Source organism: Kitasatospora sp. GAS204B, from assembly GCF_029892155.1.
In the GTDB taxonomy this organism is placed as follows: Bacteria; Actinomycetota; Actinomycetes; order Streptomycetales; family Streptomycetaceae; genus Kitasatospora.
In genome coordinates, this window is record NZ_JARZAG010000045.1 from 1 (window position 1) to 41331 (window position 41331).

Annotated in this window: 40 protein-coding genes and 5 pseudogenes; 16 read left to right on the forward strand and 29 right to left on the reverse strand. The window is 68.8% G+C overall.

The features are described 5' to 3' along the window. Nucleotides 1-461: 461 nt before the first annotated feature. The 3 genes and pseudogenes from ltrA to P3T41_RS34950 all read left to right on the forward strand — a co-directional run. Complete coding sequence (gene ltrA / locus P3T41_RS34945) at nt 462-1733, forward strand: group II intron reverse transcriptase/maturase (RefSeq protein WP_348533720.1); 1272 nt, start codon at nt 462-464, stop codon at nt 1731-1733. Between the two features lie 87 nt (nt 1734-1820). Continuing rightward, a complete protein-coding gene (locus P3T41_RS36990) occupies nt 1821-2216 on the forward strand; it encodes a hypothetical protein (RefSeq protein ID WP_348533721.1) in 396 nt (131 codons plus the stop codon). Between the two features lie 119 nt (nt 2217-2335). After that, nucleotides 2336-2857 (forward strand): annotated as a pseudogene (locus P3T41_RS34950) (IS30 family transposase); the annotation flags it as partial. An 80-nt stretch (nt 2858-2937) separates the two neighbouring features. On the opposite strand, the pseudogene P3T41_RS34955 reads toward P3T41_RS34950, so the two are convergent. From P3T41_RS34955 to P3T41_RS34975, 5 genes and pseudogenes are all read right to left on the reverse strand, one after another. Then, nucleotides 2938-3279: pseudogene (locus P3T41_RS34955) on the reverse strand (DDE-type integrase/transposase/recombinase); the annotation flags it as partial. A gap of 12 nt (nt 3280-3291) precedes the next feature. Beyond that, nucleotides 3292-3819 carry a hypothetical protein gene (locus P3T41_RS34960; RefSeq protein ID WP_280694685.1) on the reverse strand — a complete coding sequence of 176 codons (528 nt, stop codon included), beginning with the start codon at nt 3817-3819 and terminating at the stop codon, nt 3292-3294. A gap of 95 nt (nt 3820-3914) precedes the next feature. Beyond that, nucleotides 3915-4280 (reverse strand): hypothetical protein, encoded by a 366-nt coding sequence (locus P3T41_RS34965; protein ID WP_280694687.1) that lies wholly within the window; start codon nt 4278-4280, stop codon nt 3915-3917. Next, on the reverse strand, nt 4277-4540 hold the full coding sequence (locus tag P3T41_RS34970) for a hypothetical protein (protein WP_280694688.1): 264 nt from the start codon (nt 4538-4540) through the stop codon (nt 4277-4279). Before P3T41_RS34970 ends, P3T41_RS34965 begins: the two co-directional genes overlap by 4 nt. 469 nt (nt 4541-5009) lie before the next feature. Next, complete coding sequence (locus P3T41_RS34975) at nt 5010-5195, reverse strand: YidB family protein (protein ID WP_280694721.1); 186 nt, start codon at nt 5193-5195, stop codon at nt 5010-5012. Between the two features lie 250 nt (nt 5196-5445). Here P3T41_RS34975 and P3T41_RS34980 point away from each other — a divergent pair, with 250 nt between their 5' ends. Beyond that, the gene (locus P3T41_RS34980) at nt 5446-6000 is read left to right on the forward strand and encodes a hypothetical protein (protein ID WP_280694689.1); all 555 of its coding nucleotides are present in this window, start codon (nt 5446-5448) and stop codon (nt 5998-6000) included. Between the two features lie 210 nt (nt 6001-6210). Continuing rightward, nucleotides 6211-6393: pseudogene (locus P3T41_RS34985) on the forward strand (transposase); the annotation flags it as partial. A gap of 196 nt (nt 6394-6589) precedes the next feature. Here the strand turns inward: P3T41_RS34985 and P3T41_RS34990 are convergent. Together P3T41_RS34990 and P3T41_RS34995 are read right to left on the reverse strand one after the other, a co-directional pair. Beyond that, nucleotides 6590-7363, reverse strand: coding sequence for a CAP domain-containing protein (locus P3T41_RS34990; protein WP_280694690.1), 774 nt, complete (start codon nt 7361-7363; stop codon nt 6590-6592). A gap of 322 nt (nt 7364-7685) precedes the next feature. Continuing rightward, the gene (locus P3T41_RS34995) at nt 7686-8087 is read right to left on the reverse strand and encodes a replication-relaxation family protein (RefSeq protein WP_280694691.1); all 402 of its coding nucleotides are present in this window, start codon (nt 8085-8087) and stop codon (nt 7686-7688) included. Between the two features lie 238 nt (nt 8088-8325). On the opposite strand from P3T41_RS34995, the gene P3T41_RS35000 reads away from it, so the two are divergent. Together P3T41_RS35000 and P3T41_RS35005 are read left to right on the forward strand one after the other, a co-directional pair. Further along, nucleotides 8326-9741: a hypothetical protein gene (locus P3T41_RS35000; RefSeq protein WP_280694692.1), complete on the forward strand. Its 1416-nt coding sequence runs from the start codon at nt 8326-8328 to the stop codon at nt 9739-9741. Nucleotides 9742-10671: 930 nt separating this feature from the next. Then, complete coding sequence (locus P3T41_RS35005; protein ID WP_280694693.1) at nt 10672-12147, forward strand: hypothetical protein; 1476 nt, start codon at nt 10672-10674, stop codon at nt 12145-12147. Between the two features lie 186 nt (nt 12148-12333). Here P3T41_RS35005 and P3T41_RS35010 read toward each other — a convergent pair whose 3' ends face one another. Continuing rightward, entirely contained in the window at nt 12334-12522 is a 189-nt protein-coding gene (locus P3T41_RS35010; protein WP_280694695.1) for a hypothetical protein, read from the reverse strand. A gap of 1357 nt (nt 12523-13879) precedes the next feature. On the opposite strand from P3T41_RS35010, the gene P3T41_RS35015 reads away from it, so the two are divergent. Together P3T41_RS35015 and P3T41_RS35020 are read left to right on the forward strand one after the other, a co-directional pair. Continuing rightward, nucleotides 13880-15364: a Dyp-type peroxidase gene (locus P3T41_RS35015; protein ID WP_280694696.1), complete on the forward strand. Its 1485-nt coding sequence runs from the start codon at nt 13880-13882 to the stop codon at nt 15362-15364. Between the two features lie 751 nt (nt 15365-16115). Then, a complete protein-coding gene (locus P3T41_RS35020) occupies nt 16116-16745 on the forward strand; it encodes a DoxX family protein (RefSeq protein ID WP_280694697.1) in 630 nt (209 codons plus the stop codon). A gap of 735 nt (nt 16746-17480) precedes the next feature. Here the strand turns inward: P3T41_RS35020 and P3T41_RS35025 are convergent. Beyond that, nucleotides 17481-17660: a hypothetical protein gene (locus P3T41_RS35025; protein WP_280694725.1), complete on the reverse strand. Its 180-nt coding sequence runs from the start codon at nt 17658-17660 to the stop codon at nt 17481-17483. Between the two features lie 23 nt (nt 17661-17683). Continuing rightward, nucleotides 17684-17788: pseudogene (locus P3T41_RS35030) on the reverse strand (transposase); the annotation flags it as partial. Nucleotides 17789-17861: 73 nt separating this feature from the next. Between P3T41_RS35030 and P3T41_RS35035 the strand changes: the two are divergent. Both P3T41_RS35035 and P3T41_RS35040 read left to right on the forward strand, forming a co-directional pair. Further along, nucleotides 17862-18254, forward strand: coding sequence for a hypothetical protein (locus tag P3T41_RS35035; protein ID WP_280694698.1), 393 nt, complete (start codon nt 17862-17864; stop codon nt 18252-18254). Nucleotides 18255-18493: 239 nt separating this feature from the next. Next, the gene (locus P3T41_RS35040) at nt 18494-19024 is read left to right on the forward strand and encodes a hypothetical protein (protein WP_280694699.1); all 531 of its coding nucleotides are present in this window, start codon (nt 18494-18496) and stop codon (nt 19022-19024) included. A gap of 692 nt (nt 19025-19716) precedes the next feature. Here the strand turns inward: P3T41_RS35040 and P3T41_RS35045 are convergent. Beyond that, a pseudogene (locus P3T41_RS35045) lies at nt 19717-21160 on the reverse strand (NF041680 family putative transposase). Nucleotides 21161-21457: 297 nt separating this feature from the next. Between P3T41_RS35045 and P3T41_RS35050 the strand changes: the two are divergent. Next, nucleotides 21458-21715, forward strand: coding sequence for a hypothetical protein (locus P3T41_RS35050; RefSeq protein WP_280694700.1), 258 nt, complete (start codon nt 21458-21460; stop codon nt 21713-21715). Nucleotides 21716-21720: 5 nt separating this feature from the next. After that, nucleotides 21721-22089, forward strand: a complete 369-nt coding sequence (locus tag P3T41_RS35055) for a hypothetical protein (protein WP_280694722.1) — start codon at nt 21721-21723, stop codon at nt 22087-22089. A gap of 143 nt (nt 22090-22232) precedes the next feature. Here P3T41_RS35055 and P3T41_RS36995 read toward each other — a convergent pair whose 3' ends face one another. Then, entirely contained in the window at nt 22233-22826 is a 594-nt protein-coding gene (locus P3T41_RS36995; protein WP_348533722.1) for a Scr1 family TA system antitoxin-like transcriptional regulator, read from the reverse strand. After that, entirely contained in the window at nt 22811-22960 is a 150-nt protein-coding gene (locus P3T41_RS37000; protein WP_348533723.1) for a Scr1 family TA system antitoxin-like transcriptional regulator, read from the reverse strand. Before P3T41_RS37000 ends, P3T41_RS36995 begins: the two co-directional genes overlap by 16 nt. Here P3T41_RS37000 and P3T41_RS35075 point away from each other — a divergent pair. Continuing rightward, complete coding sequence (locus tag P3T41_RS35075) at nt 22953-23402, forward strand: hypothetical protein (RefSeq protein WP_280694701.1); 450 nt, start codon at nt 22953-22955, stop codon at nt 23400-23402. The two genes, P3T41_RS37000 and P3T41_RS35075, sit on opposite strands and share 8 nt — an antisense overlap. Before the next feature lie 240 nt (nt 23403-23642). On the opposite strand, the gene P3T41_RS35080 is transcribed toward P3T41_RS35075, so the two are convergent. The 15 genes from P3T41_RS35080 to P3T41_RS35150 form a co-directional block, all read right to left on the reverse strand. Further along, nucleotides 23643-27413 (reverse strand): LysM peptidoglycan-binding domain-containing protein, encoded by a 3771-nt coding sequence (locus P3T41_RS35080; RefSeq protein WP_280694702.1) that lies wholly within the window; start codon nt 27411-27413, stop codon nt 23643-23645. A gap of 3 nt (nt 27414-27416) precedes the next feature. Then, nucleotides 27417-27851, reverse strand: coding sequence for a pilus assembly protein TadG-related protein (locus P3T41_RS35085; protein WP_280694703.1), 435 nt, complete (start codon nt 27849-27851; stop codon nt 27417-27419). Then, nucleotides 27848-28294 (reverse strand): TadE/TadG family type IV pilus assembly protein, encoded by a 447-nt coding sequence (locus tag P3T41_RS35090; protein WP_280694704.1) that lies wholly within the window; start codon nt 28292-28294, stop codon nt 27848-27850. Before P3T41_RS35090 ends, P3T41_RS35085 begins: the two co-directional genes overlap by 4 nt. Continuing rightward, nucleotides 28294-28860, reverse strand: a complete 567-nt coding sequence (locus P3T41_RS35095) for a pilus assembly protein (protein ID WP_280694705.1) — start codon at nt 28858-28860, stop codon at nt 28294-28296. The genes P3T41_RS35090 and P3T41_RS35095 overlap by 1 nt, the downstream gene beginning before the upstream one ends. 6 nt (nt 28861-28866) lie before the next feature. After that, entirely contained in the window at nt 28867-29064 is a 198-nt protein-coding gene (locus P3T41_RS35100; RefSeq protein ID WP_280694706.1) for a hypothetical protein, read from the reverse strand. Nucleotides 29065-29111: 47 nt separating this feature from the next. Continuing rightward, the gene (locus P3T41_RS35105) at nt 29112-30011 is read right to left on the reverse strand and encodes a type II secretion system F family protein (RefSeq protein ID WP_280694707.1); all 900 of its coding nucleotides are present in this window, start codon (nt 30009-30011) and stop codon (nt 29112-29114) included. Continuing rightward, a complete protein-coding gene (locus P3T41_RS35110) occupies nt 30008-30925 on the reverse strand; it encodes a type II secretion system F family protein (protein ID WP_280694708.1) in 918 nt (305 codons plus the stop codon). Before P3T41_RS35110 ends, P3T41_RS35105 begins: the two co-directional genes overlap by 4 nt. Continuing rightward, the gene (locus P3T41_RS35115) at nt 30922-32499 is read right to left on the reverse strand and encodes a CpaF/VirB11 family protein (RefSeq protein ID WP_280694709.1); all 1578 of its coding nucleotides are present in this window, start codon (nt 32497-32499) and stop codon (nt 30922-30924) included. The genes P3T41_RS35110 and P3T41_RS35115 overlap by 4 nt, the downstream gene beginning before the upstream one ends. Further along, nucleotides 32492-33280 (reverse strand): hypothetical protein, encoded by a 789-nt coding sequence (locus tag P3T41_RS35120; protein ID WP_280694710.1) that lies wholly within the window; start codon nt 33278-33280, stop codon nt 32492-32494. The genes P3T41_RS35115 and P3T41_RS35120 overlap by 8 nt, the downstream gene beginning before the upstream one ends. Before the next feature lie 38 nt (nt 33281-33318). Further along, the gene (locus P3T41_RS35125; protein ID WP_280694711.1) at nt 33319-34011 is read right to left on the reverse strand and encodes an SAF domain-containing protein; all 693 of its coding nucleotides are present in this window, start codon (nt 34009-34011) and stop codon (nt 33319-33321) included. A 69-nt stretch (nt 34012-34080) separates the two neighbouring features. Then, nucleotides 34081-34800: an ATP/GTP-binding protein gene (locus tag P3T41_RS35130; protein ID WP_280694712.1), complete on the reverse strand. Its 720-nt coding sequence runs from the start codon at nt 34798-34800 to the stop codon at nt 34081-34083. Between the two features lie 206 nt (nt 34801-35006). Next, nucleotides 35007-35546 carry a hypothetical protein gene (locus tag P3T41_RS35135; protein ID WP_280694713.1) on the reverse strand — a complete coding sequence of 180 codons (540 nt, stop codon included), beginning with the start codon at nt 35544-35546 and terminating at the stop codon, nt 35007-35009. Between the two features lie 891 nt (nt 35547-36437). Beyond that, nucleotides 36438-36890: a DUF397 domain-containing protein gene (locus P3T41_RS35140; protein ID WP_280694715.1), complete on the reverse strand. Its 453-nt coding sequence runs from the start codon at nt 36888-36890 to the stop codon at nt 36438-36440. A 687-nt stretch (nt 36891-37577) separates the two neighbouring features. Continuing rightward, nucleotides 37578-37883, reverse strand: coding sequence for a hypothetical protein (locus P3T41_RS35145; RefSeq protein WP_280694716.1), 306 nt, complete (start codon nt 37881-37883; stop codon nt 37578-37580). A 163-nt stretch (nt 37884-38046) separates the two neighbouring features. Continuing rightward, a complete protein-coding gene (locus tag P3T41_RS35150) occupies nt 38047-38493 on the reverse strand; it encodes an ATP-binding protein (RefSeq protein WP_280694717.1) in 447 nt (148 codons plus the stop codon). A 182-nt stretch (nt 38494-38675) separates the two neighbouring features. On the opposite strand from P3T41_RS35150, the gene P3T41_RS35155 reads away from it, so the two are divergent. Continuing rightward, a complete protein-coding gene (locus P3T41_RS35155) occupies nt 38676-39962 on the forward strand; it encodes a hypothetical protein (RefSeq protein ID WP_280694718.1) in 1287 nt (428 codons plus the stop codon). A 14-nt stretch (nt 39963-39976) separates the two neighbouring features. Next, nucleotides 39977-40690, forward strand: a complete 714-nt coding sequence (locus tag P3T41_RS35160; RefSeq protein ID WP_280694719.1) for a creatininase family protein — start codon at nt 39977-39979, stop codon at nt 40688-40690. 130 nt (nt 40691-40820) lie between these two features. Here the strand turns inward: P3T41_RS35160 and P3T41_RS35165 are convergent, their stop codons facing one another. Continuing rightward, a complete protein-coding gene (locus tag P3T41_RS35165) occupies nt 40821-41147 on the reverse strand; it encodes an antibiotic biosynthesis monooxygenase (RefSeq protein ID WP_280694720.1) in 327 nt (108 codons plus the stop codon). Nucleotides 41148-41331: the final 184 nt, after the last annotated feature.

The following is a 41331-nucleotide window of genomic DNA, read 5'->3' on the forward strand; positions in this document are numbered from 1 at the left end:
TGCTCATGTTGCTCTTGCCACTCACTACCTGGACTGCTTCCTCCGGGACCCAACCGTCCCAGTATCAAGCTGTCCAGATCAACGGGGGAACTTCAGGTAGAGGTCACTCCAGCCAGGTGGACACCGCCGCCTCGGGGTATAGGGAGCACCCACCCCGGTCGCATCTCACTCGTGTGGAACGTGGAAACCCCGTTGGGGTCCGGGCCGTCGTGGCTCGGTCGGCCGACCGTGAGGAAGGCTCAACTCCCCAGCGGGAACAGGACGGCCCAAGAAGCCAACGCCGGAAGCCGAAAGGAAAACGGGAACCCGGGGCAGCATGATCGGCCTCTCCGCCGGTCGCCCCGCATAACCGTCCGGATACAGGCTGCTGCCTGGACCCGAAAGGGTGCTGACGTGGGCCGGGTGAGCCTGTGCGGACTCACTGGACAACGACGACGGAACCGAGGGACAAGTTGGACACCATGACGGATGCGGACGGAGCGGCCTCGGCCGTCCCGGCCGCCGCCGCGACGGTGAACGGACCCGAGGGCGAAGACCTGGGCTGGGTGTCGATCGACTGGCGCCGGGCCGAGGAGGACGTACGGCGTCTGCGGCAGAGAATCTTCACGGCATCGCGGGCAGGGGACCTCAAGAAGGTCCGCAACTTGCAGAAGCTGATGCTCCGTTCCCGTTCGAACACGCTCCTGAGTGTGCGGCGGGTCACGGAGATCAACGCTGGACGCGCGACGGCGGGAGTCGACGGGAAGGTGGTGCTGCTTCCCCAGTCAAAGGCCGCGCTGGCCCCCTGGGTCCGGCACCAGGCCCGACCCTGGACTCCCAAGCCCGTCAAGCGGGTGTTCATCCCCAAGCCGGGGACAGCGAAGAAGCGCGGCCTCGGGATTCCCGTGATCGTCGACCGGTGCCTTCAGGCTATGGCACTGGGCGCACTGGAACCCGAGTGGGAAGCGCGGTTCGAGCCGAAGTCGTACGGCTTCCGGCCCGGCCGCGGCTGTCACGACGCGATCGGGGCCATCTACTCCACGCTGAACGGGAAGAATCCGCAGCGTGTGTGGGTGCTCGACGCGGACCTGACGGCGGCGTTCGACCGTATCGACCACGCCCGGCTGATGGCCGCGCTCGGCACCTTCCCCGCCCGGGGACTGGTCCGGCAGTGGCTGAAGGCCGGGGGCGTGGATCGAGGTCGATTCGCCCCGACCGAGGAGGGAACTCCGCAGGGAGGGGTGATCAGCCCGTTGCTCTTCAACGTGGCCCTGCACGGGATGGAGGAAGCCGCAGGGGTCAGCTACTACACCGCCGGCCGAGACGCCGGCAGTGCGCAGAGCGGAAGTCCCGTGCTGGTGCGGTACGCAGACGATTTCGTCGCGATGTGCACCAGTCGTGAGCAGGCCGAAGTGGTCAAGGAACGGCTGGCCGCATGGCTGACGCCCAGGGGGCTCGCCTTCCACGAGGACAAGACAAGCATCGTCCACGCGGAGGTCGGGTTCGACTTCCTGGGATTCAACGTCCGCCGGTATCACGGCAAACTGCTGATCAAGCCGAGCACAGCGGCACAACGACGGATCCGGGAACGGCTGCACGCCGAGATGCTGGCCCTGCGAGGGGCCAACGCTGCGGCCGTGCTCAAGAAGATCAACCCCATCGTGCGGGGCTGGTCGGCCTACTACCGGACGGTGGTGTCCAGCGAGATCTTCACGGCGCTGGACAACTACATGTGGACGCTCGCCTACAAGTAGGCCAAGCACAGCCACCCGAACAAGCCGAAGCACTGGGTCTCCAGCAAGTACTTCGGCCGGTTCAACAAGGCCAGGAAGGACCGGTGGGTGTTCGGCGACCGCGACAGCGGTGCCTACCTGCTCAAGTTCTCCTGGACGAAGATCGTCCGGCACCAGTTGGTCAAGGGCAGGGCGTCTCCGGACGACCCAGCCCTGGAGTCGTACTGGGCCGAGCGGCGTCGCAAGGGACCGCCTCCGCCGGTCGACGGCATCACCGTGCGCCTGCTTCAGGCCCAGCACGGTCGTTGCCCGGTCTGCGGAGGGTTCCTGCTGCACGCCGACCACCCGCCGCGAAGCCCCCACGAATGGGAGTCATGGCGGGCCGTCATCAGGAAGGCGATCTCCAAGCAGTACGTCGCATTCCTGTGCGGAAGCACGCCGGGCGATCAACGAATCCGTCTTCTCCACACCAGTGTCAACGGCGGAAGGGAGCCGCCGAGCTGACGAGTCCAGTACTTCGCCTGCCCGCGAGCCCATGGGGCTTGCTTGAGCCGTGTGCGGTGAACAGCTGCTTGCACGGTTCTGAGGGGGCGGCGACGCAGCAATGCGTCCCCGCTACCCGACTGGTGATCGGGCTCGAACGATCGGCGATCGACACCCTGGTCGAACGCACGACCCGATTCACGGTGCTCGTCCACCTGCCCCGCCAGGACGGCTGCGGCCTTGTTCCCCGCACCAAAAACGGGCCACCCACTGGCCGGCTACGGCGCCATGACGATGGTAGAAGGACACACTTGCAACGACCATCGGCACCTGCCCGAGCAACTATGGCGATCGCTGACGTGGGACCGCGGCAAGGAACTGTCGGCACACGCCCAGTTCACGATCGAGACCGGCGTCCCGGTCTACTTCGCCGACCCGCACAGCCCATGGCAGCGCGGCACCAACGAGAACACGAACGGCCTGCTCCGCCAGTACTTCCCGAAAGGCACCGACCTGTCCCGGTGGACGGCTGAGGAGATCGAAGCGGTTGCTGCCACGCTCACAGCCGACCCCGCAAGAGCCTCGACTGGAAGACTCCCGCCGAAGCCCTCAACGACCACCTACTATCGATCCAACAACTCGGTGTTGCGACCACTGGTTGAATCCGCCTCGCGAACCCGCGTCCGGGTGGTGCACCAGTTCCTTCGGCGCGCGTGGGCGGGCGGCCCTCGTGGTCGTGCTGCCACAGGCCCATGTCCAGTGCGTTGAGGACGAGTTGGGCCTCCTTTGATGTTGTGGCGGACCAGCCGAGGATGCGGCGCGAGAAGGTGTCCACGACGAAGGCGACGTAGACGACGCCCGCCCAGGTGGCGATGTGGGTGAGGTCGGCGACCCAGCATCGGTTCGAGGCGGTGGCCACGAACTCGCGGTCCGCCAGGTCCGGAGCACGCTCGGCGCCCGGGTCGGCGATCGTGGTGATCACCTTCTTGCCGCGCACGGCGCTGGCGATGCCGATCTCGCGTGTCAGGCGCTCGATGGTGCAGCGGGCCACCGCGTGTCCCTGCCGGCTCAGCTCCCGCCAGATCTTCCGGGCCCCTTAGACACGGTAGTTGGCGTCGTGCACCCGCTGGATCAAGGTCTTGAGTTCGTCGTCTCGCACGGAACGGGCGCAGGGTTCGGTGAGGCGCTTCTTGTGGGCGTAGTAGGTGGAGGGGGCGATGCTGCACTCGTGCTCGGTGAGCACGCGGCAGATCGGCTCGACACCGCCGAAGCGGTCCCGGTGCTCGTCGATGAACGCTACGAGCGTAGGTGTGGCCGGTCGAGCTCGGCCGCGAGGAAACTCGCCGCGGCCTTCAGGATGTCGTTGGCCCGCTTGAGTTCGGCGATCTCCTTCTTCATCGCCTTTGATCTGCGCGGACTCCTCCGTGGTCGTCCCCGGACGCTGCCTGGAGTGGACCTGGTCCCGACGCACCCAGTTGCGCGGCGTCTCGGCGGAGCCGATGCCCAGCTTCTGCGCGACGGCCCGCGATGCGGCCGACTCGTTCGGGTAGTCACCGAGGACCTCGGCGACCATGCGCACCGCACGACAGCGCAGCCAAGGCGGGTAGGAGGAAGGACGTGCCATGACTCGAAGTCCTTACACGAAATCGAGTCCCCACCGAACCCGGGGCGGTTCAAGCAGCATCCTTGCCTGGTCTGCGCGCTGCCGCGGACGCCTCCTCAGCTCGTCCAGGACTTGAGCTGAGCGGCGACCTCCCGCACAGGAAGGCCGTCCCGCGCTGCGCGCGCGAGCGGGAGGACGGTGTCCAGTCCGGGGCTGACCGGCAGGTTGCAGGCCGCTAGGTACGCGGCGGTGACGGTGGCCGCGTACAGCAGACTGCGCACCTCCAGCGAGGGGTTCCTGGCCAGCTCGCACAGCAGCGCTGCAGCCTTGTGGTGCGGCTCGGGGTAGACCTCGTGGTCCAGGATCTCCGCGCGGTGCCTGGTCTCCGCCGCGACTGGAACGCCGTAGTCGACGACCTGCGGGTCCCCGGGGATTTGCTGGGCAACGGCCAGGATCCACGCGAGATCGACCTTCAGGTTCACGCGGCGTTCCTTGGCGCGTCCGCCGCCGCCCGGGCGCCGAGACCCGGGTACCGGTCCTCACCGAACTCCGCCTCGAACTCCGCAGCATAGGACGCCAGGAATGCCTGGGCGGCGGCCATGAACGCAGCACGCGACTCATTCACGTCCTGCTCGATCAGATCGGCCACGTACCCCTGCAGGCTCAGGCCCCGCCGCTTGGCCCGATCCTCGGCAGCCGCCCGCGTACTGTCATCCAGTCGGATGTTGGTCTGCTTGCTCATATCTCGAGCATAGCTAGCACTTGATACCACCGCATAGCAAACGGCGAAACACCCGATCCCCGACGCGGGTCCGGCGAACGGGATCGCCGCCCCGGACAGGCCTTGGGCGGCCTGCAGCCCGGCCGCTTCTACCTGATCGCCGGAGCCCCCGAGGCTGGCGCCAGCCCTCCTAGCCTCCTGTGCCGCCCTTACCACACCGCCCTCGACCTCCACCTGTCTGTCCTGTACGCGGCCCACAGCCTGACCCGCGAAGACGTCGCGATGCAATCGGGTGCGCCCCAAGAGGACGGCCCCAAGCGCGCGGGTCTCTGGTGATCGTCGGCTCGTGGCCGGGCGCAGTCGGACCGGCGGTTCCAGGGGCGGGGTCGGCGGCTGGTGGCGGGCGGACGCGGCGTGGAGCGTGGACCGGCTGAGCTACGGGGTGAGGTCGGTCCGCGTGTGCGAGGCAGCAGCCAGAGTGGCAGCTTGATCAGATCTTCCGGGGAGGCGCCCGCCCTGGGACAGGTTCACCGCCCGGCGTGAGCCTGTCCACGGCTCGTGACAGGGTCTGGGCGATCTCGTCGGCGGTCTCTCGCGGGGAGACGGCGGCCTGCTCGGCCACCTTCGACACGGCTTCGGCGGGAAGCGCCGCAACGGCCTCGCCTGGGTGCGGTATGACCGTGGCCCCCGCTTGGCGGGGGCACGGTTGCTGTGGGGTTTGGGGTGGGGGTTAGAGGAGGTGGGCGGTGCTGGCGGTGTGGTTGGTGTCGCCGTTGTAGGTGGCGGTGTAGGTGAGTATTCCAGCCATCTTGCTGCAATTTTCTGCAAGAATTTGCACCTGTGGGTAGGCTCCTGCCATCCAATGGACGACAGTGCATGACTGCCCATCAGACTGCCTGTCTCCCACGATTGGAGAGGAATCGCCTGTGCTACGCCGCCTGCTCGTTCTGCTCTGCGCCATACCGCTACTCCTGGCAGCCGCCTCCAGCGCCAACGCCTCGATCCCACCCCACTACCGGATCGGAACCCCCGATCTGAACGCCTACTGCGCCTCGCGGGGTGACACAGCCGCAGTCCTCGACGGCCCGACCGCGTACGACTGGCACTGCGTCACTTCCCAAGGCGCACGGTCCCGGATCTACTTCGACGTTGCCTGCCAGCAGCAGTACGGGCAGGGCAACACGACGGATCGCATTGAGAATTTCTACGATCCCACCTCTGTGTCCTGCTGGCGGGTGGCATCGCTGGTCTACGTGCCCCCCAATCTGGCGGCCTACTGCCAGCGGGCGTTACATCATGATGGAGTGGTGCTGACCGGGGCGACCGTCTATGACTGGCACTGCGTGGACTACAGCCGCGCCGGAGCGAGCCTGTACGGCATCAGCATGCCCGATGTGTGCATCTGGTCATCCGGCGGCTACCGCGCTGTCGACCGTTTCGTTGACTTCTACGCCCCGAACTCCTGGCGGTGCTTCATGTGAACACCCAGGGGGTGATGGCGCTCTCTGAGTGGACGTTAAGCCCGTTTCTGGTAGCGGCCTCGTCCGGGTTGGGTGAGGAAGCATTGGCGAGTGAGGCGTCCGAGGGCGGCTGCGGGTGATGTTGACGGACGCCTCGTCGGTGGGCACGCCCGTGAGAACCGCCGCTGACATGTGGCATCGATCGAGACGGATCGGAAGGCGGTGACCAGCGTGCACGAACGCCGCTACCGCTCGGACACCACCGACGCCGAGTGTGCCCTGGAGCCCCTGCCACCTGTTCCGGCCTGCCGTACCGTCCGCGGCGGCCGCCCGGAGGCGCATCCGCGACGCGAGATCATGGACGCGATCTTGTACATCGTCGACAACGGTGCGAAATGGCGCTCGCTCTCACGAGGGTCGAGCGCAGGCCGACTCGTTCAGGCTGGCTGCTGTGCTGTCGGCTCTTACGGCTTGTCTTCTGCTCGTCCGCCCCGATGCTCTGCACCAGGTCGCCGTCGGCTGGTAGGCAGCCGACGGCGACCTGTGCTGTGGCAGGGAGGTGTATGGGCCACGCAGGCGAGCGCGCCGAAGCTGCATTCGGCGGGATCCCTCAGTAGGGCTTGTCGCCGCTGATGTTGCCCCCAGGCCCGTAGCGGGCCACGACGTACCACTGGTACAGCTGACCGGGGGCTTGCAGGTGGCCGTCCGCTGGGCAACCCGTGCTTCCCCGCGGGGAGCAGGTGTCGCTGACGGTTGTGCCCTTCACCGGGGCCTCCGCCACGGCGATGCCGATGCTGGTAGTGGCCCGCCAGACCATCTGGGTGTAATGGCCGACTTCGCCGTTCAGAGTACTGTTCGCTTCCCGGAGCTGAGCCGCAGTGGGGAACCTCCCGCTGTCGGCCTCGAGGAGGAGTGCATAGGCGGACTTCTCCGCGGCCCAGCGCTCGGCGGCCTCGGTCATGACCCTGCGCCGCGTCGCGGCTACCTCGGCGGTCCCGTTCGCGTCGTCGGCGGTGACGGTGACGGTGAAGTAGGCGAGATTCTCCCCGGTGTATCCAGTGACGGTCCGACCCTCCGAGTCGGCATAGGCGACAGTGCGTTGGGTCTGTGTGGAGTGCACCAGACCCCCATCGCGCAGGGCCAGGCTGTCAGCCCATGCCTGAGCCTGGGCATCCAGCGTGAGGGACTCCCGCAGCGCGGGCAGCGGGGCGCGGGAACTCTCGTTCACGACCGCGGGAACGCTCGCCCGCTCGGTGTTGTGCACGGCGATGGCCCCCGTCCGGTCGTCCGGCTCGGCATGAGCCCCCTGGGCCGGCAGGCTGAGGGCGGGAAGGACGGCAGCGATGCCGAGGCCGGCGGCGGTCAGACGGATGCGAGAGGACATCACGGGCTCCGAGGATCGTCAGGACGCGGCCGAGCAGTGCGAACCGCGATATTCGGTGGGGGAGACGGACTGGACAGCGTCTGCTGGCCGATGGCTGTGCTCGTAGAGACATGTCGGTCGCGCCTGTCTGACGCCCAGCCCGCATGTTGGATCACCCGATAGGTGCAGTGATGACGGCCGCGCCCAGAAGCCCCGCTTCCTACGCCCAGCTCAGGCCCAACTCGGCGAGCGTGGCCAGTTGCTCCTCGGTGAGCTTTGCGCGGCGGATGTTGGTGTTGGAGATCCAGATACCGAGCTTGACGGCATGGTGCCGCCCTTGCCGTCATCCAACCCGTGCCGGTGCGGGTCTTGTACTGGGCGAAGGCGGCCACGCCCCAGACGATGTGCCGGCGCTGGCGCTCCAGCCAACAGCAGCCTGGGGAACCATACGTAGTGCTGCTGCCAGGCCGGCAGGGCCCTTGGGCGCCCGCTGTTCGCGCAGGTGTAAAGGGGACCGGGTGGTGGCCGTGAAGCGGGCGTAGCCGATCAACTTCGCCGCCAGCCTCTCGCCGCCCATCGTGCCGCGGTCGACCCCGACGAACGCCCGCGCCGTCCCGCCGACGGTGTAGGTCAGCAGCCCGTCCGGGATGACCGTGCCGCCGTTGCCCTCGCCGTAGCGGTGGTAGACCTTCAGCAGGAAGTCCAGCGGCGCGCACTCGTCTCCCGCCGCCTGGGCGCCGGCCACGAACGCCACCTGCGTGCGCGTGACCGTGCTTTTGCCGTGCTCGGTCAGGCATCAGGCCGGCAGCCGCCAGGACTGCGCCAGCACCACGCCCTCAACCAGGACCTCGCCCTTCGGGGCTTTCCCCGCTTTGTCTCCCCGCGGGCCGGCCCAGTGGGGCAAGACGGGGATATCTTCCCCACAGCCTCGGCAACCGGCCCGCAGGGCGAGCCGTACCAGGCGGAAGCCCAAGGAGGAGACGATGCCGGTCCTGCGAGACAAGGAATTCCTGACGGAATACCTGAAGTTCACCATCGCCATGGTCGGCCAGTTCGGCGAAACCGTCCCTGAGGCCCGCCCGGAAGGCGGCCCGCCCCGAGGACGGCCGCGCCCGGACGCCATGCCGCCCCCGGTCATCATCCCCGAGCACCGGGTCGAAGCGTTCATGAAGGCCCTGCACAACTTCGTCCACAGTGAGGGCCTCCGATACGGCTACCGGCCCTCCACCGCCGTCGTCCAGCAAGGCATCCCCGACCAAGGATTCGGCTCGCAATTCGATCAGAGGAACTGGACGACGACCTACACAGTCCCCCCGGGCCCTCTGGAGGCGGACCCAACAGCGGTCCATTGCTCCATCGGCGCTCTGCACGAGTGGTTCCACTTGGAACTGGAGCAGGACCTGGCCCGGCTACAACTCGCCGAAGGACTGACGGCCAAGGACACCCAGACCACTCTCAGCTACATCGACTCCCCCGAGACCCTCTTCCCCCTGCCGACCATCGAAGCGGCTCTGCGGCAACCTCCCCTCGATGCCGGGGAGAAGAAGGCCCTGCGGGGCCACTACGAAGGGACCTACGGAGGGACCCGGCGCCAACTCGGCCTCGACCGATGGCGGCCTCAGCTGATGGAGGACAGCCCGCACACACGGTGGCTGGTCAAGCAAACGGACCCGGCGCTACGCGACATCGAGCGCAGGAAGGAAGCCCTCCTACGACTTGAGGAAGTCGTCGCGCTGATCAACATGTTCAACAGGTACCCTCCCGCAGTCAGGCTGAAGCACCCGTTCGATACCAAGGACCTGTCGCCGGAGCAGCAGAAATACGCCGCGGAGCTCTACGCGCCGCTGGCGGAAGAGAGGGACCCCGTCAAGAAGGTCGAGCATCTGGGCAGGTACTTGACGGTGATGGGAAAAATCCTCGGACAGAAGTACTTCGAGGCATACAACGCCTACGTCTCCGGAAGCACCCAAGAGCGCTACGCCCGGGGAGGAGAAGCGCTCTACCACCAGGTCCTGGGCTTCGCGCCGACCGGCGCGCGTGTGAGCATCCCGGAAACGCGCGCATGGGACGGCCAGGCGCTCAAGGCCCTTGAGGACGCCGGCCCGATGTCCGTGACCTTCCATTCGCCCAGGAAGGTGAAGCCCGGGCTCGAAGCCGGACCGCACCCGGCGATCGTCGACTTCCTCCTCGCCTGCCACGATGCCGTCGTACGCAAGCGCAGCAAGAACCTGGCCGTGGAGGCCGCGCTGACCGTCGCACGCAAGAAGGCAGCACCTTCCCCGGTGGCCCGCCAGCAGGACGCCGACACACACGCCCCCAACACCGCCCGCCGCTCTCCGCCACCTCATCTCCCACCGCCGGACCCCCCGCACCGCAGGCATGGAGTCCCCCCGCGATAGCTTGCTCCGTTGCGTTTTGCTCCGCTGCGCTCGGCCTCGGCCCGTCCCGGTCGTCCAGCCGCTCCACTACCTCGTCCCGGACTCGGCGAAGCCCCGTCAACCGTCGTCCTCGGATCTCCTCGGCATGCGTGCGGGCCGTGCCGTTGCCCTCGCCGTAGGAGTGGTACAGCACGGCCAGCGCGCTGCGGGACATGGAGCTGTATGAGAGCCGGCTGACCGAGAAGCAGGGCACGCTCGGGGCACGCCGAAGAAGACGCCGCTGCCGCGGCCCCCAAGCCCGCCCAGCCCAAGCGGCGCAAGCCGGTCCCCTCGAAGAGCGCCAACGCGGGGATCTGGGGGCCTGACCGAGCTCGGCCTGGACGCCGCCGCGGCGACCCTGCCGGTTGGCCGGAAGATGGGCACCGCGGGCCCACTTCAGTGGTGCCGCGCGTCCGGCTTGCCGGAGCATGACGCCAGCCGCCCGCCACCCCGATCCGAGCTGGTTGCGGAAGCCATCCGCTCGCTGAGCGGTTTCAGCGCACGCTCTGCGAACGGAACCGGTGGGGGTGGGTGGGGTGAATGGTGCGTCCGGTGGGCGGGCGTGGCGCAGGACCGAACGACCCAGGGAAACCTTGATCGTTCTCAAGTTCGCCATGGCGCACTTGGCCTGGAGCCACCTGCGACCAGCCTACAGAGCCCGCCGGTCCTCGGGTTCAGAAAACGGGTTGCAACGGGTGACGCCGTTCGCGCCGGTGGCGCGCAGCTGCCGTTGTTGGCGTCGCGGGGAAGGCCCAGTTCTCCGGGCCCACCTCGGTATGTCTCCCGAGGCAGGAGCTCGCATGGGGAGCGGAAAATAGGTGTACGCCGGGGATGAGCGGCTGGCTCACAGACCGGGTAGTCCGTGGCTTGCCGGGTTTGGCTCGCTGGATATGGACAAGGAGGCGGCGAGCCGTGACGGATATCGACTACCTAGAGGACGGGAATATATTTCCGCGTGAGCTGCTGACAGGTTTGGACCGCATGTCAGTCGCCGGTCGTACGCAGGACTACCTCCCGTCCGCGGCGCCTCAGTACTTGGGCGCCGCGGGCCAGAGCGCTATTGCCGCGCTACGGATGCCGTTCTTAGGGCCGCTGAGCGCGGCTGTTGGCTTTGTCGTGGCTGCCACCCAGAACACCTCAGCCGAAGCCAGGTACACCACGAAGGAGGTCGTGGGGCTCACGAACGTCGCTCTCAACAGCACTGTCGAGATATTCTCCGAGGCCTTGGGCGACCAGCTCCGCGATCTTCGCGACCTCACGCTGATGATGAGGTCCGTCACCGGCGACAACGACCCTGTTGTCCTGCCGAGTGAAAAACGGCCTCAGCTCGACAACCCTGATGCCAAACCGATGTCGGACGAACACAACATGCGCCAGGCGCAGCAGTCCGTCAAGGATGAGAGGGTCAAGGACAGCGATATCCGGGACATAGCAATCGGGTCTGTGCTTCGGGTCAGCGAAGGTGTACTCGGCGATTCGGTGACGGTCGCCGCGACCCATGGTGGTTCAGTCGCGGGATTTATCGGGGCAAATTTCGCCCGGAACATCTACGCCGTCTGGTCCGGGCAGGGGGAACTGGAGCAGCAGCTCAAACAGATCGTCGGAGTGGAAATCAACCAAAACACCGCCATCGGTCAGTTCGCTAAACACTTCAACCAGGCGGCCAGGGATGTCGATGCTGCACGTGAGGTTGTGTTCAAGGAGCTTCAGGTGAGATTGGAGAACCCGGTCACGGGTCCTGTCACGCGCCTGCACCTTGACCGGCAGCATGGCAAGGAGCTGCTGGAGAAGTGCGGCTTCCGCCTGGCGGACGGGCGGGCGGGCGCGGCTGAAAGTGCTGAAGGCTCGGCTCTTGGACCGGAGTTCCGCCGGATCCCGACGGATGTGGACGCCCTCCAGGCAGAGCACGATGTGCAGCACAAGGCGCGCCTTGCCGGACGGCAGAAGGCCCAGGAGGGACGCGACAGGAACCTGGCGAACCTTGAGAGTGTGACCGTTGCGAACATGTTGGTCAACGAAGGTGTGGGTGCCATCCCGGTGGCGGGCCCACTTGTACTTGCCTTCAAAGATGTCGGACTCATGGTCAAAAAGACCCTGGAAGAGCGCATGAAGCAGCGTGGGGCGGTGCAGCAGACTGTCCGCGAGGGGAGTGCCGTCCTCGCCATGTCAGCTCAAAGAGCCATGTTGGCCGTCGCGGACGCTACTTCCGGAGCCGCCGTGCTCGTTCAGACCTGCTCTCAGCGCATAGAGAACTTCACAGCGCTGGAAGAGGCCGCTAACCGTGCGCGCCCGCGGGGGCCAGAAGCGAAGACGTCGGCCAACTACCAGGAGAGGACGAGAAAATCAGCCGGAACCCGGCAAACCACCCAGAGTCACGGGCTCAACTGACAGGGCGACTCTGCTTGCCGTGGACGGCAAGAGCCTGCGGGGCGTGGCCAAGGCGAACGGCCGGAAGATCCACCGGCTCGCCGCACTGGAACACGCCACCGGCCTGGTCCTGACCCAGTTGGACGCCTCACGCCAGAGCCGGCAGAGTCCAGGTGTGCGGACAACGCCAGCGAGCTGGCCATCAGGCTAGCCAAGATCCAGCAGAAGATCTCCGGAGGCTGGCGCACCGTACTCGGCGCCGAGCGCTTCTTCGACGTGCGCGGCTACCTGTCCACCCTCGCGAAGCAGGGCCGCGACCTCCTCGACGCCATCACCCGGCTCTTCGACGGCCGAGGCGCCTGGATCCCCGCCCAGCCTGACCACCAAACCGGTCACGGTCCACTATGTGCGGGACGTGACGCTGGGTGAGGACGCCTCCCGGATCCGTACCGGCCACGGAGCCCAGAACATGGCCACGTTGAGATCAATCACGATGAACTTCATGCGCAGGACAGGAAGTTCAATCGCCGACGCACGCCGCCGGCTGGCCCTCGCACCACACACAGCCCCGCTCGACCTCTTCGGCATCCCCCGTAACCTGCGTATCACGACTGAAATCCGACTTTGCATCAGCTCTGCCATCCGAGACGAGCTGGTGACCGTCCAAGCCGCCACGACGACCGGCCGGGCCAAGTGCACGGCGTGTGGAACCACCTCAACGCGGGTGCACAGCCGATACGTGCGCCGTCTTGATGACACCGCGGCGGCCAGCGCCGTGTGGTCATCGAGTTGCAGTTCGGACGGGTTCCGGCGCCAACAAGCCTACCCGCAGGCAGCGTTCGTCGAGCAGGAACCGGGCCCAACCTTCCGTCACGGACGGCGGAGCCAGGGCCTACAGACTGCTCTGAAGCAGGTGCCACCCTCATTCTCGCGGACCATACCGGCGCCCGGCTGGCGAACACGCTCGCAGCCCCGGTGAGCCGCTCTACGTTGCTGCGGCTGATACGAGTTACCCGAGAATGCACCGACTACGCCGCGCATGTTCGGTGTTGACGAGTTCGCACTGCGCACAAAGGACACAGGCTTCCGCACTGCTGCTGGTTTCTCCTACGACGAAGGCCGCTGCCGTCAGCCCTCCTTTCGTAGCTTCTCTCCTGCCTGCGGGGCGCCTTAACTTAGCTCTGCCTCCAGAGATGAGACAGGCCTTTTGGAGCAAGCCGTCACTGCACGGCAGGGGACAAGGACGTGAGGACAAGCAGTGTACGAGGGGATTGCCCACACTCGTCCGTGGATTCGCGGGGACACGCTCTACCGGCCGGTGTGTCCTTCCATAGTGCCTGCGGTGCCTTCGCTGTCACCGCGGAAGGCCCCTTCCGACAGGCCTCTGTGATCATTCCTCGTCTGGGGGAATACAGCGTGGCCAAACTCTGTGAAGGCTCGGCGGACAACAGGGCATGGTCGCATCGCGCTCAGAGGACCCTCCGCAAGGAACTCCAGCCGGGCTGGTGGCCGCGACTGTCGCACGCAGCGTTCCCTGCACGCCGTCAGCCTCCCAAGAGAGCCATCGAAAAATTGCAAGCCGATATCCTACCGACGAGGGAGCATTGACATGCTGTCAGAGAACGACAAGCCCAGCGGTGACAGCTCGGCACTACCGTCCCGTCGGACCGTGACCGCAGCCGCCGGCCTATCCGCACTTGGCGCAGTTGGCCTGATACTGGCCGGTGCCCCGGCGGCCCGAGCGGAGTCGGTCGTGACCCCGCCGAAGCAGGGTCGAACAGCTTTTTCCGAAGACTTGCCGCTGCGTGACAGTGAGGATATCCAAGGCGATATCCTCGCCGGTTTCCGCAAGGACCAGCAGTCCTTTCTGATGCTCGGATTCCAGGACACGACTACCGCCCGTGCCTGGCTCAGGCAGGTCATCCCCGAGGTCTCCACCACTCGTGATGTCGCCGCTTTCAACGCTCAGTTCAGTAAGGTCCGGCAGCAGGCCGCTGGCCGCGACCCCGGCTCGATGTCCGCGGACTGGGCAGGCCTCAGCCTCACCTATCGTGGACTGACTCTGCTGGCGGATACGGAACCCTTCCCGACCGGCGGTGGCGACGCATTTCGGCAGGGACCCGCCCAGCGGGCCAACACCGTAGGCGACACCGGCACCAGCGCCCCACAGAGCTGGCTGTTCGGCGCCGGCGACGGCCCGGTCGTCCATGCTGTTCTGACCCTGGCTTCGGACGACCCCGGGCGACTGCGCAGCACCGTCGACCGCCACCGAAGGCTTGCCAGCGATCACAACGCGTCGGTGGTCTTCGAGCAGGACGGTGCGACACTTCCGGGCCCGCTGAGGGGCCACGAGCACTTCGGTTTCGCCGACGGCGTCAGCCAGCCCGCCGTGCGCGGCTTCGACCCGGCGGACCCTGACGGCCAGAACGCCCTAGGCAGGCCGGGGACCCGGATCCTGCCGCCCGAGCTGTTCGTCGTCGGCACGGGCAGCAACCGCTCTGGTCTGCCCCGCTGGGCCACCGGCGGTTCGTTCCAGGTGATACGCCGCTTGGCCCAGGACGTCCCCGGCTGGCACGCCCAGCTCGGACCCCAGCTCGACGTGCTGAAGAAGGCCAGTGTCGCGCCCGAATCTGCCACTGACCAGTGGCTCGCTGCCCGCCTTGTGGGCCGCTGGCCCTCCGGCACCCCGATCGCCCGCTGTCCCCTGGCCGACGTTCCGCCCGCTCCCGGTATGGCGCCCGACAACAGCATCGACTTCCACGACGACCAGGACGGCCTGAACACCCCGCTCTTCTCACACCTGCGCAAGACCAATCCCCGGGCCGGATTCGGACAGCCGGGCGATGGCACCGTGGACTTCAGCCGTGCCGACGCTCATCGCCTCATCCGTCGGGGTATCCCGTTCGGGCCGGCCTTCGACCCCGCCGCTGCGTCTTCGGACCGCGGCGCCGACACTCCGCGCGGCCTGATGTTCGTCAGCTACCAGGCTGATCTGGTGAGCCAGTTCGAGTTCCTCCAGCGCGCCTGGATCAACAACGCGGGCTTCCCGAGGTCACGGACCGGAAATGATCCCGTCATCGGCACCGGGGGCGATGTGAGCTTCGCGTCCGCGAGCGGGGGCGTCTCTCTGTCGTTCGGTTCCTTCGTCCGCACCGAGGGCGCTCTTTACGCCTTCACACCTGCGATCACCACCCTTCGCGGCCTTGTCGACGGCGAGCTGGAGACCGGCCCTGCGTAGTCTCCGCTGCCACGCTCCAGGCGGTTGGTCTGCCGGTCGCGGGGCATCTGTGGATGACTCCGCGTCCGCACAACCAAGGCTAGTCCGGAGTGCGATCGGTGTGGTCCGGTTCGATCCCGTGGGCCGGGTCAGGCCGGTGGAGCGCTGTTGTGACGCGGGGTGAGCCGGACGATCGCGATTGCTGGGTTGGCTGAGCCCGTTCCTGCTGGTAGGGGCGGTCCGGCCCTGTCCGTAGCCCGCCTGCGCGGTCAGTTCGAGGGCGTGATCTGGCGGCAGTTCCACACCGGCGGCCAGTGGCGTAAGACGCCTGCGTGTTCGGGGACTGGTAACCGGCCTGCGATCGCTTCGTCAGCGGTGGGAGGCCGGCGTGTTGGCCGCACTGGTCGCCACGCCGTCAGCAGGCCCGACTGTGGCAGTGGCGGAGAAGGCCGACCAGGCCGCAAGGAGCGCGGCAGCGCCGGCGGCCGGCCGGTCTCCCACATCCCACGCAAGACAGATCACGCAACACAGTGGCGCGCTCCACCAACACGATCCATTCGTGGCAGGGCCTGGCCACACGCGAGAAAAGAGGCCCGACAGCTAAGCGCCACTGCTTGATTCACAACTCCAAACAGGCCCAAACCACGAACCTACGCGGCATCAGATGCTGTTGAGCACTGTCGATTACTGGGCCACGGCCGCCACGTAGACCCGTCTTCGGACGTCCGGACTCCAGCTGCGCCCACCTGTCCGTGCTTAATCTCGCTGCTCCATGACCGTGCCAGCGACCAAATCATGGACCGTGCGCGGTGCAGACATCAGTCCAGGATCCAGTGGGCACGCGTCAGCCGGTCGGCGGCCCGCCGTCTTTCCAAGCTATCCCTCAACCACTTCTCCGGAGGCCACCGTGCTCGTAGTCCAACGACTCCTGAAGTCGCGCATCGACGACGACGCTGCCCTCGGTCACCTGTGGTGGCCGCCCCGCACCGGGCAACCCAGCCAGCCCGCCCCCGTGCTTCACGGAGTCGCCTTAACCGCCCTACGCGGCTGTCTGGGTCTGGTGTACATCTGGTTCGGCGCTCTCAAGGTCGCAGATGTGAGCCCCGCAGCCGCACTCGTCGTCGGTACCGTCCCCTTTCCTACACCCAGCTGGTTTGTCGCCGCAGTGGGCTGGTTCGAGGTCATACTCGGCCTTTGGCTCATCGCCGGCCGATTCCTCAAGCTGACCCTGCCGCTCCTGGTCGCCCACATGATCGGCACGTTCGGTGTACTGGTCTTCTTGCCTCAGATGGCGTTCGATCATGGCAACCCGCTCATGCTGACCATGACTGGAGAGTTCGTCGTCAAGAACCTCGTCCTGCTCACCGCCAGCATCGTGGTAGTCACTCGACGCGTCACCTGAGGACCGGAGGATGCCGGCGTCTACGCCAGGGAGGTATCCGGCTTCCCGCGATCGGGGTATCCCCGGCCGAAGGCTGGGGGAGGGGCAGGGGCAGCCGTTTCGCCGCCAGTCGGACCGGCGTTGCCACCTACCCGCGGGGAAGTGCCTGTTGTCAGTCCGTCAGGTGTCCAACCCATCCGGGGTCAAGCCCAAAGGCCGGGTAGCTACCGGTGGTTTGTTGCACCGGCGAGTAACAAGGGTTGACGGTAGGTCAGGTCAGCGATACGTCTGAAGTTGGGATTTCGCTGGCCGCAGGGGGTTCCTGATGACCGCACGGTGTCCGTGTCCACCCGCGCCGGGTCCGCTGGAGGAGTATGCAGCCCGGTGTGCCGATTGACCAGGTCGCGGGCCGCCTTGCGTCTGCCCTGCTGAGTCAGCGACCGGCGGCGCGGGGGCTCGCGGCCCTGGAGCCCGAGCTCGGCCATGATCTTGGCGACAGTGTTCTCCGAGACTTGCCAGCCCTCCGCCCACAGGTCCTGGGGGTGATCCTGGGCGAGCCGTAGGTGTTGCCGGAAGCGGCGCAGAAGTGGCCTATCCGATCGGCCAGTTCGGCCCGCCGCACCTCCCGCCTCGTCGGCTCGGCCGGGCGCCGGCGCCACTTGTAGAACCAGTACTCGGAGACACCAAGAGCCCGGCAGGCGATCATGTGCGGGACGCCGTGCTCGGTCCTCTGGTCGGCGATGAAGCCCGCAACCGTCACTTCATCGCCTCCTTCACCCACAGGACCACCGATCGCTTGAGGACATCGCGCTCCATCCCCAGCTCGGCGATCTCCTTGCGCTGGCGGGTGTTCTCCTCGCGCAGCCGGCGCGCTCGGACTCGCTCAAACCCCCGGCCGCCTCCGCGTCCGCCCGGGCCCGCGTGCGGTGGACCCACTTCTGCAGCGTGCTCTCGTGTACGCCCAGGTCCCGCGCGACCTCCGCAGCCGACTTCCCGGTCTCTGTCACGATCCGCACCGCCCCCGCGCGGAACTCCGCGTCGTACGAGCGCCTCTTCCGCGTCATGACCCTCAACTTCCCCTCTGATCACGACTCCACGCTACGAGGGGAATGTCAGCGACGACATCAAGCTGGCCGCGTGAACGTCACCGAACTCATGGGGCTGTTGCAGGCCGAACACGACGAGACCGCCGCACGCGCTGACTGCCTGCGCGAACAGATTGACCAACTCACCCGTGCCCTGGCCGAGGCCCGCCTCGCCGAGATCGTCACCACCGGCACGGTCATCGACGGCATCGCCCTGCCCGAACCCACACAAGCCCCCGCAGAGCCCTCCACCGTCTACCAGCGCATCGTGACCGCCTTCAACGAGCACCCCAGGCGGACCTTCCGGGTGCGTGACCTGCACGAACTACTCGGGCTGCCCACCGACGAGCCCTCGATCAACACCACCCGCTCCCGCTTGGGACGACGCGTTCGTCAGGGACTCCTCGACCAACCCGGACGCGGCCGCTACCAAAGACGGACTTAACGTCCTCTGAGTTCCTGACCAGGCATTACAGGTTCAGACGCATCTGAGGTCGCGCTCGCCGCGTGACTCGGCTCCTGCCCAGTCCATGATCTGGATGTTCCTCAACCCTGGGGTCCGCCGTCACCGACACCGGAGAGCTCTACGTAGAAGTACCGGTAGTGCGACGGTTAACGACCAGGCCCTGTGCAGAGAAGCTGGTGTTACCTGGTGGAGTCTTCTTCGGGTTGAGGTGATGGGTGATGCCGGTTCCGACGAGTGTGGATGAGTTGCCTGAGTACGCGCGGACCCTGCTCCTGAGCGGAGTGCCGGACGCGGACACCGTGCAGGAGATGAACCAGCGTGGCGAGGGTGGGCAGATCGTCGGGCGCGTGGTACGGAACATCGTCGAGAGCGGCTTCAGGGTGACCGAGCGACAGGAGAGCCCCAACGGGGTCCTCAACGGGGAGAAGCTGGAAGGGGACTGCGGAACCCTCACCGGCACCGCGGTCATGCTGCTGCGGGCCGCCGGCTTCCCCGACCGCAAACAAGACCCCGAGCACGGAGTGGGCCACGAGCGGATCGGCGACTGCATCGTCGCCGACACAGGCGCCCGCAGGATCGGTGGCGCCGAACCGAACCTCGACGATGGCAGGCACTACTTCAACGAGCACTACTACCTCAAGCATGGTACCAGGGATACGACATCCTCTTCGGCGGAACCGATCCCCAGAATCTGGGACTGCACAAGCTTCAGACCTACGGCGAGACCAGGCGCGGGAACCAGTTTCTGACCTTCGAGGACGGCAGCACCCTCTACCCTGGCCGCGGCGGACGCATGTCCGCCGCCGAACCACCCCCACGCGGCATCCGCCAGAACTCGATCTACGCAGCCGAAAAGATCGGCGAGAGCACCCGCAGGCTCTACAGAGTCGCCACCAAGCCCTTCCGACGCACCAACCCCAGCACCGCACCCACCCCCGAGCAGCCGGCCACTTCAACCCCACCCGCGACCAATCCCACCCCCGCAACCAACCCCAGCCCCGCACAGGAGCACGCCCCCGAGATCCATCCGGTGGCTCCTCCGCCAGTCGTCGCCCCGACCCACACCGACCTCCCCGCAGCCCCCCAACCCCAGATCGACAACACCACGCAGCACCAGAACCGGAACCTTCCCCAGCTGACGGCCCCGGCCCACCCCTCACTCAACGCCTCGCTGGACAACCTGAACAGACTGCGCACAGCAGCAGCAAACCGTCGCCAGACCGGTACCTACACCCCACCGCAAGCAGGACACCCGGCACGAACACCGAATGAACGACCCGGGATGCACCACTGACATCAGGCCGACGGCTCTGCCGCCAAGTGACCAGGCGTTCGGATCAGCGTTACCGTGACGCCAATCCGAACGCCACGTCACGCGCCATTGCTACGTCAGGGCAATGACCTGCAGGAACGGTTTGAACACAGCGTCTCACCTTGTGATTTATCCGGTGCGGCGTGGCTTGGTGCCGACCTTGTGGTGGGCCGGCCTGCGGTAGGGCTCGCCGGTGGCCAGGATCAGGCCCACGTCGTAGTGGTTCGCGGGGCGGCGGTTCTTCGAGCCGGGTGGGCGGCCGGGGCCGGGCCGGGAGGGTTTTGGCACTGCGGCTGGTGTTGAGGTTCCGGCGTGCAGGTGTCGGAACCCGCGCCGGACCCGGGCGGGGGTGAGCCTGTTCGGTTCGGCCGGCTTCTCCCACGGCCGTCGTAGGTCGGTGGCCAGGGGGGGCGGGCGAGGCGGAGTTGGGTGTGGGCGGCGACTACGATCCAGGTCCAGCGGTCCACCGCCTCGGCCGCGCGCAGTCTCGGAGCGGCCCAGCCGAGTGTCTGCTTGATCATCCTGAAGAAGTGCTCGAGGTCGAATCGCCGAAAGAAGGTCTGCCAGGCAAGATCGGTCTCTGCCGGGCAGGCTGTCGGTCGTGACCACCACAGCCACAGCGGCTTGGGGTCGCCGCCGCTGGGCAGGTGGTCGACCTGGAGGCGGATGATTTGCCGGGGTGGTCCCGCCAGGCGGCGCGCTGCTGGAGTTCGGGGTGGAGCCGGTCCCAGCTCTGGGCGTGGGCGGTGCCGTAGCGGGTGGTCTCCGCCTTCGTCTCGGCGTCCGGGGCGCCCCAGGTCCGGCTGTCCTTGAAGATGAACTCGCTGCCGTGCTTGGGTGGCCGGCCCCCGGCGGGGTTGGCCGCGGCGAACTCCGCGCGGGTCGGTGCCGGACGGCGCATCACCGGTCCGAGCGCAGGCGTCCCAGGTTTTCGACGGGCAGGTCGCGCAGGAGGTATGACAGGCGCATCACGTCGTAGCCCGCGTCGGCCACGATCCACACCGCGGGGTCCCCGGATGCCACTGGCCCACGGCGATCAGGCGCTCGACCAAGTCCCGCAGCTGCGAGGCGGTCACCGCGGCGAGGTCGTCGCCGGGCCGAAGCCGGACGGCGTCCAGCGGTGCGACCCACGAGATCCGGCCCGATTCCAGGGCGACGACCCACGAGCAGGGCCAGCCGGGGATCATCAGGTGCTTGTTCTCGCCGCGGCCGTAGGTGTGGCAGAACGAGCGGGCGTTGCTGGTGGCGGCATCCGGCCGCAGCCACGGGGTGACGTCCACCGCCAGGACCAGACGGCCGTCGGCGGCGCGCGGTAGCGGCAGGCTGGCCAGCTCGGTCCGGAACTGCTCGACGTCGAGGCAGCCCTTGTTCAGCGCGCCGTGGCCGCGACGTGTTCGGGCGCGAGCGCCAGATCCACCAGGGTCTTCACTGGCCCGTCGGTGCACAGCACCGCGTCGGCGAGCTCGAACAGCGCGTCGCGCCGTTCGGTCAGGCAGTCGCAGAAGACCTCCCGGAAGCGTGACAGTTCCGCGAACGGCTCGCACTGCCCGCCCTGTTCCACCAGACTCACCATCACGGCCTTCGCGTCAAGTCCTGCCCCTCTTAGTCGAGTTCAGGATCACGCGAAGGCCGTACCGCCGTCCTGGAAACACCCGGATGAGTGATCACCAGGTCCGCTTGTTCGAAGTCAGACGATAAATCACAAGCTCACCGCTGCTCCCTGCTGAACTTCGCAATCTGACGGATGGACCGGAAGGGCGCGCGCACGTATTGCCCTGGCTTGATCATGACGGGTACGGGTACGTACCCGTCGCTAGACGGATACGGGTACGTACCCGTATCCTGGAAGCGACTGAGAAGGAGGACCCTGATGCCCGACGCCAACATCCGCGTCACCGCAGAGACGCGCGACCGCCTCGCCGAGGTCGCCGCAGCCGAGCACCTGTCCGTGCGCGCCTACCTGGCTCGCCTCGCCGACACCGTGCTCACCCCCGCCGAGCGTGCCGAGCGTGCCGAGCAGGCCCGCCAGAAGCTCCACGCCTGGAACGGCTACGACCCCGACGCCGCTCGCGCCCAGCAGTTGGACGCCGAGCTCGACCGGCGCCTGGCCCAGGCGGGCGGCCAGTGACCGCCCTGCACGTCGTCCTCGACGACACCGCGATGGTCGCAGCCGGCCGCGGCAACATCCTCGCCTCCCGCCTCATCTACCGCGCCCACGCCGAAGCTGGCTGGTACCTCTACGCCCCCACCTGCGCCCTCGTGGAAGCCGACCGCACCCGCCCCGGCACCGCCGAACACCTCGCAGCCCTGCCGGCCGTGACGGTGCTCGACCTCGACCTCGCAGCCGCCTTGGCGCTGGCCGCCGAAAGCACCTGGGCCGAAGCACACACCCGCTACGCCGCCGCACCGACCCCGGAGCGCCCGGACGGCGCCGTCGTCGCCACCGTCGACCCGATCCGCTGGAAGGGCCAGCCGGTCCGGATCATCGATCTGACGTCCTGAACCGCCGCGCCGCACTCGGCGGGCGCCAGCCTGAACCGCGCCGTTCCGTGGGTGCACTCCTTTGGTCGAGGGAACGCAGCCTGCGACACAGCCCGAAGCCACAGTAGAAGCGGCTCGGGGCCGAGTACTCCCAAGAATCGACTTCACCTTGCACTGACCTGTGAGGGTGGCGTGATCTCGCCGCTCATCGGGAATGGAACACCGGCACGGCACAGTGAAGGGCTGCCTCCCCCTGCTTCGGACGGGGGAGGCAGCCCTTGCGATTGAGGGTCAGATGGTGCAGTACTGGGCGAACGCCACGAAGGCGCCGAACGCCGCGGGGCCGCCCCGTCGGGGTTCTTGGAGTCGCGCACGGCGACGGCCTGGTGCTCGGTGGCACGGAGGTCGGCGACCTCGACGCAGTTGTTGCCGCTGCCGCTGCCGCTATAGGTCGACTTGCGCCATTGGGCCAGGTCGGTGGTGGGCCTGGTGGTCATGTGCTGAGTACCTCGGGTGAGTTGTTGCAGGAAATCCGGTGTCGACTCGGCCGGAAGAGCCGAGCGGGACAGCGCTTCAAACATCCGCGTGAACCGTCCGACGTCGCGCGGTTTGTCGGTCATGGACATCCCGGCCCCGGCGTTGTCGACCTGGACCGTCGCCGGCAGCGTGTCGCCGAGGCCCAGAACGCTGAAGTCGCCGAGCGCCAGGTAGCCGCGGACGGACTGCGGCAGGACCTGCACCGTCACGTGGTCGAACATCGAAGCCGGGTGATCTCCTCGTACTGGGCGCGCATCAGGTCCGGGTCGCCGACCACGTACCGTAGCGCCGGCTCGTACAGGATCGCCCACAGCTTGACAGGATCACCAGGCGTCTCCAGGCGTTCCTTGCGCAGCGCGACGTTGTTTCAACGCCGACGTGCTGGACGGCCGCGGCCGCGCCTTCACCGTGTCGCCGGAACCGCCGTCACCCAGGCATCCACCGCCATCTCCTCGATCGCCCTCTACACCTCGCTGCTGCGTACCGTGCTGGGCCAGGAGGGCTGGCGCACCACGGCCGACCAGGCGCAGGACCTGTGGAAGCAATTGGCCGGCACTCGGCCGCTCAACCTTGACGGGCAGGGCCGCATCCGCCTGGACGACTGGGAGATGGACCAGGACGTCCAGGACCGTGTCCGCAAGCGGTGGGAGGACCCGGCCACCGTGCTGGCCGATTCCCCTGCGGGACCGGCGTGGTTCTACGGCCAGTTCCGCGAGCTGTATGGCTGGGACGTGCCCGGGGCGGAGTACGGAGTCCTGGTCGACACAGCGGTGTCCTGGCCCGGTGGGAGGATCTGACCAGTCGGCCGCACACTTGCTCCAGCGCCACCCCCGGCGACATCAACCGCGTTCACGAACTCGCCGGCGCTGCCCCCGTCCTCACGGACCAATCCGGCGCAGCACGCCCCGTCATCCTCATCCGTGGCGCGCAATACACCAGCGGCGACACCGGCATCGCGCCTTTGCTCGTCCAGCTGACAGCCGCTGCGGGGAAGGACGGTGACCCACACGTCGTCAGTCGCTGTTACCGCCTCGCGGTCAGCGAACGGATACCCGGCGGGGCAGCAGCTCCTGGAGCAGCGCGGCGGTCTCGGCTTCGCAGTCGTAGTCGCCCAGCTCGTGGTTGATGCGGGTGAGGGCGGCGGCGGAGGCTTGTAGCGCGTCCAGGTCGCCGGCGGCGTGGTGGGCGCGGAAGAGGCAGCGGTGCAGGATCTCGTTCTCCTCGGCGGCTAGCAGGCCGCGCCGTGCTGCCCACAGGGCGCCGGTGATGTCGCCGGTCTCCAGGCAGCGGGTGGATAGCTCATGGGCGGTGTGGGTGATCTCGGAGACCATGCCCTGGATGGCGGGCTCCGCCCAGGCGTAGCGGCCGGGGTCGGTGGCGGCGAAGGGGCGGCCGCGTACGAGGGCGAGTGCGCGGCGCAGGGCCAGGGTGCCGTCCTCGCCGGGGTCGGCGTGGCCGGTGCGGGAGAAACGCAGGAAGTGGTCCCAGTCGCAGGTGACGGTGGGTGCCAGGCGGTAGCGGTTGTCGGGGGTGTTCTGGATGTGGGGGAGGTGGGCGGTGCCGTCCTGGGCTTTTCCGAGCCAGGCGCGCGCCTTGCTGATGAGGGCGTTGCGGACTTCCTTGGTGACGACTTGTCCGGGCCGCAGCGCGGAGTCGACTGCCAGGTGGTCGACGCCGGGGTTGAGCGCGAGGTAGGTGATCAGCTCGGTGGCGGGGCGGATCCGGTTGGAGTCGATGCGGCCGGCAGCGCCTTCGATGGCGATGGGGCCGAGCACCAGGACGGACGGGCCGTCAGGCGCGGCGCTGGGCTGGGGGAGCCGCGTGGCCGGGGCCGGGGCCGGGGCCGGGACCGCGGGCCGTGCGACGGCGACGGCGACGGGGTGCGGGTTGCTCGAGGAAGTATCGGTCTCGGCGAGGATGTCCGCGAGGGAGGGGCCGGTGGCGGGTTGCGGACCGCCAGCCCCGTGGGTCGGCTGCTCGTCGAGCGGCTCCTGTGCGACCGGGTTCGGGGCGGCGGGCGCCGCCCCGGGTGCGTTGGGTCCATCGGCCAGCGCTTCCTGCTCCAGCTCGGCGTACTCGGCGGGCAGCCCGTCCCCGTCCCCGTCTTCGTGTTCGTCCGCAGCCTCGTCTTCGTCGTCCTCGTTCCGGGCGGGCGCGGCCGGTAGCGGCACGTCGTTGGGGTCGTCCTGGGCGGCCTGGGCGGCCTGGGTGATCCAGGCGGGGGCGGGGGCGTCGGCGTTGCTGGCGGCGAGGATGAGGATGTCGAGGGCGTCGGTGTAGTGCTCGTCGGCCAGGCCCTGCAGGTGCACGGTGAGGCCGGATCCGGGCAGGACCACCGTCTGGTCGGGTCCGGCGCAGGCCAGTGTCCAGCCGCCGTCGGGTACCGGACCCGGCGTGGTGGTGATGATCGCGGCTGCCGGGTGCGGCTGCTGCAGCACGGCCTGGGTGAGCCGGTCGGCGTCGGGGCCCTCGGGCAGGTGGGCGGCCAGGACGATGTGCGGTGTCCAGGAGTCGCCGGCCTCGTCCGCGAGCCGTGCGGCCCGCAGGCTGTCGGTGCCGGTGGCAGCCAGGGCGCGGCGCTGTGCGGCGGTGTGGGCGGTCAAGATGTCCGCCGTGCGGGTCAGGTAGGTGCGCTCGACGCGCTCGGGCACGGCCGCTTCCAGGCCGGGCGCGGTGCTGTCAAGGGTGGTGATCTCCAGGAAGCCGGGCAACGGGGTGGTGGCCAGCTCGACGGCCAGGGCCTGCAGGACGTGCCGGGCGAAGACGGGGTCGCCGCCGAGGCGGAGGAGGCCGATGTGCTCCAAGTCGACTAGGACGAGGTGGCCCTGGGCGGTCCAGCCGAGCGAGACCAACGCAGGGTAGGGGGTGCCAGTGTCGGCCAGCTCGTCCTCGCCGGCCAGCGCGGCGCTGGCGGCGCAGACCCACACGCCCTGGCGGGCGCCGGCGGTGAACGGCCTCACCGGTGTTGGGTTCTCGCTGTCGGCGAGGTGGAGTTCGACCCGGGTGTCGGTGACGATGACGGCCTCGAGGGCGGGGAGCTCGCGCCCGATCTGGGTCAGGTGCAGGGCCAGGGTGCGTAGCGAGTGGTCGAGCAGGTCGAAGGCGCCTGGGCGCTGGGTGGCGCGCAGGGACTGCTCGGTGGCGGCCACGTTGGCGGCGGGCAGCGGGATGTGCCGTCCGGGGCGCACCCGGCGCTGCTGCAGGCGGCGGCGCAGGGCGACCGCCCCGAGCAGGGCGGCGGCCATCGCCGCTGCGCCGAGCCAGACCTCGGCCGGCGCGAGGGAATGGGTGGGGGCGGCGTGCGAGCGGACGACCGCCTCGGCGGCAGCGGGTGTCGGGATCGGGGTGTTGTCCGGCGTGGCGGGGGAGGTGCTGGGTGTGGCGGGGGCGGCTGACGGGGTGTCGGCCGGGGCTGGTGTCGGCGCTGTGCTCGGTGCAGCGGTCTCCTGCCCGCCGTGCTGCTGGCCGTTGTCCGCGTGGCTGCCGTCTCCCGCCGGAGCGGTTGTCGGCAGGGCGGCGGCCGGCGCCTGGGCCACCGGTGCGGGGGCGCTGGGCGCTCCGCCGGTCGGGTTCTGGGCGGCGGGGAGGTAGAGCTGCTGGCCGGGGTAGACGAGGTCGGGGTTGGTGAAGCGTCCGCCGTCGGGAAGTGCTTCGCCGCGGTTGGCGTCGAAGATCACCGGCCACTTGTCGCCGTCGCCGTAGTCGGCGGCGGCGATGGACGAGAGGCTGTCGCCCTGGTGCACTGTCACCTGCCGTGTCCCTGCACCTGGTCCCGCGCCCTGTGTCGGGGCGTCGGTACGGTCGGCGGCAGGCTGTGCGGTTGTGGTGCTGCTTGCCTTCGGTGCGTTCGCGCCGGCCGTGGCCGTAGGGCTGTCGGGGCTGGCGTCGGCGGGCAGGGTGATGACGGTGCCCTGGGGCAGGGCGGTGTCGGCGGCGAGGCGCAGGTTCGGGTTGAGGGCGGCGATGTCCGCCCAGCGCTGCCCGTCGCCGAGGTAGCGGATCGCCAGGCCCCACGGGGTCTCGGTGGACGACCGCACGGTGTGCGTGGGGGAAGCGGTCGTTGCGGCCGGGCTGGGTGTGGCCATCGCGGCTGTCGGGACCGTGCCGGGCGTGGTGGCGGGGGTTGCCGGTTGGCCGTCGGCGGGCAGGTGCAGGGTCCAGCCGGGCTGTAGGTCCAGGACGTCCGCGGTCAGCACGGTGCCGTCGGTCTGGCGGATGCCGATGTTGAGCTGGGCGATGTCGTGCCAGCGGGTGCCGGATCCGAGGTAGTGCTGTGCGAGGTCCCATAGAGTGTCGCCGCGTACGACCTGGTGGACCGGGCCGGTCCAGGCTTGCTGGCCGGCGGCCGCCGAGGTTGGGACAGCGGTCGCGGCGGCGCCTGCCTGGATGGCGGCGGGTGCGGTGGCTGTGGCGGCGCTGGCGGTGGGGGCGTCGGCGAACGCGCCGGTGGTCGGCAGGAGCAGGACGACGCCGGCCACCAGGGTGGCGGCCATCCGTTGGGCGGGGCCCAGGACGCGGATGCGCGGGGCCTGGCGGTGGCGCAGTAGCGCGCCGACCTCGACCACCACGGACAGGGTAAAGGACAGCCAGGCCGCCCAGCCGATCACGGTGATGGTGCCGAGGAACAGCACGCCGCTGTCGGGCGAGGTGAGCGCGGTGGTGATGTCGTGCCAGGACGGGACGTGTGCGGGCAGGATGCCGACCCGCGCGAGCGCGAGCGGTACTCCGGCGGTGAGGGCGGCCAGGGCCATCAGGGCGGTCAGGCCGCGGAGGGTGGTGCCGAGGCGGGAGGTGGTGCGGTGGGGCATGGGTCAGCCTCCCTGGAGGATCAGCTTGGCGCTCGCGTGGCCGGTGACGGTTCCGCCGCCGACGGGCAGGAACTGCGGGGTGTAGGTCTGGGTGGTGTCGACGATGATGCTGCCGTCGCTGCCGAAGGACACGCTGCCGTTGACGCCGGCTTGGGCGAGGTAGGCGGTGGCGGCGTGCTGGGCGGCGTTTCGGTCGATGGTGATGCCGTCGCCGGAGATCGCCGCTCCCGCGTTGACGGTGTCCGCCCCGGCGCGGGCGGCTTCCTGGGCGGTGGCCTGGGCGTGGTTGAGGGCGCTGAGCTTGCCGGCGCCGTCGGCGACCAGGGCCAAGACGGCCAGGATCGCGATGAAGGCGGTGGCGACGAACAGCGAGATGCTCCCGCGGTCGCGTTCACCACCGGCCAGGCGGGCCCGCAGGCGGGCGATGACACCGGTCATGGGGACGTCACCCGGCCTCGGTAAGGGTCGATCGGGCTGGTGAAGGTACCAGTCACGGTGGTGCTGCCGGGCACGCCAGGGATGGTCAGGTCGGACAGATCGACGGTGCAACTGACAGTGACTTTGACGCTGGCCGGGGTGCCGATCGCGGCGGCGAAGCCGCCGGTGGGCACGTCGACGGACAGCGAGACGCATTTCAGTCCCTGGTCCTGCAGGGTCTGCTGCGCGACCCGGCTGCCCTCGTTGCGGGCAGTGATGCCGTCGCGTTCCAGGGAGGCGGCGCGGGCGGCCTCACGGGCGGCGTCATCGACCACATTGCCCGCCAGGTGGCTGCGGCCAGCCGCGACAATGAGCAGAATGGCCAGCAGCAGTACGGGCGCCAGGATCGCCGCCTCCAGGCTCAGGCTTCCCCGGTCCCGGTGACGCCGCATCAGGGGCCGCATCACGGCACCGCCGTCACACGCTCGCGGGCGGCGCTGGCGTGCTGGTCGATCGACAGGCTCAGCCCCGGGATGAAGGTGTCGACCCGGCCGGTGACCTCGATACTCACAATTGCCCCGTCGGATCCGGTGACGGCGCGTCCGCTGATGCTGCTTCCCGCCCGGTCGAGGAAGTCGCCAGCGACGCTCAGCCCCTGGTCGAGGGTGCCGCCCTGGACACGTGCGGTCTCCACACCGCGCTGGGCCGCGGACAGGGCGACGTTGCGGGCGTGGTACCACAGGCCCGCCATGATGGCCGTGAAGATCGCCGCGATGATGAAGGGAAAGACGATGGCGAGTTCAAGTGACAGGGCGCCGCGGTCGCGGCCGGCGCGGGCGAAGCGGGTACGCGCCCAGGAGAGAGGGCGCAGCGGTCGGGGCAACGCGTCCTCCCGGAAGCGAGTCGGTGGTGCGGTCTTGGGCGGTGTGTCGTCCTGCCGGGCCCGGCGGCGCGGCGCGGGCCCTGGCAAGGGGGTCGAGCGCGGCGGCGGGTGGGCCCGACCCAGGCGGCCCGCGTCGGTGCGGGCCATCCGGGCCTACTTGATGGCGTTCTCCTTCTCGGTCAACTTGGCGGCCAGGAAGATGGAGAGGCCGATGCCGCCGGCGACCAGGACAGCGACGAGGATGGCCATCTCGATGGACAGGGCGCCGCGCTCCTTCTCCTCACGCAGTTCGGCGAAGCGGGCGCGCAGCAGGGTGATCAGGTACTGCAGGGTCGGATCGTTGGAGATCATGGTGGTGCGAGCCTTCCGTGGGGATCTTTGGGGATGGTGATGGCCGGTCAGGCGGCCATGATCTTCGTGATGGCCGGGTAGGCCATGTAGATGGACATGATGATCACCAGGGCTGTCACCGGGACGATCATCTTTTCGGAGACGGCGTTGGCTTCGGCCTGGGCGTCGGTCATCAGGACGCCGCGCAGGCTGCGAGCCTGGGCCCGCAGCGTGGAGTAGACGGCCGCGCCCTCCTCGCCGGCGAGCGCCATGATGTCGGCCGGCGCCCCAAGCTCCGGCACCCCGAGTTCCTCGGAGAGCTGCTTGAGGCCCTCCCACGGCGGGATGCCGGCCAGCTCGGCGCGGGTGAGCGCGTCGCGCAGCCGGGCGAACACCCAGCCCTCGCCCAACTCGGTGGGCCGGCGCAGTGCTTCGGAGGGTCCGGCGTCGGCGGCGCGCTCCAGGCAGACCATCTCCAGGTAGCTGGCGATGGCGTAGCGGAATTCGCGGCGGGCGGTCGCGGCGTCCTCGCGTGCCTGGATGTTGGGGATGAGGGAGAACAGGACGGCCAGACCGATCGCGGCCAGCGCCGGCGGGGTGAACGGCACGGAGATGCCGGCCAGCGCGACCATGGCGATGGTGACGGAGGGCATGAGCAGCCCGACCAGCGCGAAGGACAGCCGTTTGCCGACGTGCTGGGCGGGAGTTCTCCCGAGCAGGTCCAGTTCCTGACTGGGCAGGCGCAACGCGCTCTCGCCGACCAGGGCCAGCACCCGGGCGCCCGCGCGGTCCCAGGCCGAGGTCTGGACCGCGACGGCGCGCGGTTCCAAGTTCTCCAACCGCCCGGCGTCGGATCGGCGCAGCAGGTCGCCCAGGTCGGCGCGCGGGCGCATCAGCCCGGCGGCCGCGACGGTCGCGCCCAGGCCCAACGCGGCACCAGACAACAGGGCGGGTGCGGAGACGATCACGAAGGCTCCCCAAGGTCGCGGTCGGCGGGCGGCAGGAAACGGGGGGCGGGCTTGGTGAGCGCCATGCGGCGCATCCACACCAGGACGGCCACGAACGCGGCGGCCAGGATCAGCAGGACCAACTGCCCGGTGATCGAGTTGTAGGGCTGGACGTACGCGCCGGAGAGCATCGACAGGGCGAACGCGCCCATGCAGAACAGGCTGACCCAGCGGAAGTTGGTGCGGGGTTTCTCCCGGTCCGCCTCGACCTTGCGGCGCATCAGCACCTCCTCGGCCAGTTGCCCGGCCAGCTCCCGCAGTGCCGCGCTCAGCCCGGCTCCGCGATCGGCCGCATGCATGATCATCAGAGCGGCGACGCTGTCCACGCTGGCGTCGTTCAGCTCGTCGGCGAACGCCTGGTAGGCCAGCCTCGCCTGCCAGCCGGACGCCAGACGCGACGTCAGGCGCGCCACATACGGTGCGATCGTCTTGGGCGCGCTGCGCACGCTGGACGCCACCGCCTGCTCCAGGCTGATCCCGGCGGTGTGGATGTCAGCTAGGCGCCGCACCCACTCCTCCAGCGCCTCCAGGCGCAGGATCTGCTGTTTGCTGCCGCGCCCCGGCTGCAGGATCCACGGCATGCCCACGATGGCGGCCGCCGTCAGCAGGCCGCCCAGCGGCCAGGAGGTGACTAGCCACACCAGCAGGCCCGCGCCGCCGGCACCGGACACCAGCAGACGCCGATCCGCCCACATGCTCAGCGGCCCGGCGCCCTCCTGGCCGTCGGCGGCGCGCAGCCAGCGCTCGATGGGGCCCTTGGGTCGGGCGACGGGCGCGGCGGTGGTGCCGACCAGGCCGACAACAGCGATCAGGGCGCCGATCACGGCCAAGGCGCCGGCGACGGCGGCGACCAAGGCCTCGGGGGTGAGGGTCACAGCCGGCTCACCGCCCGCAGCGGGCGCTCCCACGCGCCCCAGGGCTGCTGGAGCAGGCGCCGGTCGAAACCGACCCGCTCCAGGTCCGGCAGACACTGCGGGGCCATGAGCGGAACCGCGCGCACCTCGCGCCGCCCTGCCTCCTCGCGGGGGCCGAAGATGTGCTGGCGCGAGGGCCGTCCGCCCTCACCGACGCCGGTGATCTCCACCACCTGGGAGACGAACCGGTGCCGGCTGCCGCCGATCGCGGTCTCGTCGACCAGGCTCAGGTAGACGATGAGGTCGACCGCGTTCGCGACCAGCCGATACGCCAGGGAGTCGGTCATCTGGGTGCCCTCGGCCTGCATGGCGAGCAGGACCAGACGCTCGACGGCCATCTCGGCGGTCTTGGCGTGCAGCGTGCACATCGACCCGCCCTCGCCCTCGCCCATGGCGTGGAGCATCGGCAGGACCTCCTTGCCGCGAACCTCGCCTACGATCACCCGGCGCGCGCTCATGCGCAGCGACTGGACGAACAGCTCGTCCAGGGTGATCTCACCAGAGGGGCGGCCGTCCGGTCCGCGTTCGCCGTTGCCCTCGCGTGCCTCCATCGCCACCACCGTGGGCCCGTCGGGGTCGGTGTGCAGCCACAGCTCGTACTCGCCCTCCAGCGTCACCACCCGCTCCGAGGAGGGGATCTCGCGGCCCAGCGCACGCATGAGCGAGGTCTTCCCGACGCCCTGCGAGCCGGCGACGACGATGTTCTTGCCGGCCAACACCGCCGCCCGCAGGAACGCCGCCAGGGTGGCGTCGATCGTCCCCCACGCCTGCAGGTCCGCAAGTCCCTGAGAGCGGGTGCGGTGACGACGGATCACGATCTCTGGCACCGGCGTCACATACGCGGTCGCCGCCAGCCGCGACCCGTCCGCCAACCTGGTGTTGAGCAGCGGGCTGGCCGGGGTGAGCGAGCGTTCCCCCTGGCCCTGGGTGCGCACGAGCTGGTTGATGAGCTCGATCAGCTCACCATCCGACTCCGCGATCCGCCCCACCCTCCGGGCCGGCCGGTCGCGGTAGTCGACCGTCACCGAGTCGTGGCCGGAGATGATGATGTTCTCCGTCTCGCTGTCGTCCAGGTAGGGCTGCAGCCGCCCGGCCTGGAACAGCTCGGCGAACACCGCGCTGCGCACCGCCCGCTCGTCCGCAGCGCTCAGCGGAGCGGCGGTGGCGGCGTAGGCGGTCGCCCACTCGGCGACCACCCGGTTCACCAGGCTCTGGCCCAGCTGTCGGCGGTCCGCCAGACTCATGCCCGGGGTGTCCGCCGAGGCCTGCGCCAGCTGCTCGGCCACCCGCTGCCGCAGCTCGATCACGTGGGCGTACGGCACCGCCAGACCGCCCACGTTCGCGTTCGGTTCCGCCTGTACTGACCAGGGGCGGACCGGGCCGGGCACGAGCGGCGCCACCGCAGGCGCCGCCGGGGCTGCCAGTGGTGCGACGGCCCAGCCAGGGCCGGACTGTCCCTGCAGGAGCGCGTCCTTGAACCGCTCGGCGCGCGACGCGCCTGCCCCGGCCGGTGGCGGTGACATGACGTCAGACATGGGATACCCCCGCCGGAGACCAGGAGGCACGGGGCGCCAGCTGGAGCCGGCGCCGCGTTGCCGCGAGTGTGATCTGCTCGTGCGCGCTGCGCCCGGCCCGCATCAGCGGCGCCAGCGAGAGCTTGCCGCGCAACCTGCCACCGTCGGTCAGGATCTGGGCGGTCGCGGGGTCGTGCGGAAGCGCGGCGATGACCGGCACGCCGAGGTGGGCGCCAATCTCGGCGGGCCGGTAGGGGCCGTCCTCGATCACCAGCAGGCCCAGCGCGCCGGAGCCAGTGCCGTGGCCGTCCAGGTCCTCGCGCAGCGTCTTGACGACCGGCGCGGCCGAGGCCACCGACGGAGCGCTGCCCCGCACCACCAGCAGCAACACATCAGCGCGGCGCACCAGAGCGGCGGGGGAGTGCAGCTCGTTCAGGCGGGTCGCGGATTCCACCACCACGCGCCCGGCGTCGATGACGATGTCGAAGCCGTCCTGCTCCATCACCCGCAGCAGCGTGTGCAGGGCTTCCCAGGTGCCGGCCAGCGACGCGGCCTGGGCGGGATCGGTGATGCCAGGCAGCAGCAGGCGCCCGCCGGCCTGGTCGAGCGGCACCAGGTGCTGCTCGAAGACCTCGGCGAGCGTGCCCGAGCGGTGGGCCGCCGCAAGGCGGTGCAGGCCGATCGCCGCAGTGGCGGCGCCCTGCAGGTAGCCGTTGCGGATCATGCCGCCGGACGGGTCACACTCGGCCAGCAGCGTGCGCGTGGGAGCCGACAGGGCCAGCGCGAGGGCCGAAGCCGTCACCCCGACACCCTTCGCCGACACGAGAGCAACGACGGCCATCAGCGCTGCGCCGCCTTCAGCACGATCGCTACCCGGCCCGTCGCCGCCCAGGACGCCAGCGCGGGACTGTCCACCGGGGACACCGCGAGGTCGACCACCCGCGCCCCGTTCGCGTCCGGGGCCGCGACCTGCACGATCATCGCGCTGATCGTCGACGGCTGGCTCGCCGTCGCGCCGGACGCGTCCTGCTGGCCGGGCGTCTGGACCACCATCACCGCCTGCCCCGGCTGCAGCGTTTCCGCTGGCAGCTGGCCGGGCCTGGCCAGCACGCCCACCGTGTCCTTGCCTGCCGTCAGCGGCTGCCCGGCGCTAACCGAACGGTCCGTCACCATGCTGCCGGCCGGCAGGTCCATCGCCGCCGTCTTGCCCAGGACATCGTGCGCACGGGACACCGGCACTGGGTGCAGCGCCGGATCCGCGATCATCGACGCACGCACCAGGTCATCCGACGTGATCACCTGCCCGGCCGGGATGTCATGCGCCACCGCGATCACATCAGTGCGGTGCCCGGCCGCAGTCACGAAATACGCCGAGCTGAGCCCGCCGACTGCGGCCAGCGCCACCCCGATCGCGACCAACGCGGGCCGCCGGCTGCGCCTGGGGGCGCTGTCGGTGATGGGCAGCGCCGTGCTCTGCTGGCGACCGGGATCGTCGGCTCGGGCAGCGCGCCGCTTCTGGGTGATCAGTGCCATCGACGTTCTTCCTTCAACAGCAGGTGCGAGAGGGCTGGCGGGGCGGACACGGCGTCGAGGTGCGCCGCGTCACTGGGTGTTGACGGCTTGGGCCTCGGCGATCTGCACGGTGGCGGTCGAGACGCGGTCCACCGGGATCTGCCCGGACTGGCCGGTTGTCGCCGTCCACGACACGATCCACTTGCTCGTCGCGGTGATCGTGTAGGTGCCGGGCTGGGTGTAGGTGTGGCCGCAGTCGGGCTGCTGCGTGCCGAAAGCCGGGGCGTACTTCACGCCGGGGCCGGTGCAGGTCACTGACGCCCCGTCACCGGTCGACCAGATGATCCGGTCCACGTGCGCGGTCGCGGTCACCGTGATGCCCGGCGCGTTCGCGCTGGCCGTCTTGGGGCCCCAGGTGGAGTCGGAGACGTTGTTCCACAGCCATACCGGCAGGCCGACCAGCGACGTGCCGCCCTTGCGCGGGGCGGTGCCGATATCCGCACCGAGCAGACCCATCTGCGTGGTCATCTGCGAGGCGAGCGCGGCCGGGTCCACCGCGCCGCCAAAGCCGGGCGGGGGAGTGGCACTGAACGTTGTGCCGCCCATCAGTTCCATTCCCGGCCAGGGGCAGGACACGTTGTAGAGCTGTCCATCCCCCGGCTTGTGCGTGGCAGGCGCACCGGTGGCATAGACCCAGACGGGGTCGGTGTCAGCGGGCTGAGGGGTGATCAGTGCCCAGTAGCAGCCGTCGGCGGGGTTGTACCAGCCCCACCTCGGGTCCGAGCACGGGACCTGCTGGTCCCCGTGCATGCAGGGCGCGTTGCTGCCTCCACCGCCTCCACCAGTGTTGCCGCCGCCGCCCGGGCTTCCACCGCCGGTAGCACCTCCGCCACCAGCTCCCACGTAGCAGATCGTGACGTTGGGCGGGCAATCGACACCGCCGTCTGCATGGGCCACACCGGCTCCGAGCGCCGCCGTCGCCAATGTCAACGAGGCTGCCCACCAGCGGACCGGTCTCAGCATGTCTGAGTCCTGTCGATATTGGTGTCCATGATGACCCAGCGGCCTTCGAAGACGGCGGCAGATGCGTTGAGTGGATGCCGGCCAGAGTCCGCAACCTGCTGAACCCGCTGGCCATTCGACTGGTAGACGGCGTAGAACTGCGTGCCGTCGATGCAGTCCCTGATGATCGCCCGCGGGGGAGCACTGCCCAGATCGACACCGCTGACCTGCGGTGAGAACGTTGGTGAGCCCTTGGTGACCATGCCGTGCTGGCGGTAGTAGAACTCCGTAGTGTTTACGTTGGCGAGCGCCTTGTCCTGGGCGTACCGCTCGACGTCGACACCGTCTGAGGTGCCCTGGGCGTATTCCTTGAGTTCCTCGGTCCACATGCCTTGGTAGGCGGCCAGGACCTGCTTGACGGCGTCGCCGGTGGGGTCGGTTGTAGATGCAGGAGATGGTGATGGCGTGGGGGACGCGGAAGTCGAGGTTAAGACGGAGGGAAGCGCGACCGGCTTCTTGACGGTCGATTCGCACGCGGTCAGCAGGGCACCCATCGCGAGAACTGCGGATGCTGCCGAGAGCGCGCGCAGGCCGGCAGATGAGGTAGAAGAGCGAGCCCTGTGATGCACGGTCAATCCCCCGAGGTGTCGTCAATGGCCCAAAGGTGCGCGTGCTGCCGAAGAATCTCGAGAACGTCTACGGACGGTTGGCCGCGTTCCGAGTTCCAAACTGGCTGATGCCGCTACCCGTCACCTGTCGTCCCAGCAGCCCCCGTGAAGGCTATGGTCAGACCGGTCGCACGCAGGACTCACTTCCTCCGTGCGCGTACGTCACACTGGCAACACTACGAGAGAACGAGCCGTTTTCCTACCTCATTGTGGTGTCGCGCCTACGCAGCGCTGCCGCAAACCGCAGTAAATGGGTCCATATCGCTAACGGAAAGTCAGAACTCCTGCGATACTCAGTCGAATAGCGGCCTGGATCGTGGCACCGCAGAGTCCTCTGGCCTGATTCAGGCCGCCGTAGTGTCAGCCACGGTGGCGCCGACGGTTGCCCCGGTCGCACCTGCGCCAAACAGGAGCTTCCCCGACCCCCGGCGTGGCCGTGTGACCTCCAGCGGCAACGGCGCCTCACTCAACTCACTGGCCGGTCCATGGCGCTGGGAGCGATTGCCAGCGGCGCAGCGTTTGTCGGCGACCACCCAAGACTGATCCCTGCGAGGCTCGGTCTCGTCGTGCTCCGCTGGGATGACGTGCATGCACTCGTGGGATGGCAGCTCTGGGGCCGTGACACGCAGAGCGTTGAAGCAGGTGGCGGCCAGAACGACTTGGCCCCGGCGACCATGACTGGGGTCAGCAGTTCACCGGGGCTTTCGGGTTCGGCGTAGGGCGAGCGCGGTCCGCCTGGCCAGTACGGGCGAGCTGCGCAGCGGCTGGGCGGGAGCTTCAGGATCTGCGCAGTTCGCCACGCATGATGCCCGCGACGAATGCGTCGTACTCGGCGTCATCGAAGATATGCGGAGCTTTGTCTGGGTTCTTGGAGTCGCGGATGGCGATGATGTCATTATCAAGGAAAGCGACCTGGACGCAAGTGCTGCCGCCGCTGCTGGCGGTCTGCCACTGGGCTCTGGAGAGCTGGTTGGTGAGCCAGGCGGGGTCGAGGTCGTTCTTGTTCATGATGTGAGTTCCTTGGCGATGGTCTTGAGCGAGGACCTCGAAGAAGTGCGCCAGCTGCTGGACCTTAACGCCCTGTGAGCCGTTCTCGATCTTGCTGACAGTCGACAGCGCCCTGTAGCCGAGCCGCTGAGCGGCTTCCTCCTGGCTCCAACCCAGCGCTTCGCGGGCGCGCCGGATCTCGGTGCCAAGGCGCCTTCGGCGCGGGGTGGGCTCGACGGGCATCGCACCTCCTTCAACATGAGAAAGAGTAGTGCCCGCGCCAACACGTGCATATGACAAGCCATCTCCTCCAGGCCGCCCGCCGCCGCGCCCAGATCCTGCCGCGCCAGCGTCAGCAGCAGTTCCAGCCGCCGCCACCCGGACGGCACCCCGACCAGCCGCACCCAGCCCATGCCCTGCGCGTCGGTGTCAGCGATCGCCCTCAACTGCGCACGCTCAATGCCCAGTTCGGCGAGCATCTCGTTCAGCTCCTCTGCTTCGGCGCGCGCCTCCCGCCAGCCCGCCTCATAGTCCGCCCCAGGCAGCCACAGCCATCGGTCCGGGGCCAGGTCTTCCAGGTCCCCGACGAAGTCGCCATCCGAGTCCAACAGCCCACCAACTCCCTTGGTCAGCAAGTGGCCGGGCGCGACTCGTTCGAGGACATGCCGAGCGCCCGGTACCATCGGCCCGGGTTAACACCCACCGGACCACCCCACGGCCCTCCAAGGATGCGGGGTGGTCCGGTCAGCTCTTCACTTGTCCCCGCGCACGGCAGGGGTGGGCCCGGACGCGCTCACCACAAGACGCCCGGACCCAGGGCACGGCCAGCCTGGGAAGGTAGGGGCTGACCGCGCCCAGCTCATCCCGAGGCGGGCAGGGTGGCCGGGCCGCCGAACGGCGACTGCACTTCCCCGCACGACGCCGCGCCGGTCACCCTGAGGTGTCGTGAGCCGCTGGGCGGAGCCGCACCTGATGCAGGGACCCGGCAAACCTGAACAACAGTGCCCACGCCCCATCGCGCTTGAAGCCCTCGACCGTCAGAAGCTCCGTGTCGGGACTCATCAGCATGCACTCCAGCCAGATGCGCTCGAATCTGCTCAGCGGCAGCACCTTCACGGACTCCCAGGCGGCGGCCAGCGCATCCGGCACCCGCGCGAACGTCGCGGGCTCCGTGATGCCAGTCAGCTCCACCGTCACCGGCCCGTAGACCGCCGCAACTCGCGTCTCGCCGCTCACCACGCCACCTCTCCGGAACGCTTCGGGTGGTGCTGATGCACTGCCAGCCGACGCCCACCGACGCGGATGAATCGCACCGCCGCCGCCCGCGCGATGCCCGCGCCGCAGTAGAAGCAGCGCCTCTGTTCCGTCCCGCTCGCCCGACCAGCCCAACGCGGCGCCATCAGCAGCCACCCCGTTCCGGAATCACGACCGCCCAGACGATCTTGCCGAAGCCGTACGGGCGGGAGCCGAAACCCCACTCATCGGCCAGCGCCACGACCACGCGCAGCCCCCGCCCGTGCTCCTCCAGCGCGTCAACGTCCCGCACGACCGGACGCACCCTGCTGGCGTCGTGGACGTCGATTCGCAGCCGCGCCGGGCTCACATCGAGTCGAACGAACACCCGCTCCCCGCGTCGCGACCCGTGCTTGACCGCGTTCGACACCAGTTCGGTCACGATCAGCGTGCCCGCCTCAACGAACCGCTCACCGCTCTCGGTCCTACGCAGCAATCCCAGCAGCCGCGCCCGCGCCTGCGTTGCCGAACTGTCGCTGCGCAGTAGCCAGAACTCGCTGACCCCGTCCAACACGGTCGATCTCTCGTCCACTTCGGATTCGGCGATGGCCATGGCCGCATCACCCCATGTCTGGTTCGACCCTTCAGCCCCGGCGGTTCCGGCGCCTGGCTCCAGGATCACGAACCAGCAGTCACGGGATATACCCCGCGCGATTACCCAACGTGGGTAAACTCCCTGGTAGTCAACTGGCCGGAAATGGTCCGGAGATCGGATCGCCCTGGGAGTGATCACCGATGGATGAGACCGGACGCCGCCGCGCTCTACCGCGCGCACTGTTGGCTGATCCCGAGATGATCGCGGCGTGCCGAGTCAGGGAGTTCGGAGTTGTGTTTCGGCTGCTGAAGCAGGCCGGAATCTATCCCTCGGTGATCGCGCGATCATGCGACCTGACGCCCAGTCGCGTTGGTGAGGTCATTGCCGGTAAGCGCAAGATCGAGAAGATCGATCTTGTCGAGCGGATCGCCGACGGCCTGTTCATCCCCGGGCACATGCTCGGCCTGGCAGCACGAGCATGGGAGGGGCCCACCGCCGATGGCGCCACAGCGCGCGCCGGAACGAGGTCCGAGGAGGCTGAGGCCGGATCGGACCCGTTCCTTGACCCGGAGTTCTTCACCGACCACATCCGAGCGCTCATGCCCAACCACTACCGGACGGTGAACTTACTCGGTGCCCGCCATGCACTCGACTCTGTGGAACGCCACCTCCAGGTGATCAATCGACTCCAGGGCCAGACCGATGGAGCGACCAGAGACGATCTTCTCTCACTCGGTGCCCGGATCGCCGAGTTCCTGGGGTGGCTCTACCAGGACTTGGGCGACTTCTCGCAGGCTACCCACTGGTCGGACCGGGCGATGGAGTGGTCGCAGGAGACAGGCGACGACGTGATGGCCGCGTACGTCCTGTTCCGTAAGAGCAACCAGGCCACGGCCCGCCGAGACGCACAGCGGGCCGTTTCACTGGCGCGGGCGGCCCAGCGCGCGCCGGGGGCCACCACGAGCATTCGGGCGTTGGCGCTCCAGCAGGAGGCTCAGGGACACGCACTCCTCGGAAACCCACGGTTCGCGCTGATGAAGTTCGATGAGGCGCACGAGCTCGCAGCAGTCGGGGGTGACGCACCATCTGATGACGCCGCACTCGACACGTCGTACTGCACACCGGTCTACGTGGAGATGCAGCGCGCCAACTGCCTGATCGAGCTGGGCGAACCGAGCCGTGCAGCCGAGGCGTTCGAAAACGAGCTGCGGATACTGCCCCAGGTGTACCGCAACGACCACGGGGTCTACCTCTCGCGCCTGGCCCGCGCCTACGCCACCGCTGGCAAGCCGGAGCAGGGGGCGGAAGCCGCCGGCCGCGCACTGTCGATCGCTCTCGACACTGAATCAGCCCGCGCCATGGGTGAGTTGGCGGCAGCCGAGTGTGCCTTGGCCCAGTGGTCCGCTGTCCCGTCGGTGGCGGCTTTCCGGGCCAGGTTCAGGCTCGTCCGAAGCGCCGCGTCCTATGGCCTTCAGGCAGTTCGATGAGTGAAGCTGACTCCATGGATGCAACGATCACAAGCGCGACCTCCGGCGATGAACGCAAGCGTGGCCCTAAGGTGGCGGTCCTGCCAATCGGCAGCTTCGAGCAGCATGGTGACCACCTGCCGCTGACGACCGACGCCGTTGTCGCGAGCCTGATTGCCAGCCGGATCGCCGACGATTACGACCTGTTCCTGCTGCCGCCCATCACCATCGCCTGTTCCCATGAACACGCGTCCATGCCCGGCACCGTCAGCATCAGTGCCGCAACGCTGTACGCGATCGTGAACGACATCTGGCGCTCGCTCCAGGCCTCCGGTGTACCGGGTCTGCTCATCGTCAACGCTCACGGCGGGAACTACGTGCTCGCCAACGTGGTGCAGGAAGCCAATGTCACCGGCCGCAATCTCGCGCTCTTCCCGGTCCGCGAGGACTGGCACCGGGCACGTGAGCACGCGGCCCTGGAGAGCAGCGGCCTTGAGGACATGCACGGCGGCGAACTGGAGGTATCCATCCTGCTCCACGGTGCACCGGAGTTGGTCCGCAGCGGAGTCGCCGACGATGATCACCTGGCGACCGACCGGCCGCACCTGCTGACTCTGGGCATGGCCGGCTACGCCCGGAACGGCATCATCGGTCAGCCCTCTCTGGGAACGGCTGCCAAGGGCAAAGCCCTGCTGGACAGCCTTTCCCAGTCGGCCGCCGCCCATCTCGCTCTTATCAGCGGGGCGTAGTCGAGCCCGAAGCGTCGACTCGAAGCTCTCACTTGGCAGGCCGGTCGGATACGTGTGCCAGAACGCGCACGGACCCCGCAGCCGGATCGGACGCGGGGCACGTGCGGCGGGCTGCCGCCCGCTTGCTGTCCTACGCGGTCTTGGGAGCGGCCTGCTGAACGACCTCGAACGACCAGAGTGTTGAGCCGGAGGCGGCAGGCTTGGGCTGCTCGCCGCCCTTCCCGCCGCCACGGTGCGCCGCCTTCATGGGGCCCTCAAGCCATGCCTGGAAGGACTCCTCGTCGCGCCAGCGCGTGTAGACGAGGTAGGTGTCAGTGCCTTCGACCGGGCGGAGGAGTTCGAACCACTCGAACCCGTCGGAGTTCTCGACCGCGTGCGCGCGGGAGGCGAACCGCTTCTCCAACGTCTCGCGCTGCTCAGCCGGGACGTTCAGTACGTTGATCTTGACTACGCTCATGCCCCATCCTGCACCAAGCGTCCGGGACAGGCGTGCAGAGCGTCGGACAGATCACCCGTGCCGAGCAGGCATCACTTGTGCAGTCAGATCTAGTAGGGCTTGGTCAGGTTCGTGTGGGTGTGGGTATGTCGCGGTGGCAGGTAGGGCATGCGCCGGCCCAGGTGGCGAGGAGTAACTGCAGCTC

Excerpts from the sequence above, each read along its gene's own strand:
- P3T41_RS34960 (WP_280694685.1), bottom strand. The coding sequence starts at position 3,819 with ATGGCACGTCCTTCCTCCTACCCGCCTTGGCTGCGCTGTCGTGCGGTG.
- ltrA (WP_348533720.1), top strand. The coding sequence starts at position 462 with ATGACGGATGCGGACGGAGCGGCCTCGGCCGTCCCGGCCGCCGCCGCG.
- P3T41_RS35090 (WP_280694704.1), bottom strand. The coding sequence starts at position 28,294 with ATGCGGCCCCTGATGCGGCGTCACCGGGACCGGGGAAGCCTGAGCCTG.
- P3T41_RS35050 (WP_280694700.1), top strand. The coding sequence starts at position 21,458 with ATGCCCGACGCCAACATCCGCGTCACCGCAGAGACGCGCGACCGCCTC.
- P3T41_RS35095 (WP_280694705.1), bottom strand. The coding sequence starts at position 28,860 with ATGGCCCGCACCGACGCGGGCCGCCTGGGTCGGGCCCACCCGCCGCCG.
- P3T41_RS35140 (WP_280694715.1), bottom strand. The coding sequence starts at position 36,890 with ATGCCCGTCGAGCCCACCCCGCGCCGAAGGCGCCTTGGCACCGAGATC.
- P3T41_RS35080 (WP_280694702.1), bottom strand. The coding sequence starts at position 27,413 with ATGCCCCACCGCACCACCTCCCGCCTCGGCACCACCCTCCGCGGCCTG.
- P3T41_RS35125 (WP_280694711.1), bottom strand. The coding sequence starts at position 34,011 with ATGGCACTGATCACCCAGAAGCGGCGCGCTGCCCGAGCCGACGATCCC.
- P3T41_RS35020 (WP_280694697.1), top strand. The coding sequence starts at position 16,116 with ATGACCGTGCCAGCGACCAAATCATGGACCGTGCGCGGTGCAGACATC.
- P3T41_RS35040 (WP_280694699.1), top strand. The coding sequence starts at position 18,494 with ATGCCGGTTCCGACGAGTGTGGATGAGTTGCCTGAGTACGCGCGGACC.
- P3T41_RS34990 (WP_280694690.1), bottom strand. The coding sequence starts at position 7,363 with ATGTCCTCTCGCATCCGTCTGACCGCCGCCGGCCTCGGCATCGCTGCC.
- P3T41_RS36995 (WP_348533722.1), bottom strand. The coding sequence starts at position 22,826 with ATGTTCGACCACGTGACGGTGCAGGTCCTGCCGCAGTCCGTCCGCGGC.
- P3T41_RS35150 (WP_280694717.1), bottom strand. The coding sequence starts at position 38,493 with ATGGCCATCGCCGAATCCGAAGTGGACGAGAGATCGACCGTGTTGGAC.
- P3T41_RS35135 (WP_280694713.1), bottom strand. The coding sequence starts at position 35,546 with ATGGGTGCCCTGCTGACCGCGTGCGAATCGACCGTCAAGAAGCCGGTC.
- P3T41_RS35085 (WP_280694703.1), bottom strand. The coding sequence starts at position 27,851 with ATGACCGGTGTCATCGCCCGCCTGCGGGCCCGCCTGGCCGGTGGTGAA.
- P3T41_RS35160 (WP_280694719.1), top strand. The coding sequence starts at position 39,977 with ATGGATGCAACGATCACAAGCGCGACCTCCGGCGATGAACGCAAGCGT.
- P3T41_RS35000 (WP_280694692.1), top strand. The coding sequence starts at position 8,326 with ATGCCGGTCCTGCGAGACAAGGAATTCCTGACGGAATACCTGAAGTTC.
- P3T41_RS35130 (WP_280694712.1), bottom strand. The coding sequence starts at position 34,800 with ATGCACGGGGACCAGCAGGTCCCGTGCTCGGACCCGAGGTGGGGCTGG.
- P3T41_RS35100 (WP_280694706.1), bottom strand. The coding sequence starts at position 29,064 with ATGATCTCCAACGATCCGACCCTGCAGTACCTGATCACCCTGCTGCGC.
- P3T41_RS34970 (WP_280694688.1), bottom strand. The coding sequence starts at position 4,540 with ATGAGCAAGCAGACCAACATCCGACTGGATGACAGTACGCGGGCGGCT.
- P3T41_RS35165 (WP_280694720.1), bottom strand. The coding sequence starts at position 41,147 with ATGAGCGTAGTCAAGATCAACGTACTGAACGTCCCGGCTGAGCAGCGC.
- P3T41_RS35155 (WP_280694718.1), top strand. The coding sequence starts at position 38,676 with ATGGATGAGACCGGACGCCGCCGCGCTCTACCGCGCGCACTGTTGGCT.
- P3T41_RS35115 (WP_280694709.1), bottom strand. The coding sequence starts at position 32,499 with ATGTCTGACGTCATGTCACCGCCACCGGCCGGGGCAGGCGCGTCGCGC.